The 57,671-nt window shown below is 40.9% G+C and carries 51 protein-coding genes (2 of these 51 running past the window's edge); 11 read left to right on the top strand and 40 right to left on the bottom strand.

Annotated elements, in window-relative coordinates:
* The 7 genes from DWV68_RS01330 to guaA form a co-directional block, all read right to left on the bottom strand.
* Nucleotides 1-177 carry the start of a hypothetical protein gene (locus DWV68_RS01330; RefSeq protein ID WP_118639042.1) on the bottom strand. Its footprint begins 657 nt before the window's first position, so only the first 177 of its 834 coding nucleotides appear in the window; it begins with the start codon at nt 175-177; its stop codon lies beyond the left edge, outside the window.
* Nucleotides 178-267: 90 nt separating this feature from the next.
* The gene (locus DWV68_RS01325; protein WP_243088549.1) at nt 268-1,440 is read right to left on the bottom strand and encodes a protein kinase domain-containing protein; all 1,173 of its coding nucleotides are present in this window, start codon (nt 1,438-1,440) and stop codon (nt 268-270) included.
* A gap of 219 nt (nt 1,441-1,659) precedes the next feature.
* Nucleotides 1,660-3,558, bottom strand: coding sequence for an AbiH family protein (locus DWV68_RS01320; protein ID WP_118664823.1), 1,899 nt, complete (start codon nt 3,556-3,558; stop codon nt 1,660-1,662).
* An 853-nt stretch (nt 3,559-4,411) separates the two neighbouring features.
* Complete coding sequence (locus tag DWV68_RS14510) at nt 4,412-4,684, bottom strand: hypothetical protein (protein WP_197420790.1); 273 nt, start codon at nt 4,682-4,684, stop codon at nt 4,412-4,414.
* Nucleotides 4,685-5,372: 688 nt separating this feature from the next.
* Nucleotides 5,373-6,419: an HAD-IA family hydrolase gene (locus DWV68_RS01310; RefSeq protein WP_117946277.1), complete on the bottom strand. Its 1,047-nt coding sequence runs from the start codon at nt 6,417-6,419 to the stop codon at nt 5,373-5,375.
* A gap of 21 nt (nt 6,420-6,440) precedes the next feature.
* On the bottom strand, nt 6,441-7,217 hold the full coding sequence (locus DWV68_RS01305) for a Cof-type HAD-IIB family hydrolase (protein ID WP_117946275.1): 777 nt from the start codon (nt 7,215-7,217) through the stop codon (nt 6,441-6,443).
* Between the two features lie 139 nt (nt 7,218-7,356).
* On the bottom strand, nt 7,357-8,931 hold the full coding sequence (guaA, locus tag DWV68_RS01300) for a glutamine-hydrolyzing GMP synthase (protein WP_118056559.1): 1,575 nt from the start codon (nt 8,929-8,931) through the stop codon (nt 7,357-7,359).
* Nucleotides 8,932-9,093: 162 nt separating this feature from the next.
* Between guaA and DWV68_RS01295 the strand changes: the two genes are divergently transcribed.
* A complete protein-coding gene (locus tag DWV68_RS01295) occupies nt 9,094-9,639 on the top strand; it encodes a putative ABC transporter permease (RefSeq protein ID WP_117946237.1) in 546 nt (181 codons plus the stop codon).
* Between the two features lie 2 nt (nt 9,640-9,641).
* On the opposite strand, the gene DWV68_RS01290 is transcribed toward DWV68_RS01295, so the two are convergent.
* The 9 genes from DWV68_RS01290 to DWV68_RS01250 all read right to left on the bottom strand — a co-directional run bounded on the left by DWV68_RS01290 (nt 9,642) and on the right by DWV68_RS01250 (nt 21,744).
* The gene (locus DWV68_RS01290) at nt 9,642-10,601 is read right to left on the bottom strand and encodes a carbohydrate kinase family protein (protein ID WP_118664821.1); all 960 of its coding nucleotides are present in this window, start codon (nt 10,599-10,601) and stop codon (nt 9,642-9,644) included.
* Between the two features lie 29 nt (nt 10,602-10,630).
* Nucleotides 10,631-12,049 (bottom strand): sucrose phosphorylase, encoded by a 1,419-nt coding sequence (gene gtfA, locus DWV68_RS01285; protein ID WP_118664819.1) that lies wholly within the window; start codon nt 12,047-12,049, stop codon nt 10,631-10,633.
* Nucleotides 12,033-15,167, bottom strand: coding sequence for a glycoside hydrolase family 2 TIM barrel-domain containing protein (locus DWV68_RS01280; RefSeq protein WP_118664817.1), 3,135 nt, complete (start codon nt 15,165-15,167; stop codon nt 12,033-12,035). Before DWV68_RS01280 ends, gtfA begins: the two co-directional genes overlap by 17 nt.
* A gap of 12 nt (nt 15,168-15,179) precedes the next feature.
* Nucleotides 15,180-15,995, bottom strand: a complete 816-nt coding sequence (locus DWV68_RS01275) for a carbohydrate ABC transporter permease (protein WP_118664815.1) — start codon at nt 15,993-15,995, stop codon at nt 15,180-15,182.
* Nucleotides 15,992-16,834 carry a carbohydrate ABC transporter permease gene (locus tag DWV68_RS01270; RefSeq protein WP_118056717.1) on the bottom strand — a complete coding sequence of 281 codons (843 nt, stop codon included), beginning with the start codon at nt 16,832-16,834 and terminating at the stop codon, nt 15,992-15,994. Before DWV68_RS01270 ends, DWV68_RS01275 begins: the two co-directional genes overlap by 4 nt.
* Before the next feature lie 130 nt (nt 16,835-16,964).
* Nucleotides 16,965-18,281 (bottom strand): ABC transporter substrate-binding protein, encoded by a 1,317-nt coding sequence (locus DWV68_RS01265; RefSeq protein WP_117698895.1) that lies wholly within the window; start codon nt 18,279-18,281, stop codon nt 16,965-16,967.
* 302 nt (nt 18,282-18,583) lie between these two features.
* A complete protein-coding gene (locus DWV68_RS01260; RefSeq protein ID WP_118056565.1) occupies nt 18,584-19,570 on the bottom strand; it encodes a LacI family DNA-binding transcriptional regulator in 987 nt (328 codons plus the stop codon).
* Nucleotides 19,571-19,640: 70 nt separating this feature from the next.
* A complete protein-coding gene (gene spoIIID, locus DWV68_RS01255; RefSeq protein WP_022242357.1) occupies nt 19,641-19,901 on the bottom strand; it encodes a sporulation transcriptional regulator SpoIIID in 261 nt (86 codons plus the stop codon).
* 82 nt (nt 19,902-19,983) lie between these two features.
* Nucleotides 19,984-21,744, bottom strand: coding sequence for a hypothetical protein (locus DWV68_RS01250; protein ID WP_147404525.1), 1,761 nt, complete (start codon nt 21,742-21,744; stop codon nt 19,984-19,986).
* 362 nt (nt 21,745-22,106) lie between these two features.
* Here DWV68_RS01250 and DWV68_RS01245 point away from each other — a divergent pair, with 362 nt between their 5' ends.
* Nucleotides 22,107-22,319, top strand: a complete 213-nt coding sequence (locus DWV68_RS01245; protein ID WP_207663850.1) for a hypothetical protein — start codon at nt 22,107-22,109, stop codon at nt 22,317-22,319.
* Nucleotides 22,320-22,399: 80 nt separating this feature from the next.
* Nucleotides 22,400-23,167: a MerR family transcriptional regulator gene (locus DWV68_RS01240; RefSeq protein WP_158561802.1), complete on the top strand. Its 768-nt coding sequence runs from the start codon at nt 22,400-22,402 to the stop codon at nt 23,165-23,167.
* Here DWV68_RS01240 and DWV68_RS01235 read toward each other — a convergent pair.
* The 9 genes from DWV68_RS01235 to DWV68_RS01195 all read right to left on the bottom strand — a co-directional run bounded on the left by DWV68_RS01235 (nt 23,160) and on the right by DWV68_RS01195 (nt 35,687).
* Nucleotides 23,160-24,536, bottom strand: a complete 1,377-nt coding sequence (locus tag DWV68_RS01235; RefSeq protein WP_242986219.1) for an MATE family efflux transporter — start codon at nt 24,534-24,536, stop codon at nt 23,160-23,162. The two genes, DWV68_RS01240 and DWV68_RS01235, sit on opposite strands and share 8 nt — an antisense overlap.
* Before the next feature lie 15 nt (nt 24,537-24,551).
* Nucleotides 24,552-24,959 (bottom strand): hypothetical protein, encoded by a 408-nt coding sequence (locus tag DWV68_RS01230; protein WP_118056569.1) that lies wholly within the window; start codon nt 24,957-24,959, stop codon nt 24,552-24,554.
* A gap of 62 nt (nt 24,960-25,021) precedes the next feature.
* Nucleotides 25,022-27,427: an alpha-galactosidase gene (locus DWV68_RS01225; RefSeq protein WP_118664811.1), complete on the bottom strand. Its 2,406-nt coding sequence runs from the start codon at nt 27,425-27,427 to the stop codon at nt 25,022-25,024.
* Nucleotides 27,428-27,500: 73 nt separating this feature from the next.
* Complete coding sequence (locus tag DWV68_RS01220; RefSeq protein WP_118056571.1) at nt 27,501-28,877, bottom strand: glycoside-pentoside-hexuronide (GPH):cation symporter; 1,377 nt, start codon at nt 28,875-28,877, stop codon at nt 27,501-27,503.
* Nucleotides 28,874-30,358 (bottom strand): DUF6937 domain-containing protein, encoded by a 1,485-nt coding sequence (locus DWV68_RS01215; RefSeq protein WP_118056572.1) that lies wholly within the window; start codon nt 30,356-30,358, stop codon nt 28,874-28,876. The genes DWV68_RS01220 and DWV68_RS01215 overlap by 4 nt, the downstream gene beginning before the upstream one ends.
* Before the next feature lie 27 nt (nt 30,359-30,385).
* Nucleotides 30,386-32,794: a glycoside hydrolase family 2 protein gene (locus DWV68_RS01210; protein WP_118056573.1), complete on the bottom strand. Its 2,409-nt coding sequence runs from the start codon at nt 32,792-32,794 to the stop codon at nt 30,386-30,388.
* A 60-nt stretch (nt 32,795-32,854) separates the two neighbouring features.
* Entirely contained in the window at nt 32,855-33,418 is a 564-nt protein-coding gene (locus DWV68_RS01205) for a TetR/AcrR family transcriptional regulator (protein WP_118056574.1), read from the bottom strand.
* 306 nt (nt 33,419-33,724) lie between these two features.
* Nucleotides 33,725-35,083: an NCS2 family permease gene (locus DWV68_RS01200; RefSeq protein WP_118056575.1), complete on the bottom strand. Its 1,359-nt coding sequence runs from the start codon at nt 35,081-35,083 to the stop codon at nt 33,725-33,727.
* A 79-nt stretch (nt 35,084-35,162) separates the two neighbouring features.
* Nucleotides 35,163-35,687, bottom strand: coding sequence for an adenine phosphoribosyltransferase (locus DWV68_RS01195; RefSeq protein WP_118088140.1), 525 nt, complete (start codon nt 35,685-35,687; stop codon nt 35,163-35,165).
* Between the two features lie 198 nt (nt 35,688-35,885).
* Between DWV68_RS01195 and DWV68_RS01190 the strand changes: the two genes are divergently transcribed.
* Together DWV68_RS01190 and DWV68_RS01180 are read left to right on the top strand one after the other, a co-directional pair.
* Complete coding sequence (locus DWV68_RS01190; RefSeq protein ID WP_118056577.1) at nt 35,886-37,001, top strand: MGDG synthase family glycosyltransferase; 1,116 nt, start codon at nt 35,886-35,888, stop codon at nt 36,999-37,001.
* Nucleotides 37,002-37,572: 571 nt separating this feature from the next.
* A complete protein-coding gene (locus DWV68_RS01180; protein ID WP_118056579.1) occupies nt 37,573-38,205 on the top strand; it encodes a glycerol-3-phosphate acyltransferase in 633 nt (210 codons plus the stop codon).
* Between the two features lie 16 nt (nt 38,206-38,221).
* On the opposite strand, the gene DWV68_RS01175 is transcribed toward DWV68_RS01180, so the two are convergent.
* The 7 genes from DWV68_RS01175 to DWV68_RS01145 all read right to left on the bottom strand — a co-directional run bounded on the left by DWV68_RS01175 (nt 38,222) and on the right by DWV68_RS01145 (nt 44,048).
* Nucleotides 38,222-39,097, bottom strand: coding sequence for a methionyl aminopeptidase (locus DWV68_RS01175; protein ID WP_022244192.1), 876 nt, complete (start codon nt 39,095-39,097; stop codon nt 38,222-38,224).
* Between the two features lie 17 nt (nt 39,098-39,114).
* Nucleotides 39,115-39,780 (bottom strand): hypothetical protein, encoded by a 666-nt coding sequence (locus DWV68_RS01170; RefSeq protein ID WP_117698850.1) that lies wholly within the window; start codon nt 39,778-39,780, stop codon nt 39,115-39,117.
* A gap of 8 nt (nt 39,781-39,788) precedes the next feature.
* Nucleotides 39,789-40,226 (bottom strand): GatB/YqeY domain-containing protein, encoded by a 438-nt coding sequence (locus DWV68_RS01165; RefSeq protein WP_022244194.1) that lies wholly within the window; start codon nt 40,224-40,226, stop codon nt 39,789-39,791.
* A gap of 134 nt (nt 40,227-40,360) precedes the next feature.
* Complete coding sequence (locus DWV68_RS01160) at nt 40,361-41,611, bottom strand: C40 family peptidase (protein ID WP_118664807.1); 1,251 nt, start codon at nt 41,609-41,611, stop codon at nt 40,361-40,363.
* Nucleotides 41,612-41,660: 49 nt separating this feature from the next.
* Nucleotides 41,661-43,220 (bottom strand): DUF3794 and LysM peptidoglycan-binding domain-containing protein, encoded by a 1,560-nt coding sequence (locus DWV68_RS01155; protein WP_117698852.1) that lies wholly within the window; start codon nt 43,218-43,220, stop codon nt 41,661-41,663.
* Nucleotides 43,221-43,281: 61 nt separating this feature from the next.
* On the bottom strand, nt 43,282-43,524 hold the full coding sequence (locus DWV68_RS01150; protein ID WP_022244197.1) for a Veg family protein: 243 nt from the start codon (nt 43,522-43,524) through the stop codon (nt 43,282-43,284).
* Nucleotides 43,525-43,607: 83 nt separating this feature from the next.
* The gene (locus tag DWV68_RS01145; protein ID WP_227710067.1) at nt 43,608-44,048 is read right to left on the bottom strand and encodes a protease complex subunit PrcB family protein; all 441 of its coding nucleotides are present in this window, start codon (nt 44,046-44,048) and stop codon (nt 43,608-43,610) included.
* 143 nt (nt 44,049-44,191) lie between these two features.
* On the opposite strand from DWV68_RS01145, the gene DWV68_RS01140 reads away from it, so the two are divergent.
* A complete protein-coding gene (locus DWV68_RS01140) occupies nt 44,192-44,926 on the top strand; it encodes a lysophospholipid acyltransferase family protein (RefSeq protein WP_118664805.1) in 735 nt (244 codons plus the stop codon).
* Nucleotides 44,927-45,017: 91 nt separating this feature from the next.
* On the opposite strand, the gene DWV68_RS01135 is transcribed toward DWV68_RS01140, so the two are convergent.
* The 4 genes from DWV68_RS01135 to hpf all read right to left on the bottom strand — a co-directional run bounded on the left by DWV68_RS01135 (nt 45,018) and on the right by hpf (nt 49,194).
* Nucleotides 45,018-46,394 (bottom strand): UDP-N-acetylmuramoyl-tripeptide--D-alanyl-D-alanine ligase, encoded by a 1,377-nt coding sequence (locus DWV68_RS01135; protein WP_118173077.1) that lies wholly within the window; start codon nt 46,392-46,394, stop codon nt 45,018-45,020.
* Between the two features lie 21 nt (nt 46,395-46,415).
* The gene (locus DWV68_RS01130) at nt 46,416-47,471 is read right to left on the bottom strand and encodes a D-alanine--D-alanine ligase family protein (RefSeq protein ID WP_118056581.1); all 1,056 of its coding nucleotides are present in this window, start codon (nt 47,469-47,471) and stop codon (nt 46,416-46,418) included.
* A gap of 100 nt (nt 47,472-47,571) precedes the next feature.
* Complete coding sequence (locus DWV68_RS01125; protein ID WP_118056582.1) at nt 47,572-48,459, bottom strand: helix-turn-helix domain-containing protein; 888 nt, start codon at nt 48,457-48,459, stop codon at nt 47,572-47,574.
* Between the two features lie 207 nt (nt 48,460-48,666).
* Nucleotides 48,667-49,194: a ribosome hibernation-promoting factor, HPF/YfiA family gene (gene hpf / locus DWV68_RS01120; protein ID WP_117698857.1), complete on the bottom strand. Its 528-nt coding sequence runs from the start codon at nt 49,192-49,194 to the stop codon at nt 48,667-48,669.
* 274 nt (nt 49,195-49,468) lie between these two features.
* Between hpf and ymfI the strand changes: the two genes are divergently transcribed.
* Both ymfI and DWV68_RS01110 read left to right on the top strand, forming a co-directional pair.
* On the top strand, nt 49,469-50,197 hold the full coding sequence (gene ymfI / locus DWV68_RS01115; protein ID WP_118056583.1) for an elongation factor P 5-aminopentanone reductase: 729 nt from the start codon (nt 49,469-49,471) through the stop codon (nt 50,195-50,197).
* Nucleotides 50,198-50,316: 119 nt separating this feature from the next.
* Nucleotides 50,317-50,670: a helix-turn-helix domain-containing protein gene (locus DWV68_RS01110; protein ID WP_022244205.1), complete on the top strand. Its 354-nt coding sequence runs from the start codon at nt 50,317-50,319 to the stop codon at nt 50,668-50,670.
* Here the strand turns inward: DWV68_RS01110 and DWV68_RS01105 are convergent, their stop codons facing one another.
* Nucleotides 50,671-51,888 (bottom strand): deoxyguanosinetriphosphate triphosphohydrolase family protein, encoded by a 1,218-nt coding sequence (locus tag DWV68_RS01105; protein WP_022244206.1) that lies wholly within the window; start codon nt 51,886-51,888, stop codon nt 50,671-50,673.
* Nucleotides 51,889-51,919: 31 nt separating this feature from the next.
* Nucleotides 51,920-53,371: a methyl-accepting chemotaxis protein gene (locus tag DWV68_RS01100; protein WP_158552116.1), complete on the bottom strand. Its 1,452-nt coding sequence runs from the start codon at nt 53,369-53,371 to the stop codon at nt 51,920-51,922.
* Between the two features lie 275 nt (nt 53,372-53,646).
* On the opposite strand from DWV68_RS01100, the gene DWV68_RS01095 reads away from it, so the two are divergent.
* Nucleotides 53,647-54,246 (top strand): ECF transporter S component, encoded by a 600-nt coding sequence (locus tag DWV68_RS01095; RefSeq protein WP_117699055.1) that lies wholly within the window; start codon nt 53,647-53,649, stop codon nt 54,244-54,246.
* Entirely contained in the window at nt 54,243-55,079 is an 837-nt protein-coding gene (locus DWV68_RS01090) for a pyridoxamine kinase (RefSeq protein ID WP_158561561.1), read from the top strand. Before DWV68_RS01095 ends, DWV68_RS01090 begins: the two co-directional genes overlap by 4 nt.
* A 2-nt stretch (nt 55,080-55,081) precedes the next feature.
* On the opposite strand, the gene DWV68_RS01085 is transcribed toward DWV68_RS01090, so the two are convergent.
* Nucleotides 55,082-55,744, bottom strand: a complete 663-nt coding sequence (locus DWV68_RS01085; RefSeq protein WP_118639027.1) for a flagellar filament capping protein FliD — start codon at nt 55,742-55,744, stop codon at nt 55,082-55,084.
* Nucleotides 55,745-55,834: 90 nt separating this feature from the next.
* Nucleotides 55,835-56,668 (bottom strand): deoxyribonuclease IV, encoded by an 834-nt coding sequence (locus DWV68_RS01080; protein ID WP_118664801.1) that lies wholly within the window; start codon nt 56,666-56,668, stop codon nt 55,835-55,837.
* 677 nt (nt 56,669-57,345) lie between these two features.
* On the opposite strand from DWV68_RS01080, the gene DWV68_RS01075 reads away from it, so the two are divergent.
* On the top strand, nt 57,346-57,671 hold the 5' portion of the coding sequence (locus DWV68_RS01075) for a metallophosphoesterase family protein (protein ID WP_117699060.1). It continues 127 nt past the right edge of the window; the window shows 326 of its 453 coding nt (coding positions 1-326); its start codon is at nt 57,346-57,348; its stop codon lies beyond the right edge, outside the window.

The following is a 57,671-nucleotide window of genomic DNA, read 5'->3' as shown; positions in this document are numbered from 1 at the left end:
AAATGGAATTCCAAATATATACATAATAGACAAGCCGCCGAAAATAAATAACAGATTTAAATTATCACCCGTAATCAGATAACCGATTAACATAAGTATTGTTAAGCCTACCAAAAACTTCTCATACTCTTTTTCTTTCGAATATTGTTTCTTCACATAACACAAATAATCTATCATAAGTACCTCCATTTAGTCGCATGCAATAATATATCTATATAAATCAGCAACATCTATTTATCACTTAATCTATATCTGATTAAAAATATTCTAATATCCAGAAATAGGGAAAGCAACCTCAAATGCCTGCTGCATCTCTGCAACACTATGATATCTTTCATCTAAATTGGATGATATACCTTTCAGTACAAAATCCTTTACTTTTTGATTTTTAATATTTTCCAAATTATATCTTCCTGTCATCACATAATAGATAAGTCTTGTAAGCGCAAAAGTTTCATACTCCATATTGTAGTTTCCAAACCCTACAATTTGAAGGTTACTGTCATTTAGTGAACCCTTTATTTCACTACCGAAACTTGTCAAATCACTTTGTTTCATCTTAACTAAACCAAAATCAGAAATTTTTACTATCGTCAAATCATTTTCGTAGTGTTGTAACAGCACATTTGTAAAACTAATATCTCTATGTAGATACCCTTTTGAATGAATATAAGAGAATCCTTTGAAAATCTGCATCGCAATTCCTCGTCGTCTTTTTATTGTTAAGGTACTGTTATTTCTTTCTATGAATTTTTTTAGTGTCTCATCCGCATATTCCATATAATATTCATTTTTTTCTTCATCATATCTATGAACCTCCAATACATATGGCGATTTCAATTCATTCATGACATCAAATTCCCTTTTAAATCTCTCCAATTCTTTATCATTAAGGTCATTTTTTGCCCTTTTTAAAACGAAATATTTATTATAAAATTCATCTCTATATCTAAAAACTTTTGCATAGGAACCTTCGCCTATCATTTTAAGCTCAAAATTATTGTCATTATTTATTGAAGGAACAGTTATTATTTCTGACATATAAAAAATAGGGTCATACTCTATTATATTAAATTTCGGCAAATCATCAGGTATTTCACTTCCACCACTTTCTTGCAAAAAACCATTGCAAAATTTCAACATATTATCATACTTTTCTTCTAATTTGAAAGCTAAAGGCGTAGACTTAAGTACATATTCCATATCTTCATACAATTTAATCATTCTTAACAGTTCTCTGCTTTCAGTAGCATTATAATGTCCATTACTATTCTTTTTGGATTGCATAAAACTAAGCAAGCCATTAATACTTTGATGCATAACCGCAAAGAGATGTTTTAAATACGTGTTGCTTATATTTTTATATAGTTCCTCTGTTCTTAATACACCTTCCACTTGATTTTCTTCATATTTAGTTCTTAAGAAATAATCAATATCCATAAATATCTCCTCCTTTGCAATTTTTAGCTAACCCAAAATAAACTTTACAAATAAACAACATAATCTACATGACATATTTTTAAGCAACCATTTATCATCTCATTTCTAATATAAATTAGTCATGCATCGTCACTTAAAAATTCATTATTATCGACATTTTATGAATTAAATATGTCGTCTTTTTATCAGCATCTCCACTCGCTACTTCATACTTCTCTTCTATTCATCCTGCTCATATTCATAATTTTTTTCAAATTCTTCTGCTTGTATATCAAAATACTCATTCATCTGGATTTCTTGCAATAAATGATTATATCTTATAATATCCAATTCATCATCTGAGTTTTCTATAAGCTCTTTCAACACATCTTTTGCAACTTCTTCTCCTGGTCCTCTTGATATTCTCAAAAGTATATTCCACAATTTTTCAATATCTCCATATTTATCAATAAACATATAAAAGATACTGTTAATAATGGCACTATAACTTTCTTTATCTATTTTCTCTTTACTCTTAATTAACTTTTCATATTCAAGCAATTGTTCATCATAGCTTTGCATTGCCATTTCACTTGCAACAAAATTTTTCCTATTATACAAATTTATTGTATTAACAAATTTTATTGTAAATGGGTCGCATGAAAAAGAATTGTCATAATCCTGATAAGCCCAGTATTCTTCATCAAACTGTTCAGGTTCTTGTAAACCATCGCATCTCATCAGTTTTCGAGCTATCTCTAATAGCTTTGTTATATACATAACAGCTAATCCATTTTTTTGCATTACATCAAATAGTGTTATAACTGCCTTTTGGGAATAAAAATATGTTAAATCTTCTTGGTCAATTTTAGATTTTATCTTTTCAATCAAACTTCTTGCTTCAAAGTGACTTAATCTATAAATGTTTTCCAATTGCATTGTATCCGACGTAATTTCAAATGCACTTCCCTCTATTTCTTCTCTTTTACTTTGCTGTTGAAATATAATAGTAGGATTATTTCCATATACTTTTTTAATCACAGTATCACTTTTTAATATCTTAACCAAATTAGCAATTTGCTGCCCTAATTGCTCCTTATTTCTATAGAAAATTACAGTTTTCAAATTTTCATGGTTAATAAATTCTCTTAATACATCACCATCTGTAACATCCAACGAATGACCAAAAATATATAATGTATTTTCTTCTTTTCTTCCTGCTTTTACACCTTCATCAATTTGTTGCAGCCACTTTTTATATTCATTTCCTGCCTTTTTATATATTCTCTGATAATACTTTTTAAAAGCGATAAACTCTACTTCATCACTTCTTCTGTCCTCTGAAAGATATTCATCAATTCCTAATACCATATTATTGCACTCTGCATTTTGTTGAATACAATTTTCAATTTCTTCTTTCGAGGCATCAGTTTTACCAGAAAAAAAATGAATGTTATTAGTTGCCATGCCATGTGCAAAAGAATACTCAATTTCTTTTCTGTTACAGGCATACAATTTTCTATATGTATCAGAATAATTAAAACTAAATACTTTACTAGGATGTACTTTTTCAATATCTGGATTGTAATATTTAAGTTCTTTATTTCCAACATAATCCCAAATATATATCTCTAATGCACCTATTAACTTATTTAAGTCACATAATAACTTAGGAATATATGCTTTTACATTTTCTACCTTCAATTCACTCTGATTTATAATATTAGCTAGTCTATTTTTATAATATTTTTCCAAATTTTCATTTTTGCTTTCCCCTGTTTCAATACTTTCATAATATTTTATCAATCCATCCATAGCTTGAATCACGGATGATATTTCACTTTCAAAGTCAATCCAATTTTGCTTATTTGCCAAATGCTTCTTATATACTTTTTCAAAATGATTAATCCATACATTATTTTCCGTAAAAACATGTAGCGCTACAACTCTATCTTCACATTCAGTATTCTCAAAAATCATTTTCAAATAATCATCTTTTATATCATATAACCTTTGGGGTACACTATTTGCCGATGAATATGCATATTTAAATCTTGTGACAAATTCCAGAAACTGTGTATATTTAGTTGGTAATTCATGTTCCAAATCAAATCCATTCCCAATCATTAGTATCTTCATTTGAAATTATCTCCTTTATTTTGAGTTTCTAAATAAACTGGTAATCTTCTTACTCCATTATTTATCAACAACAAAAACCTCTCCTAGTAATAATTTTATTATATCATAGAAACTTTCTTAATGACGTTCACGCTCGAAATTTAGATTTTATCGAAACATGTTTTTACTGCATAGATGTCATATCGTATTCTTTTGTCTATACCACAATTCCAACACCAAAGCTTCTAAAGGAAAAATCAGATTGACTCACATATTCCCAAAAGTCATTTTTGAGTTGAATTTTAAACCAATACGTGATATATTAATAATACAAAAAGGGTGCCACCGATAGACGGCTGACCCATTAAATCAATTAACTAAAAATAGTCGCTCAACTTGCTAGGTCGGGGCGGCTATTTTTGTGTCTTATTATTATCCTTACCAAAGGAATACCCTAATCCAAAGCAGGTTAAGCCGAAGCTTACCACTGCGATAAAATCAACAATACTCATATGGCTTAGCCCTCCTTTCCAAGAAATCAATGACTTCTTTCGATTCCCTTGCGGGTTTCTATGTAATCGGAGGGTCACAGTCCCTCCGTAGAAGGCCAACCGCCTACCGTTATGGTGGCACCCAATGAAATTTTATCATAGCCCCTTGGCATTTTCAATGTAATATCACTCTAAATCGACAAGAATATGCATCAAGGATATTGCATATCTAAAGTCTGCTTGCCTGCTTTAAAACTTGGCTTCTATTACAACAGGGTTTCCTTCTTTATCTTTATAGTTACCGATAATGTCTACCAGCTTATCAAAATCACACATTCCATCTCTAATGTCATTATCATGTCTAAGCTCATCAATTGCTTCGGTCAACGTTTTCCAACTATATTCTTACTTATTATAGTATTTACAGCTTTCACCTGACTTGGAAATGGCTCATAGCTTTTAAATTTCCACACCTTTTCCCTGACCTCATATATTGCTGTGTTTGGCTTAGCATATATAATTACAATCACCCACATGATTGCATTATATAGCTGTTTTGCAATTGGATTCCACTTCACTTCTTTGGATTCATTACCTCCAGAGGTCTTACTGCCTTTCTTCCCTGTTCCTCCCTCTCCATGCAAAGGATTAAACAATGGCAGTCCCTCATGATTTATTTTCTTAAGGAACTCTCTAGCTGCGGTCATCCCACATTGGATTATCTCTTTCTTGCCTAAGGATGAAAAGCTCCTCTACAACAACCACATGGCAGATGCCTTTGCTTGTGCTTTCTACCGCTTCTTTCAAAAGATGAAAGATGATTGCAAGGCACACAATATCCCTGTTCCAGATAAATATGCAAGAATGGATTGGAATTTTAAAAATTAAAGTTTCTTATAGCAAAGATTTCTCTACAACAACAATTACTTACACAATGAGTAAGAGTGTAGAAAATGGAGTATCAAGTAGTTTTCAAAATATGAAAGAGACCCTCTCCAAAGGTGGATGCTCCGAGTTTAGGCTAAAGAAATGTCCTTACAGACACCGCCTATCCTGTTGGCAGACAGGATAGGCATTTTTATTTTCGCCTGCTCTTCCTCGAAGAGCCTTTCTCTTTATCGAGAAAGGCAAGCAACGCTATAATCAAGCTACCAAAGGACATCAACAATGCTAATATCCCAATGAAAATCGAAATGATCTCATAAGCCGTCATCGGCGCTAAGCAAGCCCCCCAGACACTTAACGCCCTGTCATGGGTACTTTCCTTAAAGAGTACCCTAGCATATATATCATATGTTCTGCAAGAACAATTGTAATTTGAATCTTATTTCATAGACTCATTCCCTATAAATATTTTAATATATCAGATAAGTTATTAATTTCAATATCAGCTTTTTCACTCTCATCTGTTATATTCCACAAACTTCCAAATCCCTGTTTTACCCATATAGTTTTCATACCCAACTGTTTTGCAGGTACAATATCATTATCAATACGGTCACCAATCATAACTGCATTCTCTGGTCTGCAACGGCTTCTTTCCAATGCAATTTCAAATATTCGCCTATCTGGTTTTGAAACACCTTCTTCTGCTGATGCGATAATCAAATCAATATATTTTCGTACTCCAAGATTTTCTAATCTCTCAGAAGTTCCTAGTGATTGGTTTGCAATTACACCAATTTTATAAATTCTACTTAACTTTTTCAGACAATCTTTGGTATCTGTATACAGCCTTTCGTATTGCGATTCCCATTTAGGTAGTTTCACGCCCAATTGCCTTGCTACCTCTAAGTCTCCTTTTTTGTTTTCTTTATAAAACGACATGGCATATTTATAAATTTGCTCGTAAGTTAAACCTGATAAATCCGCTATCCTTTTCATCCTGTCTTCATAAACTTTGCTTTCATCAACCAATGTCGACCCAACATCAAAAAATAGCCATTTTATTTCGTCCTTTTTGGGGCAAAATCCTCTTTTTCTTGCTTCTTCCAGCAGTTTGGGTTGAATTTCTGGGTAAGTCCAATTAATCGGTAGTTCATCCATAATTGCTATTTTTTCAATTTCACTGTGAAGCTCTTTTTCAAATGTATGTATATCTGAGAAGAATAATTTTCCAAAAGTCTCCATTCCATCGAAATTATCTGGTGCAGTCACAGAATATATACAAATTGGAGTAATATCAAAAGTTATTGCTCCTGTTTCTTCATATAGTTCTCGTTTGGCTGTTTCAAGAATATCCTCACCATCTTCTCTATGCCCTCCCGGCACTTCATATGTATCTCTTTCTTTATGCTTGCAAAATACCCACTTGCCGTTACTCTGTGAGATAATCACTGCAAATTTCAATAGTTCATCATTAACCGTATCATAAAATTTTACTTCCACCATATTTCCTCTCCATGTACATATCTATAATATTTCATTTTCAATAAAACCCGCAATACCATCTTCATCATTTGAACCAATTACAATATCAGCTCTCTCTTTTACCTCATCAATCGCATTCCCCATTGCAACACCTGTTCCACATAATTCAAGCATTCCGATATCTGCATAATCATCACCAAATGCAATAATTGAATCTGTACTAAATCCACATACTTCCGTAATCTTCATAATTGCGTTTTCTTTCGTCACATTCTTTTTTGTAAACTTGTACCAAAATCCATCAGAGAAACGAATACAATCACAATCAGAGAGACTTCGAGTCAGCTTATCTGCCTTATCTTGATTAAATATCTCAACACACATTTTTAATGAACATTCGTTAAAATCTGAAAAATCTGTATAAATACTATCTCCCCAACTCTTATCTAACTTCTTAGGATCTATTTTATAATTCCAATAATGTGCATCTATTGTGTCTATCGTAATTTCGCAATCATTTCCACAAATATTTCTTGCCATGTCAATCATCACATTCGTTTCTTCTTCGGAAAATTCTGCCCTATAAATATATTCTGTTTTGTATTTTACTAATGCACCTCCACTCGATATTAAAATATCGGGCATCAATTCATTTAAAAATACCAAAGAGTTTTGCTCACTTCTGGAGGTGGAAACACCTATCAATATATCATTTCCCCTGCATTTTTTTAGAGCTGATAATGTTCTGGTTGATATTGTTTTGTCACTCTGTAATAAAGTTCCGTCTAAATCAAATAAAAGAAGTTTGCATTTCTTCATATCATTTTTTCCTTTTCATTCTTCTGAATAATTATATTTGCATCAATTACTCTCCCCACAAATAGAGCCAAACTAGAGCCATTTGATAAAACAAATGCCGGAAGCCCGCATAAATACAGGCTTTCGGCATTTTAATCCGTTATTCAAACTCAATCGTTCCAGGTGGCTTACTCGTCAAATCATAGAATACACGGTTTACCCCGCGTACCTCGTTGATGATTCGGCTCATTACTGTTTGCAGTACTGCAAATGGAATCTCTGCGCTTTCGGCGGTCATGAAATCGACGGTATTTACGGCGCGCAGTGCAACTGCGTAGTCGTAGGTTCTCTCGTCGCCCATTACTCCAACGGAACGCATATTGGTTAGGGCTGCGAAATACTGGTTCGGCATCCAGGATGGAGCTTTGCCGTTTTCTTTCTTGTAAGCAGCTACTGCCTTGTCCACTTCTTCCCGGTAGATGGCATCGGCATCCTGTACGATGCGGACTTTCTCAGCATTGACTTCACCGATGATTCGGATACCAAGACCCGGGCCCGGGAATGGCTGACGGAATACCAGATGCTCCGGAATTCCAAGTTCAAGACCGGCTTTACGAACCTCATCTTTGAAGAGGTTACGCAATGGCTCGATGATTTCCTTGAAATCAACATATTCCGGAAGACCACCTACGTTATGGTGGGATTTGATGACAGCGGATTCTCCGCCAAGACCACTTTCTACCACATCTGGATAAATGGTTCCCTGTGCCAGGAAATCAACGGCTCCGATTTTCTTTGCTTCTTCTTCAAAGACACGGATAAATTCTTCACCGATAATTTTACGTTTTGCTTCCGGCTCTGTTACTCCGGCAAGCTTGTTATAGTAACGCTCCTGGGCATTTACACGGATGAAGTTTAAGTCAAACTGACCGTTCGGTCCGAATACATTTTCCACTTCATCTCCCTCGTCTTTACGAAGAAGACCATGATCAACAAATACGCAGGTAAGCTGCTTTCCGATTGCTCTGGATAAAAGACCTGCTGCCACAGAAGAATCCACTCCACCGGACAATGCCAGAAGCACTCTTCCGTTGCCGACTTTTTCACGGATTTCCTTGATGGTATTTTCCACAAAGGAATCCATTCTCCATGTTCCGGCACAGCCACAGACACCACGCACGAAGTTGTGGAGCATCTTGGTTCCCTCTTTGGTATGGAGTACCTCCGGGTGGAACTGGATGGCATAGAGATTCTTTTCACGATTTTCTGCGGCTGCCACCGGGCAGTCTGCAGTATGTGCTACGATTTCAAAACCAGGTGCTGTCTTTGAAATATAATCAAAATGGCTCATCCAGCAAATGGTCTTTTCTTCTACATTCTGGAATAATGGCGAATTCTTATCTACCATTACTTCTGTCTTACCATATTCACGAACCGGTGCTTTTTCTACCTTGCCGCCCAACACATGCATCATGAGCTGTGCGCCATAGCAAAGTCCTAAAACCGGAATACCAAGTTCAAAAAGCTCTTTGCTGTAAGTTGGTGAATCTGCCTCATAACAACTATTTGGGCCTCCGGTCAGGATAATTCCCTTCGGGTTCATCGCTTTGATTGTCTCGATATCCGTGCGGTAAGAATATATTTCACAATATACATTGCATTCACGGACACGTCTTGCAACCAGCTGGTTGTACTGTCCGCCAAAATCAATGACAATAACTTTTTCCTTATCCATGGACGTTTTTCCTCCTAATTTTTGCTGAGACTCGCCCAGCGTCTAAATTTTATTATAGTTGAGCCACCCTGGAAAGACAAGCCCTATTTTGTTTTCGCAAGATATTCTGAGTTGTTATTTGGGACAGCACATAATTCTTTATTATATGGAAATACTCCCTGTATGCGTAAAGATTATCTGATTAAATCCATCACACAATATATTTTCTTTTTCTTTCTGGGAGCATTCCTTGGATACCTGTGGGAAGTGCTGCTTTTTTATGTGCAGGATGGGGTTTTCTGTAACCGTGGCTTTCTCTATGGTCCATGGCTTCCGGTCTATGGTGTGGGGGCTGTCCTGATGCTGCTTATTTTAAGACGCTTTCAGAAGCATCCGGTCAAAGTCTTTTTTCTTGCAGCGCTTCTCGGCTCTTTCGTAGAACTTTTTATCGGATGGTTCCTCGCTCAAGTTTTCCACCTGCGTTACTGGGATTATCACGATTATCCACTGCAGCTTGGCGGTTATATCTGTCTTTATTCTGCATTGGGATTTGGCATTGCCGGTGTGCTCTGGGTCTGTGTGTTTGCACGGATTGCATCTCATTTATGGAGAAAAATGCCAGTACCACTGCAACGCATTTTTCTTACGCTGCTGATACTGGCATTTCTTCTTGATTGTGCCGCCGCACTGATTTTTCCCAACGCCGGGCACAATATTACGTTTTCTTAATTTTATTCTTCCATTTCAGCCATGGTTGGATAAGAGGCAATGGCTCCGGCTTTCTGTACACTCTTTGCACAATAGCGGTTAGAAAAATCAAGGTATACTGCCATCTTATCCGAAGTCAGTTCCGGCAAATCTGCTTCCGTCACACCATCTTTATAAAGCTGATACAGGAAGGAGCCGATAAATGCATCCCCGGCTCCGGTGGTATCCACCGCCTTTACTTTCTCTCCCTTGCTTTGTGCCTTTGCTTTCTTCGTATAACACTCTGCTCCATCTGCTCCCCTGGTATAAATAAGGAGACAAACATTTCCTACAAAAAGTTTTTCTTTTGCTGCTTCAATCGAATCCTCTCCAGTCAGGAAATAAAGTTCCTCATCCGAAAGCTTTAATACATGTGCCAATGGGAGGAATTCCAGCACTGCTTTCTTTAAATCTTCCGGATTTTCCCAGAGTGCAAACCTGAGATTCGGGTCAAAGCTTATAATTGCACCAGCCTCTGTTGCGGCTTCAATCGCCTTTTTATGTGCTTCCTTCATTGGAAAATCTCCCAGCGAAACGGAGCAGAAATGCAACGCATAAGCATCCTTAAACCAATCCGCTTCTACTTTTTCTTTTGAAAAAAGCATATCGGCTCCCGGCTTCCGGTAAAAAGAAAATTCACGGTTACCATCTTCCTTTAAAGCCACAAAAGCAAGTGAAGTATTTGCCTCTTTTGTACGAAGTACATGACTGGTTCCGATTCCGTTTTCTTCCAATGCTTCTTCAATTTTATCGCCAAAAGGATCATCTCCAAGCTGCGTTATCATCTCAGATTTACCACCAAGTCTGGTAAATGCACCGCACACATTCGCCGGTGCACCACCTACTTTCGGGCAGAATCCCAGGACATCTTTCATAGGTCTGCCGCTTTCCTGCGGAATAAAATCAATCAGTGCTTCTCCGATTGCATACAGTTTTTTCTCCATCTGATCTGTCTTCCTCTTTTCACCATTTTCTAACTATGTTCAATGGTAAATGTTTTCTTCACAAGGTCTGCCTTTAATACTGCATAATCTGCTCCGCTGCTTCTTCGAATCTCAAGCAGTCCCTCTTCCGGAAGTTCTACTGCAATATCACCTTCCACATCAAATGCCGGATGGCTGTTGCGGAATTCCATTAATTCCAAAAGCTTCTTTACCACCGGACGCTCTACTTCTTTTGCAATCTCTTCCTTCGAATAATAGTGGCGGTTAATATTTCTGCCTTCTTTCGTTGCTTCTAGAAGCTCCAGGTCATTGCATCCTGCCAGCATGCCTACATAATAGACCTGCGGAATTCCAGGTGCAAAGAACTGGATTGCACGGGCAAGAAGATAAGCATCATCCTGATTTCCAAGTGCAGAATAGTAAGTCGTATTCACCTGATAAATATCAAGGTTATTGTAGGCTGCCGTATTATAGATTTTCTTGACATTCGCTCCTTCGGAGAACATCATTTCCTTTGTGCGGTCAATCTCTTCATCCGGCATCAGATCTTTCACATCCACAATTCCGATTCCATCATGGGTGTCTAACGTGGTAAACTGATGCTTCGGACTCATTTCCAGCCATTTTTTAAGATAAGTTCCCTTTCCAAAGTAAAGGGCGTTTAATACCAGCACTGGAAGTGCAAAATCGTAAATCCAGAAATTCTGATTGGCAATTTTCATCTGAATACTATAATGCTCATGAATTTCCGGCAGAATTATCACATCATGTTTCTTTACGATTTCTTCAATTCGATGCAGGAGATTCCAGATTTCCGGTTCCACAAAGAAACAGCTTGTATTCGCTTTCTTTACGGCATAAGCAAATGCATCCAGCCGGATAATGGAAGCATTTTTACTGCACATCAGTTCCAGTGTATCTTCCATAAATTTCTGAACAGCTTTAGATTCCACATTTAAATCAATCTGCTCTTCTCCAAAGGTACACCAGACCTTCTCGCTGCTTCCGTCAGCAAAGTCCGCATCAATATAAGGTGCTCTTGGTTTCCTTTTATAAATCAAATCAACCTGTTCTTCTGTCGGTTCTCCGTTTTCCCAGAAATCCTTGTATCGGATGAAGAAATCCTTATATTCCGATGCATCCTTTTTCTCTAAGAAATCTTTAAAATACGGAGACTGTCTGGAAATGTGGTTGACCATAAAATCAAACATCAGATAATATTCTTCTCCAATTTTGCGTACATCTTCATAGGTTCCAAACTGCTCGTCTACCATGTCATAACGCATCGGTGCAAATCCCCGGTCTGCCGAGGACGGAAAGAACGGAAGAATGTGTACGCCACCTACTGCCTTATGAAAATAAGTTTCTAACATTTCTTTTAATTCAGAAAGATTTTTTCCAAGGCTGTCTGCATAAGTAATCAGCATAATTTTATTTGTCAGTTTCAAGCTTCTTCCCTCCTTTTAACGTAAATGTAAATTCATATTTTCCCGGCTGTTCCATCCGGTACTGCGGATGTGGTTTGGAAAGCCAGCTATCGTCGCCGCCAACTCCCATCTGATGGAGAGACGGACGGAGAATCGTATATTCACTATCCGGCAGCTCATAAAGATGTCTGGCATTTTCCAGCTCATGCGGTGTATAAGGCAACGCCGAAAAATCCATTTCTTCTGCACTAATCCGGAGTCCATAACCATTCTCGTCTTCAATTACTGCTTCTCTGACACCACTGCGTCCGCCACTTTCCTGCGGAGCCAGATATTCTGACAGATTTTCCTTTACGGAAAAATGAAATTTTCCAAGTCTGCTGCCCTGACGGCGGTCCCAGTAATTTTCTTCCGGACCGTATCCATAGTAAGTTACTTTATCATATTGCTCCGGGATTCGAAGCAGCATACCAAATTCCGGCATTTCATGGGTCTTGATCTTCTCATCGGCTACATATTCCATATGGATGGTGAGTGCTCCGTCTTTTCTGATACCATAAGTCACCCTGCACTCATTTCCCGGGATGTTCTCTCCCGCATCAAAGAGACGGTATACATAAGAAATTTCTGCACCATCCTTTGTTTCTTTCAGCTCTGCCGGCATTGCTTTTGCATACATGCTGGCTGTCTTCCAGCATCCGCAACGCAGCGGCATTCCACTTCCTTTGTCATTGTCTGTCGGTGCCCGCCAGAAATTCGGTCTTGGAACGGATACGATAAATTCTTTCTCTTCTACCTGATAAGAGGTCAGTCCGCCACCTTCTTTTGCAAAAAGCATTTTTATATTGCCTGCTCTCACGCCGATATTCATAAGTCCTTCAACCAGTTCAAAATCTTCTGCTTCTCTGATTACTTCTTCCGGAGCTTCCTTTTTTCCTGCATACTGGCCAAAGGCAAGCTCATATCCGGCTTTCGCCCATGCAGTATCTTCTTTGGTAAGTAAGGAGGCGGTCACCGTAAATTCTCCGGCTATCTTAAGCCCCTTGGAAAGGCTGCTGATATCTATCGTCTCTTCTTCCTGTGGTGCTGCCTGAAGTTCATAAGCATTCTCTGCACATACGCCGTCTTTTGTTGCAATAACAACTTTTAATATATAGTTTTTTAAAGAAATAAATAAATTTTCGTTTTTTACAATAACCTTTGTTTCCTCCGGCAAAAGCTTTACACTCTGATACTGGAATTTTACTTCCTGCATCTTTGGAGACACCTTACGGTCAGCATAGAGAAGTCCGTTTCCACAGAAGGTTCCATCATTCGGACGGTCTCCGAAATCTCCACCGTAGGCTAAATATCTCTCGCCCTTTTTATTGACAAGATAAAAGCTCTGGTCAATAAAATCCCAGATAAATCCGCCCTGATATCGTGGTTCTTCTTCTGTAAGGCGGATATATTCGTCCATTCCACCGGTGGAATTGCCCATGGAATGCATATATTCGCAACTGATTACCGGTTTTGTCTTTTCATTGACAGAGGCTTCACTCTCTCGTAAATATTTCCGCAGTTTTTCCGCCGGAGCATACATAAAGCTCTTCACATCAGAAGTATCCGGATAAGTATCATCAAAGGTAATGCCCTCATAATGCACCAGGCGTTCGGAATCATTTTTCCGGAAGAACTCTGACATTTCATATAAATTGCTTCCGCCACAGGACTCATTTCCGCAGGACCAAAGCAGAATGCAGGCATGGTTCTTGTCCCGCTGATACATGGAGTTAGCGCGGTCTAAGACATTTTCTCTCCACTCTGCTTTGCTGCCCGGTATCGTCTCACTCATCGGTGCCTTTCCTACTGTTGCAAGGAAACAATCCGCATGGGACTCAAGGTTCGCCTCGTCTATCACATATAATCCCAATTCATCGCAAAGTTCATAGAAATAACTCTGATTTGGATAATGTGAAGTCCGCACTGCATTGATATTATTCTGTTTCATGATAAGAAGATCATGAAGAATCTCTTCTTTTGTAATACTTCTTCCATGGTCACAGCTTAATTCATGACGGTTTACACCACGAAATACAATACGTTTTCCATTCAGGCACATAATGCCATTTTCCATAGCAAAATGCCGGAATCCAATGCGCTGTTTTATTACTTCTGTTACGGTATCATCGGAGTCTGTTACTTCTATATATAAGGTATAAAGATTCGGCTCCTCCGCACTCCAAAGCTTTGGTGCTGTTATTTTTAACTCTGTTCCAGCTTCTGTATAAGCTGTCTCTGTCTTTGCGACACATTCCTTTTTATCATCATATAAGGAAACATGCAGCCTGCAGCCGGTATCTGCACCAGCTCCTACCGGCTCTTTCTCCTGCCAGTTTTCCTGTGCTGGCTGGTCTTCCTGTTCCGGTACACCCTTCCACTGCAATTTCAAAACTGCTTCTGTCAGATTATCCTGAAACTGCTGGCTTACCTTCAAATCATAGATATGATGTGCCGGCATACGACGCAGTGTCACATCACGGAAGATTCCAGACATCCGGAAGAAATCCTGACTCTCTAAAACACTTCCGGTACAGAAGTGAAAGACCTCTGCCGCAAGCTTATTTTCTCCCTCGCAGACCAATTCTGTGATATCAAATTCTGCCGGTGTAAAAGAGTCTTCGCTATAGCCTGCAAATCTGCCATTCACCCAGAGTGCCATAGCACTTTCCACACCATCAAACCGGAGGGATAACCGATCCTTTAACATTTCTCCGGTCACTGTAAAAGAATGCACATACATTGCAACCGGATTATATTTCTTTGGAATCTCTTTGCCACGGACAGCTTCTTTTCCATCCCATGGATACTGGGAATTCACATACTGCAATTTGCCATAACCAAAAAGCTGGATGGAAGAAGGCACCATAATCTCATCCCAGTTGCTGCTGTCATAATCCTTACAATAAAAACCCTCTATGACTTCCGCTAAGTTATTGGCATATGCAAATTTCCATCTGCCATTGAGGCTGGTGAGAAAACTGCTTTTCCCACCGTCTGCCTCTTTTCCGGTTGCATAATATCCATGGTCTGAATGTGCCGGCATCCGCCGGATTGCAAAACAGTCTGGCTCATAAATTACATTTTCGTTAAATTCCATAGCTCTTCTCCTTTATGATTTTACAGAACCGGTAATTCCTTCTACAAAGTTCTTCTGTAATACGAAGAATATAATCAACATCGGAATTGTAGAAATCGTGACTGCAAGCATCATGCTTCCATAATCAATGGTATATCGTGCGGTCAGTCCAGATACCAGAATCGGCATAGTCTTGGAATTTTCATTCTGTAATACAATCAACGGCCACATATAACTGTTCCATGCATTCATAAAGCTTACGATTGCTGCTGCTGCGTAGGTAGATTTCATAATCGGTAAGAACATTTTAAAGTAAATGCCCCATTCACCTACTCCATCAATCCGGGCTGCTTCAATGATTTCATCCGGAAATGATTTTGCTGCCTGGCGGAACATGAATATCATAAATGCAGTAGAAACGGTCGGTAAAATACATCCAACGGTTGTATTTAAAAGTCCCATCTTTCCAAACATACGGAACAATGGAATTACAGTTGCCGCAGTCGGTACCATCATGGAAAGTAACAAGATGGACATAATTTTATCTTTGTATTTATCATGGAATTTTTCGAATCCATAACCTGCCAGTGAGCAGACAAATACATTTAAAACCATGGAAACTACTGCGTTCCGAATGGAATTCCACATTGCCTGTGAAAGTACTGTTGTATCCAGAAGAGATTTTAAGTTTTCCATCAGGTAATTGCCTGGAAGAATTTTTCCTGCAATGACATCCACACTTTTATTGGTTCCACTGACAATCATCCAGTACATTGGGAAGATGGAAATGATTGCGACCAGAATCAGGAATACATATTTCCCGAAATATACGAATTTTCTTTTACTCATTTCTCATCACCTACTTTCATTTGAATAAAGGCAAGGATTGCCACCAGGATAAATACTACATAAGAAATTGCGGATGCATATCCGAAGTTTGGATTTCCTGCAAAGGACAAATTGTATATGTAGTGGGATATTGTCATGGACGTATTTGCCGGTCCACCATTGGTAATATTCATAGACTCATCGAAGAGCTGTAAGGTTCCATTGGTTGACATAATTGCTGTCAGTAAAATTGTCGGACGAAGCATCGGGATTGTAATCTTAGTAAACTTCTGGAATGCATTGGCTCCATCTACAACTGCTGCTTCATAAATAGAACTGTCAATATTCTGCAATGCTGCCAGGAAAAATATCATATTATAACCGGTCCATCTCCACAATAATGCCAGTACGATTACAATTCGTGCGGTCCAGGTATTTCCCAGCCAGTTGATTGGAGATGCAATCAGATGCAGATTCGTAAGAATCGTATTGATGAATCCGTCCACAGAGAAAAGGGAACGGAAAATAATGGAATACGATACCAGTGAAGTAGTACATGGTAAGAAAATTGCAAGGCGGAAAAACCATTTTCCTTTTAATCTCTTATCATTCAAAAGTGATGCTAAGAACATTGCCATCACCAGCATGATTGCTACTTCTAAGATCAGATAAATAAAAGTATTGCTTAATGTCATTTTAAAAATTTTATCCTGGAACATTCTTTTATAATTAGAAAATCCGGTAAAAATCATGTTCGTTCCGCTTCCGCGTTTTAAGGATAAAATAAAGGACTGTATCATCGGCACGAAATTGAATATGACAATCATTATCGATGCCGGTATTACGAATGTCCATCCCATAATCTTTCTTTTCTTCGTTTTCACTGTTGTACCTCCAATTCGTATCGACTTTACAGCTTTCCCTTCTTCTTGAAAATTCTGCCTGCACAGCAGCTGCTATGCAGGCAGTTTGTAAAGTGCTTATGCTAAATTATTCGCTCATTGCAAATGATACGGTATCATCTGCTTCTTTTAACGCTTCCTGAATATCCTGTCCCTGCTGAATCTGGGTAAGTGCTGTTCCAAGTGCGGATTTTGCTTCCTCCCAGTACTGGCCTAATGTGATAGCCGGTACTTCAGCACCGTAGTTGGCAAATTTCTCATAAATCTTATCGCCACCGAAGAATTCATTTTCCTGTGAGTATGCATCACTTTCTGCTGCTGGAAGGTAGGTTGCTACTGCACCGGTAGTAGGAAGAATAGTATCATAAAGCTCCGTGCTGCTTGCAAATGTGTTCTTTAAGAAATCGATAGCAAGGTCTTTGTTTGGTGAGTCATTCATAACCATCCATCCTGCACCACCATTGTTACTGTAGTTGGTTGCATTTGGAGCATTGTCCAGTCTTGGCATTGTAGTAACGCCCCAGTCACCGGACTGATCTTCCTGTGCCTGAATGGTACTTGTAATCCAGCATCCATTGATTACGCTTGCTACTGTTCCGTTGTTAATGGTTCCGATATACTGATCCCAGTCATTTACTTCTACTAAAATCCCCTTGTCAACCATGGTCTCATAATCTTCTACAGCTTCTGCCACTACATCATTTCCTGCAAAATTCGGATTACCGTCTTCATCAAACATGCTGTCGCCTGCACTTCTTAACATTGCAATCAGTAAGTCAGGTCCACCAGCCTGTGCACTTAATAATGGTTTGCCGGTCTTTGCTAATACATCTTCGCCAAGTTCAATGAATTTGGACCATGTAATATCGGTAAAGTCATCGATAGAATAACCAGCTTCACCGATTACATCGGTACGAATATATAATGCGGTTACACCACTGTCGAATGGTACATTGTAATTCTTTCCATCTACTGTTCCAATTGCTGTTTTATAACTTGCAAATTTGGAGAAATCGATTCCGGAATCAGATAAATCTGCAAATAAGTCCGGATAGTTCTTTACATTATTTAATAAAGCAGTGTCATTCATAAGAATGATATCTGGCAGTGTATCGGTCTGTCCAGAGGTTGCTGCTGTTGTAAGCTTGGTCTGAATATCCTCCCAGGATGTTTCTACTACATTTACGTTTACATCCGGATGGTCTTTCTGATAAATCTTTTCTGCCTCTTCCATTGCCGGAATATTAAAGGTTGCATCCCAGCACCAAACGGTCAGTTCGTTTGAAGATGCTTCGGTATTTGAAGCGGAATTGTTTCCATTATCAGAGCTGCTGGTGGAACCACATCCAACCATTCCAATTGTCATTGCTGCAGTAAGAATTGCAGCCAAAATCTTTTTCTTCATTTGTCTTCCTCCTGTCATTGTAAAAAGTATCTCTTCCCCATTCCTTATATTTTCTTATCGTGAACGCGTTTCACTTGATTACATTTCTAATATAATACCTCTTTTGCAAAATGTCAAGCGGTTAACATACAAAATGTTAGTTTTTCACAAGATAGCGCCCTGTTTTTTGTTCATAATGCACTAATATCAACCAATTTATCCGTTTTTATCACAAAAAATAGTTCTTAATTCATGTCAACCGAGAAACACGAACCAGGAACTATCATTTATTCTTTTATTTACTTATTATTTCTGTCAATCTATTACTTTTCTTTTGTTGTACCGCGCTTCATCAGGCTGACCGGAAGTACCACCTTTGCCGGCATTACGCCGCCACCGCGTTTTTTTAAGATAGCATCCACTGCTAACTGTGCCATTTCCTTAATCGGCTGCCGGATGGTTGTCAGCATCGGATTTACCAATGTTGCAATATTGACATCATCAAAACCTACAATCTGCACATCCTCCGGAACCCGCTTTCCAAGAGCACTGCATGCCTGAATGGACTGGGCTGCAATAACATCACTGCTGGCAAAAATCCCATCCATTTCCGGATATTTCTGCAGTGTCTGCTTGATATTTTCCAGATATTCCATCACACTGTAGGATGCCTCGCTTGTCTCTATTTCATGATGCCGGATTCCATATTTCTCACAGACTTCCCGAAAACCTACACAACGTCTGTCTGCCGGCATCACCTGACGCTCTACTCCACTGAAATGTACAATTTCTTTACATCCGCATTTAGCAAGATGCTCTGTGGCAAGCACTCCGCCCATATAGTTGTCACACTGAATATTGCAGTCCCCCAATGCATCATCACACTCTATGGTAACAATTGGAATATTCAGGTTCAGGAATTCATTGGCACTTACCGTTCCACTGCACAATATAATTCCCGCCACCTGATTACTCTTAAACATCTCTACATATTTCCGTTCGTTGCTGCGCTCCTCCTTGGAATTGCAGACAATCATTTTATAATTCTCTGCTGCCGCCGCTGATTCAATATTGCTTAAAAGCTTTGCAAAATACGGATGAACGATATGCGGTACGATTACGCCAATCGTGCTGGTATGCTGTTTTGAAAGAGAACGGGCTACCTCATTGGGCTGATAGCCTATCTCCTTCATGACATCATATACCTTCTGCCTGGTCTTCTCACTGATATATCCACGGTTATTAATTACTCTCGAAACAGTCGTAACAGTTACCCCTGCCCGTTCTGCCACATCCTTTAACGTACTCAAAATTGTCCCCCTTCTCCTTGGTTGTTACTATAACGATAGCACTTTTATATCATTATGTCAACATGACATATCAACCTGTCACATGTTGATGAAGATATTTTTCTCTCGTTGCCAGTCCCCCACGGATATGACGCTCCGACTTATTGACATCCAGCACTTTCCTTGCTTCCCGCGCCAGGGTCGGATTCACCTGGGATAAACGTTCTGTTACGTCCTTATGCACCGTGCTCTTGCTGATTCCAAACTGCTTTGCGGTCTGACGCACTGTCGCATTGTTATCTATAATGTATTTGGCTATTTCTACGGCTCTTTCTTCTATATAGCTTTTCAAAGAAAATCCCCTGCAATACTTGTTTTTACATTGTATGCAGAGGATTTGCTTTTATGTATGGCTTTTTTATCTCATCTATATTCTATTTTAAATAACCCTTTTTCCCTGTGAATACTACTGCCGCTCCGCATAATGCCAAGAGTACAAGCAGATATCCAACCGGTGATTCATCGCCCGTTTTCAATGCTTTTGTTTTCTGTGCTGCGGTCTGCTCCGTATTTGAAGTGCTATTTCCACTTGTTGTATCGGCTTTCTTCGCAACGGTAAATTCGGCGGTTGCTTTCTTTTCTTCCCCACTGATAGAAGACACAATCGCAACCGTATGCTTTCCGGTAGCAAGGCTTTCTAAGTATTCTGCAGTAAAGGTGACAATGGTAGAGCCTTCTGTTACCGTATAATTTTTCGCATCTACTACGGTGCCATCCACTTCTACACGAACAAAACTGCTGATACCTGCGTCACTGCGGAAACGAAGCGTTGCACCACTTTCCTTTGTCCATTCTCCACCAGCGCCTTCAATAATGACCGGTGCTGCCGGTTTATAATCCGGGTTCTTCTCATTACAGCCTTCCCGTCTGCAGACTTCTGCATTGTTGCTAAAGTCATGTCCTAATGGATTTCCGCTGGTAAATGTCTCTGTTCCCTTTGCCCCACACAGCTTACAGGATTTGTAGTAAACTGCCGGTGCCGTACAGGTTGCTGCTGTTTTCAGATAAGAATCTGATACTGTTTCCACCCATTCACCATGCTTGCATGTAATTGTAAATTCTTTTGTTGCTTTCGTATCTGTTTCAACCGTAACCTGTGCCTTATAACTGCCCGGTAACTTTGGTGCACCTCCAACGGCTTCTGCTCCGCTGTTGTCACTGTTGGTCTTTGTGTCTGTTCCACTCAGATAATATACGATTTCCGGAACCGGAAGATTAAGTCTCTTCCAGTCTTCGGATGTTGTTATATTGGCAGCTTTTGCTGTTCCATCATAGTCTGTATTCTCAGCTGATAAGGATAACCATAAAGATGCATCTTTCTCATTGCAGTCTTCCAGGCCGCTGCAGGCTGCAAGAATACGGCTTCCATCTTTGTTTTCATCCACGGCATAACTCCATGTGTGACTGTGCTTCCACTCACCAATCAGGAGTGTTTTGGCAGATTTTTGACCTACTTCAATATGACCTCTCCAAACTTGTGGCGTATCTGTCAATTCTGAAATATCTGCCATCATAGCTGTAGAACCTTTCATTGACATAGCATCTCCAACTGTAATGCATGCATCACTTTTTCCATATCCATCTGATGTAAAAATGGCACCCCAGCCAAGTCCATCTGCAGTCGCATAAAGGGAACCATTTGGACTATTCTCAATACTTACACTTCCACATCCAAAAATTGCAAAATCACCATAGGTTCTAGATTCTTCTTTTATGCTGACCAACTCATTGTTTCCAACCAGTGTAATATGAATGTTATCTACATAGCTTAATACATTATAAGAATAAGATTTTAATTTTAAATTAGAAAATGTCACCTTTGAAAAACTGTCAAGTGGTGGTTCATTATATTCTCCCAGCTCAATAATATCTGATGTGGGCTCCGCATTTTCATCCATTGCAATCGTAATGTCATCTGTCAGAATGGTAAGCGAATTTCTATTTCCAGATCCATATTTTACATAGGTATAATCGACTCCTTCTACAAGCGTCCCCGAATCCCTTGACAACGTAAATGGTCCTGCCTGAACCGAATTTGTAGCTGCCTTTGTCTCAACTGTCATCCCCTGCATAAGACCTGCCATCATCATCAACGCAAGTAACAAGGAAAATAAACTTTTCTTCTTTTGTTTCATGTACATCCTTCCCTTCTTAAATTACCTTTTTTCTTTCTTTTTTCACTTTTCACACTCTCAATGCTGTGTTACAATTACACTGTTATTTTACACCGTACATTGATGTACGATGCAATTATTTTACAAATTTTGCCGATATTTGAAAAAAGAAATATGATATGGAAATTTTTGAAGAGTGAAAGAGTGTTGCTTTGTCTTAAAATACCACAGTTCTAAAATACATGTTTTGCTTTTCTTTATGAAAGCCCGTCTTTCCAATGTTTGACAGTCTGCGCCGGCTGTCCGCCTGCATACAGATACATAAACAAGCCTGTTAGGAGGTCTTGGCATTCTGTTATGCAACCGGCAATGCAGGCACAGGGATGTGCCTGCAAGGCGCAGTTGAATATGGATATGAATTTGCGCCGGTTGCCGGAATCATAAACTTATTTGCCAGAATGTCTAGACCTCCTTACGGGTTTGTGGAAGTATCTGTCGCAGACGGACAATCGGTGCAGCCGGTCAAAGCAACGGAAAGACAGCTTATGACCAAGCAAAACATACACTTAAGAACTGTTGGCATTTTAAGGCAATAAGCAAACCCTCTTTATTTCTTCAAAAATTTCTAAATCCATTCTTTTCACAATCACCGAATAAATAAAAAGGGGGAAACATTTTGAAAGAACTGTTTTCAATTGGAGATGCCGCAGACTTTGTGGGCATCACAAGAAGAATTATTTTAAATTATGAAGCTCATGGACTGGTTTTTCCGGATGTAAAAGAAGACCCATCCGGCAATCGTTACTATACCATTGATACACTGACGAAGATTCGAACCATCCGCTCGCTGCAGAATCTTGGCCTGTCACTAGATGAAATCCATGGCTACTTTGACAACTCCAACGACCTTTTATCCATGGTTCGAAGGCTGGAAGCTTTGCGGGATGAATTAAATGCCAATATCAAAGCCTTATACGAAAGAATCAATCAGGGATTTGAATCAATGGAAATCATTACAATTCCACCACAAACGGTGTACTGCCGCAAAACGGAAAGTGACAGCATCGCAGAAAAGACGAATTTGTTAAGAGAGGTTGCCTTGGAAGCACTGCAGAACTATGGTCCGGCACATACCGGGCAGATTTATTTTACGGAAGCTCCCATTACGGATGCAAAGGATATGTCCTTTTTTGCTGTTGTCCCGGCAGGAAGCAAGGGTGAGCACATTTTAAATCTCCCCGCCCAGAAAGCAGTCTGCCTCTATCATCATGGAGCGTATGAAGAATTGCCATCGGTTCATGATACCCTGCTTTCCTATACCAGAGAACAAAAACTTACACCGGTTGGTATCTTCCGTCACTGCTATTTAGAGGGACCGCCACAACATAAAGATAAAAGTAAATTTATTACCCAGGTACTGCTTCCGCTAGCATGTTCTAAATGACATGTATCCGGCTCCACCTGCCACTTAGATACCGGACACTGAATGCGATAGCACGAAGCGTCCAATCGGCAAACATGCCAATCCACACCGCCATTGGTCCGAAACCACAGCTGCGGATCAGATAAACACACAGTGCAACACGGCAGAACCACATGGTAAGACTGGATAAAATCATGGAGAATTTCACATCTCCGGCAGCACGCATGCCATAAGCCGGGATAAATGCCAGCACCCATACAATCGGTTTTACAATCGTAATTGCTATTATCATTTCCATGCAGAGGGAGGCACTTTCTGCTTCCATTCCAGCTAAAAATGTAACCGGCTTTGTCAATAAAAATACCACTGCACAGGAAATCAGAATAACAATTTCTGCATAGCCGCAGAGTTTCACCATATAATAACGCGCCTCTTCCACTTTTCCGGCTCCAATACATTGTCCTACTACTGTCATCAGTCCGATTCCGATTCCAATGGCTCCGATTCCATTTAAATTTTCCAGAATAATGGTCATTGCCTGCGCGGCAATGGCTGCCGTTCCAAGGGTTGATACGCTGGACTGGATTGCCAGCTTTCCGAACTGGAACATTCCGTTTTCAATTCCGGATGGAATTCCGATAGAAAGAATTTTTCCAATCAATGGGAAATTTGGCCGGATTTTAAGATAATGATTTACCACAATCACCTGATCCGGTTTCCGCAGATTCCAGAAAATGACTACTGCACAGAAGATTCTTGAAAATAAGGTAGAAAGAGCTGCTCCTTCCACGCCCATTTTTAATCCAAAGATAAGCACTGCATTTCCGGCAATGTTGAGTCCATTGGAAAGGACAGAAATCATCATTGGAAAACGACTGTTTCCTGCTGCCCGGTAAAAAGCTCCACCGGCATCAAAAAGTGCAATGAACGGAAATGAAATTGCAGTCAGCAGGAAGTAAATCATAGAATTATCCATAACAGCCTCTTCTACCTGGCCAAAAATCAGATGCAGCAGTGGTCCACGAAATATAATACAAAATATAGACAATACCGTAGAAATCGTCAGTACGCTTAAAGTCACCTGTCTCGCAGCCTCATTGCTGGACTCCCGGTCTCCCCTTCCAAGATACTGGGAACAGATAATTGCTGCTCCTGCTCCTAATGCCGTAAATACCTGTATGACCAGTACATTGATGGAATCCACCAGTGATACCGCAGAGATTGCCGCACTTCCCACATTGCTTACCATCATGGTATCCGCCATTCCCATAAAGGAATTCAAAAGCTGCTCTACCATTATCGGCAGAAGCAGCGTAATAAGTTGCTTATTGGAAAACATCATATGTTCCCGGTCTAATTTTGTTGCATCATATAATCTTATCTTTCGCATTTTTTATTTCACTTCTTACTCTTTTACTACCGGTATAAAATCCTCTGTATCACCGCAGAAGAAGCCTCCTGCACCGGCGATGATTTTCTGCATGATTTTTTGCATAAATGCATAGTTTTCTGTGTCAATTGTGACAGCAAAAAGAGCATGAATGTCATGCTCTTTTAAATAAGCATTGGCATATTCATCCTTTAAATCAACTGCAATCTCCTCGATATCCATGGAATGATGCTCCGGAACCTCCACCTCTAATACTCCCGCCTCTTTCCAGATTTCTGTTTCGATGCCATCCATTCCCTCTAATGCATTTTCAATCTCTGCTACTGTGATGGAATTTGGATTCATATAAAGCCACTCTTTGGTAACGGTGGCTGTGCCTGCTTTCTTTTCTCTTATTTTCTTTAACTTTGATTTATTCTTCATATCCGCTCCTGTTTGTGTTTATGGATATGTTCATCTTAGCACAAACATGGACTTCTGTCTCCCTACTTTTTTACTTCTCCATCCATAAAATATAAACGGGATGCAAAATCCGGGTAGTGCCTTACCTTATCATTGTATCCAGTTCCGCCAAATGCCGGGCTGACATGAACGCCGCCATACATTAAGGTATCTCCATATGCATGGAAGTCTTCCGTCTCGCCATCCATTTTTACCAATTTCGAAAGCACCTGATGGGTCAGGGAATCCTGTCTGATATGAACCGGCGAAACCGTATTTACCAGATCACCGAATTCTTTGATATTATATTTTAATTTACGGTTGTAGAAATGGTAACGGACATCCGGCAGCAATCCCTTCGGATAATAAGTCTGCTGCTGCGTATTTGGTACCACTAATTTCTGCATCAGCATACCCACTGCTTTGGTGCCATCTTCCGATACGCAGGTCCACTCCATCTGGTTACCGGCTTCGTCCGCTAAAACACTGCCACCCATTCCACTCTGTGCTCCGTCGCAAAAGCTTCTGCCCCGGTAAAAGGTTCCCTGCTGCAATACCTTCCGCCATTTCTTATACAATGCAATCTGCTCCTTCATGGCTTCCTTTTCTTCTTTTTTCATATCACAGAGGTTGCATTCATAGCCGAAGCTTCCAAAGCATGCCACCTGAAATCTTGTCTCTAATGGCGTATTCCGCAGCGTCTGGTGATTCGGGCAGGCAGACACATGGGCACTGACTGCTGACAGCGGATAACCGTAACTATAATTTTCTTCTATCTCCGCCCGGCACAATGCATCCGTATCATCACTGCCCCAGATCTGCGGAAAATAACATAAGATTCCAAGGTCAAAACGGTTGCCGCCTGCCGCACAGCCTTCAAATAAAATCTCCGGAAACCGTTCCGTCAGTTTCCTCATACACCGGTATAATCCTAACACATAACGGTGTGCCACTTCTCCCTGCCGTTCCGGTGGAAGTGCTGTGGAATAATAATCGCTGAAGGTCCGGTTCATGTCCCATTTCACATAGGAAACGTCCGCTAAAGAAAAGACTTTACTCATGCTCTCAATAATATAATCCTGTACTTCTCTTCTTCCCAAATCTAAAATCCGCTGGTTTCTTCCTTCCGAATGAGGCTGCCCCGGAATCTCAATCGTCCAGTCCGGATGAGCCACATAAAGTTTGCTTTTCACATTGACCATTTCCGGCTCCACCCAGATTCCAAACTGCAGTCCCAGTCCATGAATCTTATCAGATAAGCCCTTAAGACCGCCCGGCAGCTTCTTCGTATTTGCTTCCCAGTCTCCTAAGGAACTGCTGTCATCCATCCGCTCGCCAAACCAGCCGTCATCCATTACAAATAATTCTATGCCAACTTCTTTTGCTTCCTTTGCCAGCTTCAGTAACTTCTTCTCACTGATGTCAAAATAGGAAGCCTCCCAACTGTTAAGCAGTATCGGCCGCTCCTTCTTCTGCCAGGTTCCACGGATAATATGCTCCCGGATAAAATGATGCAGCCTCTGGCTCATCTGGTTAAATCCGTTTTCTGCATATGCCATCACTGCCTCCGGTGCCTGAAAGCTTTCTTCCGGCACCACTTCATAGGAAAATGCCTGTGGATTGATTCCTGTCACCAGACGCATTTTGCCAAAGCTGTTTACTTCTGTTGCTTCATAGTGATTACCGGAATAGATAAGGTGAAAACCAAAGCATTCCCCGGCATCCTCTGTAGTCTTCGGCCGGCTTAGCATCACAAAGGAATTGGCCCGGCTGGAGGTGGTTCCGGTATAGGAAGCATTTACTAATTTTCCTGCTATTACCGGCATATCACTCCGCTTCATTTCTCTTGCCCAGGCTCCATGAAATGTAGTAAATGCATAATCATGCCCATCAAAGTCAAGCTGCAGGCTCATCAGCCGTTTCAACTGCACAGCTTTCTTTCCGTTATTATAGAATTTCGCACTGCGGCTGATGATGTCACAGGATGGATAGACATAATAATACAATTCCAGTGCCAGCTCATTTCCTTCGTCCGCAAGCCGGATACAAAGCTGCTCCACTTCCTCTTCGCTGCCATAGGAACCCGGCAGTTCCGCAAAGGCTTCCTTACCTTTGGTTATCTCTGCTTCCCTGTATACAAAATCTATCGTATTGCTTCCATTGGCATTCACCACTTCCACAAAAGGCTCTCTTATATCTCCTTTTCCATAGGAGGACATTTCAAGGCGCATATCCTCTAAGGAATATGCTTTCTGCTCTTCGTTATACAGATTCACATTACCCGGTGCAAAGACATGCTTTTCCACCAGCGGCTGCATATCTGCTTCGTCCTCGATATGAAGTTTTCTGCCATAATAAAGATGTTCCAGCTGCCCGGTAGGAAGTACCCGGAAGCAATAGGTGGTATGGTCGGTATCCAGAATAAAATAATTCTTTTCCTTACGAATCATAAATAAATTCCTTTCTCTTTCATCCTGCTTTTTCTGCTTACTGTTTCTGCCTGCTGTTTTGCTTAATGTCTGTTTATGCTTCTTTCGCTTTAATCTGATCTGTGATTTCCTGCACTTTTTCTTCTGTCAGGATAAATTTCTTACGGAATACCAGCACTGCAATCAGCAAGCCGATAATCGGAATTCCTGCCATTGTCATGCGGAGTCCTAAAAGGGAGCTGCCGGATGCGACAGCTGCGGCTGCTGTTTCTGCAGTATCATTACTTAAGTGGCAGAGATTTAAGCAGATAGAAGCTGCCAGTGCGGCTACTCCGGATGCCAGTTTTACTACAAAGGTCTGCATGGAGAAGATAACGCTCTCGTCTCTCCGGTTATTTTTCAGTTCGCCATAGTCCACGGTATTTGCAAGAAATACGGTGGTAAGTACCGTCAGCATTCCAAAGGCTGTAAAGATAAAGAATGACGGAATAAATAATAACAATAAGTTTGACATATTTGTCAGTGTCAGTATAAATAATACACCATAACCTGCGATTGCCATAACAAAGCTTACATAAAATACCTTCAAGACACTTAAGAATTTACGCAGCAGTGGGAAGAATATCATCATGGAAATAATCTGGATTCCACCACCAAAGGTATTGAATAAAGTATAGCTGTTATACCACGCGTCCCCGCCAAAATCATATTTGAAAAAATAAATCAAAAGGTTTGAAGTAATATAAAGAGAGCAGTTAATCAGCACTATCGTAATAACAACGGTCATTGCCTGGTCATTCTGTAACAATGCCTTAAACATCTGTCCCACTGACGGAGAGTCCACATTTACGGTGGATTTTTCTTTGATGCTCATACAGGTAATGGTGATAAAAATCACAAATAACACTGCAATGATTAATGCAAACCATTTGAAACCGGCACGTTCATTGCCCTGCCCTAATAAAACCACACATTTTACCGTGATAATAGTAATCAGTGCAGAGCCCACGCCTGCACAGGATCGGGCAAGGGTAGAAAGTCCCTCTCTTTCTTTGCCGCCTTCGGTAAATGCCGGAATCATGGACCAGAATGGAATATCCATCATGGTATAAGTAACGCCCCACAGCACATAGGTTACTGCTGCATAGGCAACCAGTCCACCGCCATCTAATGCAGGTGGTGCCGCAAACATCAGATATAAAATTACTGCATTGGTTATGGTTCCAATCAGAAGCCACGGACGGAACTTACCCCAGCGGGTTCTCGTCTTGGCTACGATAATTCCCATAACCGGGTCATTGAATGCGTCAAATACTCTTGCTGCCATCAGGATAATTCCCATTGCAATGGCACTGACACCCAAAATATCCTGATAGTAATATAAAATGTAACTTGCAGAAAGCATGTATACCATGTCTTTGCCAACTGCACCAAGGCCATATGCTACTTTTTCTTTTGTTGTTAATCTCATTGTCCTTCTCCTCCTTTTCGTAAGCCCATTGCCAGTTCCACTACCCTGTATGCGCCATCGTAAATCCCCTGTTTCTTATTTTCCATAATTGCTTCACACATATCGGTAAGCAGATGGTCTGAGCTTTGGAATAATTCCATCATCTGCAGGGTATGTGGAATATCACGGCATTCCAGGGTACCGTCCCCAATCTCTGCGGAATGGATGGCACCCCACTGTTCATGTCCACCCACTCTTTTGATAAAGAGCTTTGGCACCGGATAAAATGCCAGTTCGCTAGGCTTTGTCACCAGTACATCGCAGCTTCGCATCAAAAGATTCGTGCAGTACACTGCTTCAAAAATATTCTTATGGTAGAAGCCATGGACTCCGGTTACTTCCCCATCCAGTGCAGCTTCGGCAAACTGCTTTGTATTCTCCCAGTCATCAAAATGCTCCGTTGCTGCATTTTTAAGTCCCGGAATTTCCTGTAATAATTCTTCCCAGACATTCCGGTAATCTCCCACATTGACATAAAGTGCTGCCCTGCCTTCCCGGATTGCCGGCAGCAGATATCTGATAATAGCCGCAAAAATTTCTCTCTGGGCTCCTGCTCCGCCGATGGTTAATAAGAAACGCATCGGTTTCTTCTCCTGCTTTCTTTTAATTCTCGCTTCGCAGTCTGCTTCAATATTGCTTACCAGCTCATGGTCAATATAATGTCCCGTGTATATAAGATCTTTTTCCGGCATAGGATTTAAGACATCTTTTCCCTGCATGCCATTTAAAATCCGATAACCCTGATACGCATAATGAGTCTGCACCGTATGAAGGCTTCCTTCGGATAAATGCAATGCCATCGGCCAGTTATCCGGAATCGCATTGACTACATATTTCATGCCGGCATGTATAGCTGCCTGTGCCGGCCACACATGGGTTGCTACCACCGGAATTTCCTTTGGTACATTCCGGTAAACCGGAGCCATAAGCTCTGCATTTTTCTGGTCGGAGGCATTATAGGAAAGCTTCCGGAATCCCTCATAGTTCATTGGCTCCCACACCAGTTTATTAAAGAGCTTACTCTTACCGGAAAGTCTAGAACCCAGAGAATACAAATCATTCTGTGCGCCGATTACTTTGGTGCAGGTCGTCTGCTTATAGGAATTCAAGTCCATCCAGTATGGGATATAACCCATGGATTTTGCTGCTGATGCGATTGCCATGGAAATCCGGTAATGTCCAAAACCCATACGGATATTTCCTACGATAATGCCTTTTTCTTTGTCAAATTCCAGTTTCGAAGCCTCTTTCTGCTCCGGCAGCAGCACATCCACAACACCAAGGGAATCTCCGATATGTACATTTTCTTTTAACACTACCGGATAATCTGTCTTACTGTCATCCCCAAATTTCTTTTGAAACTTCTTCTTACTCTTTACCGCTTTCCGGTACACCTTCTGCGGCATTTTGTTTCCGAAGATTTCCCTTGATTTCTCCTTCATAGATACCCTCCTTATCGTTATACTCCCTTATTCTATTTCAAATGTAATTTCTCTGGTTCCTGCCTGGCGGTTGCTTATCATAAGTTTTCCGCTTCCGGTCTTTCCTATGGTCTTTACATAAGTGCCACCCATACCGCCCTGCAGGCTGATGATGTCCGGTCCGATGATTTCTAATGCTCCCTCACATTTTAGCTGCACCGGCTCCTGAAAATATGGTAACAGATTTCCATTTTCATCCACTGCCTGTATTCTTACCGCAGCCACATCATAGGTATGCGTTTCTTTTAATTTCTGACTGCTGACCGTAATCTGATACTGCACCTTCTGTACCGGTTCTCTTACTAAAGTTTTGACCACCTTACCATCCTTTATGGCTTCTAACTTATATACCATAGATTGTCCGCCCCAGTCCCCGACATACCTGTTATAAAGTGCAACCGCATCCTCCATCTTCATATGATAAAAAAGCATCAGCTTTGCTGCCAGATAATATGCTCTTTTCGGCAGATGGTTCATGCCATATCGTGCTGCCAGATTCAAAACCTCTTTTACCATTGCCGCCTGTTTCGGTGCGAAATTCTCTCCCTCTTCGATGGCATTTCCAATGTAATCATCAATTGGAACCGGACCATGTTTCAGATTCTTATATGGAGAATCCGCTTTCTTATATTCCTTGATAAACCGGTCATTTTTGTACATTTTAACACTGTCTGCATTGGTAAAAATATAAGTCTCGCCCCGGTTGCAGGCTGGATGTTCTCCAATATCCATCGTTGAACTTAAGGCTAATACCGGTCTTTCTTCCTGCTGGCAGGCATACACATCTGCCGCCATTTTCGGATTACGGAACATGTCTAAGACTCCGTGATAGCAGATTCTGTCTCCACTGCCGAAATCTTTATGTGTATTATAATCTGCCATACACCATCCGAAGCTTCCGGCAATGTCCTCTTCTCCTGCTACTGCATCCAGTACACTGGCGTGGCGGAGTGCATGCCACATACGATGTTCTTCCCAGTCGAAGGATTTGGTGGAATACATATGTCCGTTATATTCTGTGATAAGATACGGTTTTTCTATATCGGATGTCACATCCTTCTTATGCTCACAGCCTTTGTTCAGACCATTGTGTACAAAATCATTATAGGTATATACATCCTCCAAAAGACTGCTCTTTTTATGCGCCCGCACACCACCGGTCTGCCTGGTATCATCCAGCTTGTGTGCCATTGCATTGGTGCGGCGGTAAAATTCATCATCATCCTGTGATTCATTAATCCTCACACCCCAGAGAATAACGGATGGATGGTTGCGGTACTGCATCACCATGTCTTTTACATTTTCCACCGCCTGTGCTTTCCATGCTTCATCACCGATATGCTGCCAGCCCGGAATCTCGGTAAATACCATAAGCCCCAGCTCATCGCACCGGTTTATAAATTCCTGGGACTGCGGATAATGGGAGGTCCGCACTGCATTCAGCCCTAACTCTTTCTTTAATACTTCCGCATCCATCCTCTGTATGGAAGCCGGCATGGCATAACCCACATAAGGATAGCTCTGGTGACGGTTCAAACCCCGGATTCTAAACTTCTGTCCATTTAAGTAAAAGCCATCTTTTTGGAATACTGCCTGACGAAAGCCCACCGTTGTTACAACCTCATCGATTATATTATTTCCGGTTACAAGCTGGGTCTTTACTTCATATAACGCCGGATTCTCTACCTCCCATAGGGATACGATTCCTGCCGGAAATGCAAGTTTTTTCTTTCCCTCCTGCGTAGGAATTTCAGAAAAAGTTTTCTCTCCAATCAGCCGGTATTCCTCTTCACCTTTTTTCCGGATGTACTGCCGCAGCAACAGGTTTTCTTCGTTTCCTGCCAGCGTAATTTCTGATAGCAGTGTTCCCTTCTTTGTCTCCAGCTCCACCTGTGGTTTTAAAAATACATCTGCAAGATAGCTTTCCTCATTTATCTCAAGATAAACATCCCGGTAAATTCCACCGTAGGTCATATAATCAATAACAAATCCAAAGGGCGGAACATTCAGATTCTCATTGCTGTCCACCCGCACCGCAATGATATTATCTTCCCCATAGTGAAGCTGTGCTGAAATATCAATGGTAAATGCCGTATATCCGCAGTGGTGTGTGCCTGCTTTCTTTCCATTTACATAGACTTCACTGTCATGGGCAACTCCCTCAAAGGTCAGCCGTACCACTTTTCCTTCCCACTCTTTCTTCGCCAAAAGGTGTCTGCGGTAGCCGCTTACCATCTGATACGCATGCTCATCAAAATAGTGAAAGGGCAGTTCCTTTACCGTATGGGGAATCCGTACGCTCTGCATTGCTGCTTCGTCATATTCTGCATTGCCCTGTGTTGCTTCCCATTTCTCACTGAAATACCAGTCATTGTCCAAATAGTATTTTTCTCTCATACCTTTTCCTCGCTCTTTCTACTGGTGTATTTCTATTCATGCATCTCTATTCACACATGTCTATTGTCTCGTGTTAATTCCATCCACCAGAATATTCACTACTTCCTCTAATGCCTCACCATAGGAAAGTTTGCTCTGAATCAGGATGTCTCTTTGGAAGAACTGTTCTAAGGAGGCTTCCAGCATCATCTTTAAAACCGGTATGTTGATGCGGCGGATTACGCCTTCCTCCATGCCCTGTTCCAATAACGCAATGGTGGTCTCCCAGCCGGTCTCTAACCGAAGTTCCACCTGATGATAGATTTCCGGAAATTTATCTTTTAATAAATACATCTGCCGGAAATCAATTTCCTTATAACTCTCCGGCATTACCCCTAAGATTTTCCGTATTTTTTCTAAAGTTCCAAGGCTTTCGTCTGCCATAACTTCCCGTTCACTTTCCTTGATGCAGTCAAACAGATAATCCACCATGGCAAGAAATAACGCCTCTTTATCTGCAAATACCTGATAAATCGTTTTCTTGCTGATACCAAGAATGTGGGCGATATCATCCATGGTAAATTTCAATCCCTTCTGGTTAAATGCCTGCATCGTGCCCTGCAATATTTTTTCTCTCAATTCCATGTTCACTACCCCTATTCTCTGTGGAAACTACTTTTTGTTTTTCGGTTTCCTTAATTGTAACACCTTGGGATTTCCGTTACAAGAAACTGAATCACCAAAATTAGTTTCCTGAATTTGTGGATTTTGACGAGAAGGGAATTTCAACTATGCAAAATACCATTTATATTTTTTCAATTACAACATAACTTACTTCATTTTGCCCCCATCCTGATGTCTTAACACTCAAATATTAGTAAAAGAGCCAGATACCTTAAAACAAAGATATCTGGCTCTTCATAATTATTTTATTTAATTTTGAATCTCCTCTTACAGGAAGATATATTTACAAATGAATAATACTGCAAGAATATACATCAGTGGAGTGATCTTCTTAACTTTACCACAGATTAAGTTGATGATAACGTAAGAGATAACACCGATTGCGATACCTTCTGCAATGCTGTACATAAGAGGCATAGCAATTAAGCAAAGGTATGCAGGAGCTGCTTCTGTAACATCGTTGAAGTCAATCTTAACGATTGCAGATACCATAAGGAATCCAACGAAGATTAATGCAGGAGCGGTAGCAAATCCTGGGATTGCTGTAAAGATTGGTGCAAATAAGATTGCAATCAGGAACATGAATCCGGTTACAACAGATGCAAAACCGGTTCTGGCACCTGCACCTACACCAGCAGAACTCTCTACGAAAGTTGTGGTTGTAGAAGTACCAAGAACAGCACCAGCGGATGTTGCGATAGCGTCAGCTAATAACGCATTTTTAACTCTTGGAAGCTTTCCTTCTTTGTCTAACATACCAGCTTTATCAGAAACACCGATTAAGGTTCCGATGGTATCAAACATATCTACAAATAAGAAGGATAATAATACTACGATAAAGTTAACAATACCTACACCGGTAAAGTCAGCTTTGAAACACTGTCCAAAGGTTTCTCCGATTTTGGTGAAGTCTGTCATTGCAAATGTAGGATATAAAGAATAGAATCCAGCTTCTGCATCAATCTGATAGATGCCTGCCGCCTGGCAGATCATACCAAGAATCCATGTAGCAAGGATTCCGATAAGGATGGAACCTTTTACATTCTTTACATATAAAATGATGGTAAGAATTAAACCAATCAGTGCAAGTAAAGCACAGATTCCTTCTGTATGCCAATTCTCTGTAAATTTAACATAAGATAATAAAGTAGTGCTGTTGTCAACAACAATGTGAGCACCCTGTAAACCGATGAAAGCAATAAACAGACCAATACCGGCACTTACACCTTTTTTCAGTGTAGCAGGAATGGCATTGAAAATTGCCTCACGTACGTTGGTCAGTGAAAGTACGATAAAGATGATACCTTCAATGAACACTGCCATTAAAGCGACTCTCCAGTCATAACCCATATTTCCACATACTGTAAATGCGAAATATGCATTCAATCCCATACCAGGAGCTAATGCGAATGGATAATTAGCCATCAAAGCCATTGCAAGTGTTCCGATAAAGGATGCAAGACAGGTTGCAATCAGAACTGCAGTAGGATCCATGCCAGCAGCAGATAACAGGTTCGGGTTAACTGCCAGGATGTAAGCCATTGTCATAAATGTGGTAAGACCTGCAATTACTTCTGTCTTGACGTTAGTGTTGTTCTCTTTGAATTTGAACATTTTCTCTAACATTTTTCTTCCTCCAAATTGTTTTTTATACCTAAAGCCAGCCTCTCTGGCAATAAGTCATGGTAAACTTCTCTTCTGTAAATTATTTTCCTTCATATGTAATTACAGAAGCAACATCATAACCCTTCAAACGTTCTCTTCCCTTTAATCCAGCCAGTTCCATTAAGAAAATGACTTTGACTACTTCACCGCCAAGCTGCTCTACTAATTTGATAGCAGCTTCAATGGTTCCGCCGGTTGCGATTAAGTCATCTACTAACACAACCTTCTGCCCCGGTTTGATGGAATCCTTGTGCATCTCAATGGTAGCCTGTCCATACTCTAAATCATAAGACTGTGAAATGGTCTCACATGGTAATTTTCCTTTTTTACGAACCGGTACAAACGGTTTATGCATTTCGTAAGCAATTGGTACTCCGAAAATGAACCCTCTGGATTCTGTACCGGCAACTACATCATAGTCCACACCATCTAAAAGCTTAATCATGGAATCTATTGCAAGCTGAAGTCCATCTGCATCCTGCAATACGGAAGTAATGTCCCTGAAAATGATTCCCGGTTCCGGGAAATCCGGTATACTTCTTACATATTCTTCTATTTTTTTCATCTTAATACCCTTCTTTCTATTTACTGCCCTCTGTTTTAAAAAACACCTTTTTATTATAAATTTATACTGCCAGAAATACAAGCAATTTTTTATAAAATGTTAAGTTTTTCGTTACAATTTTTTATGAAAAGTTGCTATTTTATTGCAAATATATTAAGATGTTCTATACGAAAGAAAAGTTCGGAAAGGGGATTTTTTGTGAAAATTCTGATTTTATCCTGCAACACAGGAGAAGGACATAACGCCGCCGGTCATGCCGTGGAAGAAGCAGCTCTGGCAAGGGGACACGAAGTAAATTTTGTCGATGCCATGCAGCTTGGCAAAAGACATACTTCACGCCTTATCAGCGGACTTTATATTGGAATTGTAAAGCATCTGCCGTGGTTTTTCGGTTTCATTTATAAGCTGGGAATGCTTATCAGTAACCGCCATTTCAAATCTCCGGTTTACTGGGCAAATGCAAAGCTGGCGAAACCGCTTGCATCCCTCATCGAAGAAGGAAATTATGACATTGTGGTGATGCCGCACCTTTACCCGGCAGAGACCATTACTTATATGAAGAAACACAACATGCTGCCGGTAAAAGCAGTCGCTATCGGAACCGATTATGCCTGCATCCCTTTCTGGGAGGAAACCAACTGCGACTACTATGTTATTCCCCATGAGGATTTAGTAGACGAATATATAAAACGCGGTGTTCCAAAGGAAAAATTACTGCCTTACGGTATTCCGGTGCGCCACGCCTTTGCCAAGCATACACCAAAGGACATTGCCCGCCGCAAATGCCACCTAGATGCTGATGCTCCTACCTTTCTCATTATGAGTGGAAGTATGGGATTTGGAAAGCTTGCAGTCTTTGCCATGGCACTTTATAAGCAGTGTAAAAATGACGAACACATTGTAATTATCTGCGGAAACAATAAGAAATTACAGTCTGTTCTCACCAAAGAATTCAGACATTGCCCGCGGGTTCATGTCTTAGGCTACACCAGACATGTTTCCCTTTATATGGATGCCTGTGATGTCATCTTTACCAAGCCGGGCGGACTTACTTCCACTGAAACTTTAGTAAAGGGAATCCCAACTATCCATACCGCACCGATTCCAGGCTGCGAAACCGCAAACAGTGCATTTTTCGTAGACCGTGGTATTTCCTATGCCTCTAAATACATGATAGAACAGATTCGCCTTGGAAAGCTGCTGATGCGAAGCCATGATTTACAGGAGGAAATGCATACCGCACAGCTCCGGGAGCAGAAATCCGATGCAGCAGAACGCATTGTGGACCTGTTAGAATCACTGTCTGAAAAATAACGACAATTGCTTTTATTCAAACAAGTGATTGCGGAAGCAGGAGAAAAGATTTTAATAGGAAATTTTGTGGCATTCCATGTACATCTGATTTTCCTGGATGTGAAATGCCAACCATTCTTAGTGGTTCATTTTTCTTGATTATAAACTGTCTTTTCGCTTGCTTTGACAGAATCTCGGCACTGTCCGTCAAAAGCGGATGCCACATAAAGCCTGCAAGGGGCACTAGGAATTTCGACATCATACTATTTTCATCTGGCAACCGGCACAAATTCACATCCATGTTCAACTGTGCCTCGCTGGTACATCCCTGTACCAGCGTTGCCTGTTGCCAGACGAAATTCCAAGTGCCCCTAACAGTCCTTACCAGGCATCCGCACTTTGACGAACAGTACCAGGATTCTGTTAAACATGGAAAAGACTGTTTTTATCAGAAAAAGAAAAATGAACTACTTAGAACGGTGGTATTTCATCATCGGAAAATCAATGCATATGGAATACCGCAAAATTCCTTTATACAAAATCTATCTCCTTCCGCAATCACCTGTTTATCGAAAAGAAAAGGAGCCTTTATATGAACCAATCAATTATCACCTGCATCTTTTTTTCCATCGCCGGCTATCTCAGCGGCAGCATACTCTATGCCTACTGGATTCCAAAGATATTATTCCAGAAAGATATCTGTGCATTAAGTCCGGATGGAAATCCCGGCACTGCCAATGCCTTTGTGTACGGCGGATTCCGGGCTGGTATTCTTGCGCTCCTTTTGGAACTTTTCAAGGGCTTTTTCCCGGTCGTACTCGCCCTACGGACATTGGATATTGACACTCCACACATGATTCCGATTCTGATAGCACCGGTTCTCGGACATGCGTTCCCATTGCAGTTTCATCCGAAAAACAGTAACAAAAAAGGCGGCAAAGCCATTGCCGTCTCCTTTGGTGTACTGCTTGGAATCTTTCCGGTTGTTCTTCCGGTTCTTTTCCTTGCTGCTGCTTATATTCTTTTTTCTGTGGTCTTAATTATCCGGCCACATCTTTTCCGGTCCATTATTACCTTTGGCGTATTCTGCCTTCTGGTCTTTCTCTTTGTGCCGGTTCTCTCCATTGACTTTGCCTGCCTTGGAATTGCACTGCTTGTTATCTATAAGCATCTTTGCGCTTACCAGAATGAGAAACTTTCCATCCGGTTTTTCTTTCAAAAATAGCTTTTTTAAGAGATACCTACCAGGAAATAACTTCGGTTCCCTCTTCGGTTACCAGAACCTGAATCTCCCACTGGGCACTTGGAAGTCCGTCTTCTGTATACACGGTCCAGTTATTTTCATCATCTATGTAGATAGCTTCTTTTCCCATATTTACCATTGGCTCAATCGTAAACATCATGCCCGGAACTAAGAGCATCTCGGTTCCTCTCTTGCTGTGATAGCCAACCCATGGCTCTTCGTGGAATTCTTTTCCAACACCATGTCCACCGATTTCTCTTACGATAGTATAGCCATTTTCATAAGCATGGTCATGCACTGCCTGCCCCATATCTCCTAAAAAGCCCCATGGTTTTACCGCTTTTAAGCCTTCTTCCACACATTCTTTCGTTACCTGGACAAGACGCTTCTTTTCTTCACTGACATCTCCAATCAGAAACATTCTGGAGGAATCAGAAAAATATCCATCTAATATTGTGGAAACATCCACATTAATGATATCGCCATCCTTTAAAATAATATCCTCCGATGGAATACCATGGCATACCTCTTCATTAATTGACGTACAGACGCTCTTCGGAAATCCCTGATAATTAAGTGGTGCCGGGATTCCACCCATAGCTGTTGTTTTCTCATATACCATACGGTCAATTTCTTCTGTACTCATGCCGGCTTTGATATGCTCAGCCACATAATCCAGTACTGCCACATTAATTTTGGCACTTTCCCTGATACCTTCGATATCCTTCGGTGTCTTAATCAAATCATGGGTTGGCACAATACAGCCTGCCTCACGATACTTTTCAATCTTCTCATCAAATGACTGATGGCATGTCTTATACTTTCTTCCACTGCCACACCAGCAGGGATCATTTCTACCTATTTTTACAGACATTTCTATTTCCTTCCATTCTAATGATTCAATATGATATTCCCAAAATCCACTCTGTCCCAGAGCTTCTCATTCAGTTTATACTTATGTTCTTTTAAAATCTGCTCATATGGCTCTGCCCCGGCACTGTAACCGTCAAAATCACTGTTATTCTCTGCTGCTATCTGATTCTGATATTTCTGTGCCAGTGCAGCTTTCTCTAACTGACGATCTATCTCTGCTTTATCAACGCCCAGTCTTTCCTGCTGTTCCTCTGTCATATCCGTCCAGAAATCCTCCTGACGGCTGCAAAGCTGTTCTTCTTCTTTTTCATCCAGCGTCAGTTTCTCTGCCATTGCCTGCCGGTAAAAGATTTCATCATGTACTGCCATTTCGATGACATGGGTCTTTGCCACTTCTTTTACAAACCTTCCACTGGTATGAAGATTCCAATACTTATTCGTATCATAATAGTCATAGGCTGCTGCCTCATCTTCTACCTTCAGTTCCTCATAAGCGATATACATTGCCAGATCCCCAAGCTGCAGTTTTTCTCCATCTACTGTCAGGATATCTTCGGAAAGATACTCCCTGTATACAATCTTCCCCCTTCGTTCGGAAACAAAGAGACTGATTAATAACAGTACCAGTAGAATCAGTATTGTAATGAACCATATGCGCTTCTTCTGTGATTTATTTTCACTCATACACTATCCTATTTGCAAAGCTCTGCTACAACCTGTCCGATTAATTTACCATCTGCCTTACCTTTTAACTCCGGCATAACTGTTTTCATAATCTGACCTTTATTTTTGGTTGCAATGACATCTGCAAATTTTTCTGTCAGAATCTTACGTACTTCTTCCTCAGAAAGCATTGCCGGTGCATATTCGCTCATAATGTCATAACGCTGCTGATATTCCGCAAGTAAATCTGTTCTTTCTGCCGGACAGGAATCAATCTGTTCTTTTACGGTCTTCATTTCTTTTAAAATCACACGGTTTACTAATTCTTCTTTTATGTCATCACGACAGCCTTCATCAATTGCTGTTTTCTTCACTGCAGAAACCAGCGAAGAAATTGCATCTTTTCTTGGTTTATCTTTTGCCTTCATTGCTGCTATCATTTCTTTTTGTAACTGTTCTATCTGCATTTCTTATTCCTCCTAAAATATTTTCTACTTTTTCATTATACGCAACTTGAAAGATTTTACAAGTTCTTAAAACCCCGCAGTAGTTTGCTTACTGCGGGGAATTTTTATCATTTTTCTTCTTTATGGATAACTTTTTACAATACACGCCGGACAGATATAATGCTTCGATAAGTTGCTGAGCCTGTCTTAATGCCGGTAGACGGTGAACTTGCATGGACAATCTGTCCTCCGCCCATATAAATTGCCACATGACCGGCATAACAGACAATGTCACCTGGCTGGGCATTCTCATAGCTTACTTCACTTCCTGCTCGCTGTAATGCTACCGAACTATGAGGCAGGCTGATTCCAAAGTTTGCATAGACACTTTTAATGAATCCGGAACAATCTGCTCCATTGGTCAGGCTCTCGCCGCCCCATACATACGGATTTCCAATAAACTGACAGGCATAAGATACTACATCGCTTCCACTGACTGATGTACTAAAAGAAGGATTCAATCCACCTCCCCCTGTACTGCCACCAGTAGTGCTGTCACCTCCGGTATTGCTGCCATTATTATTTCCCGTTGTATTTCCATTATTATTGTTAGCAGTTGTTGTATTATTGCCTTTATTATTATTCTGAGCAGCGGCAGCTGCTGCAGCTGCCTGCTCCTGTCTTATGATTTCATTCTGCTCATCAACAGTAGCTTTATACTGGGCTGCAAGACTCTGGGCTGATGCAAGCTGGGTATCAAAATCAGACATCTGAGACTGTTTCTCTGCAATCATGCTTTCATAAGAAGCCTGCTGTTCCTGATAAGACTGCTGCACTTCCTCTAACTCTGCCTTCTCTGTCTCCACCTGACTCTTAAGGTCAGCTACCTGCTGCACTGTCTCCTGATACTGCGTCAGAAGATTTCTGTCATAATCATAAATCTGCTGGGCATATTCCAGACGATTCAGTAAATCGGAGAAATCTGTTGCGCCCACCAGTGCCTCAATATAACTGTCATCCCCATTCTCATACATATATACGATACGCTTTTTCATAGCATCGTACTGGTTCTGTTCATCTTCCTGTGCCTGTGCAAGCTGTGCTGTCACATTATCCAGTTCAGTCTGCTTATCCGAAAGTTCCCCTTCCAGAATATCTAAGTTCATAATAATATTTACCAGATCTGCATCCAGTGCATCAATCTGGGACTGCAGTTCCTGCTGCTGGCTCTGTATATTCTCTATATCTGCATTGGCATTATCCAATGCGGTCTGTGCTTCACTCTTCTTGTTTTTAGCCTTTGAAAGAGCGCTTGCTGACGCACTTTGAAAACATGAAATTCCAAGAATTGCTACCAGTCCTGCTGCAACCAACCGCATTTTCCACATATGTTTTTTTCTGTGCATATTTCTGCTCCTTCCACTTTTGTGTATTTCCTATCATCTTAGTATAACATCATGATACCATCTTTACAATTAACAATTTATCGCCTTTTTGAATTTCTTCACTCTTTAAGTCGTTGGTTTCCATTAACTGGGAAATAGTCGTATGATTTGCCTTGGCAATTTTCCAGAGACTGTCCCCCTCTCTTACAATATATCCGGTAATTCCTGGCTGTCTCTGTAATTCTTCCATATCCCGTTCTGTAATTCTGATTTCATCCATTTTCTGGATGTTCTCCTGTGAAAATGCAATCAGATTCAGATTCAGTACTGCCTTTACCTCAATCTGGGTATTATCCAAAAGAATCGCTGACAACTGCTCGATTCCCGCTTCCAGTTCATAGTTCATATCGTCTGTCATTTCCGGGACTTCAATCAGCTGTTCAAAAGGAAATGTCTCCCGGCAGGTTCCAATCGGCATGGCATCGTCCGTGGTTACATAAAGGATTTCCACATTCAGGCTTCCTTCCACTTTAAGACCGTCTGCCTGTGGCTCCACATGGTCAATAAATGCCATTCCTTCGCAGGAACAAATCTGCAGGATATTCTCCTGATTCTTCTTTAAATTCATGTGGTCTGTCAACCGGCATTTTGCATAATTCTTTGCCAGCAGCCTGCTCATGGTAACTTCTTCATAAGCTGGTGTCATCTCTTCCCGCAGCGAATATACGTCCTCTACCACATCTGCCTCTGTTTCCTTCCAGATACAGATATCTAATTCTAACGTCATATCCAGACTGATTTTCCGGTCTTCTCCATCATAATCCGGTCTGACCTCTACTTCCACACTGGCAGGTGTTACCTGAATCCGATAGATTTTTTCCTCACTGCATCCCTCGCAGGCAAGTTCTCCGTTCAGTGGTATCGTCTCTTCTAACCATTCTAACCGGCGTTCTTCTTTCTGGGCATAATAAAGCAAAAACAGCCTTATTTCTCCGGTAAGCTGGATTTTTTCTTCTCGTAACCTCGTTTCCACACCCCGAAGCTGCACACTTTTCCATAAAATCTGTTCTACATCTGGCTTGCTCTGGGGCAACTCTATTTCCTGTTTCAACCGGTAATTATCTTTCTTACAGGTTTCCAATTCCAGAATATTATGCCTGTTCTGAAGGATTTCCAACGGATGTTCCATGGCTACTCCCGTAATCAGTTCCGTCTCCTTGCGCATCCGCATTTCTGCCTTCAGCATCACCAGTGCACGAACACTTAATTTTCTGGAATTAATAATCCCGATATTAATGTCTTCCAATTCTGCTGTGACGTCCACCGGATCTAATTCATTCACTCCATCCATACTGATGGTTTCTTCAAATGGAATCTGTCCCCGCAGGCAGTCTAATTTATGCTCCTCCATATCGCTGCGGTAGAGCACATGAAAGATAAGATTCCCCTTCACATAAATACGTCCTTCTTTTACCTGTATCTCATCAAAGCGGATTTCACCTTTTTCTTTCAGTACTTTTACAATATCCGGCCGATAATCCGGTAGATTGTAATCATCATCCAGAGTAATCTGACTCATGGCACTGGCTTTTTCATAATTCATATGTATGTTCTGTTTCTTTATTTCCACTAAAAAAATCCCCTTCCTGAATGTTATTTCATTTTATTCAGGAAAAAGGGACTTTATTCTTCTAACATAATTTCATTCGGATATCTCTTGTTATGATATCTGTATAACTGAAAGATAATAACTGTGGCGGATTGCCTTCTCTTTCATCATCTACAAGAATCGTGAATACACTCGGATAAGCATTCTGTATTACACCACGCTGTACATCTACTTTATTACGACCTCTGTCCAGTTGAATCATTACACTGCTACCGCACTGCTGATGCACGGATGCCCGGACTCTGTTAATATCTGCTCTCTGCATATACCAGTTCCTCCTTTTTTATCCACGCTCTTTAGTATATCACCGTGTTAAAATGCTGTCAAAGGGAAAAAAGTACCATTTTTTCACTCAAACACCACGTTCTTGTCACATTTTGTCACCTCAACCACAATATATGGGAAACTTGGTGCCTTTGCCACCGTCTCATTCTCCCCCGGGCCAATCAGCGTTGTAACAAAACAGAGGGCATTCTGAGTCAGATAAACATCTTTTACGGAAATGCTGTAGCCTCCCGTTTCCTTCTCTCCATAACCCCTTGCAATATAGAGTTTTCCGTTATCTTCATAAGTCAGCTTGAAATCCATTTCCTTTCGTTCTTCAATTTCCTGCTTCAATTCTTCCGGCACTGCTTCCTCTTCTAACACGGTAAATTCCACGTCTTCTATTTTACTGCCATTGGTATCTTCGATACCGCAGCCTGCTGCTGCCAGTCCAATCCATGCTACCGCAAGCAGACCGATGACACTCCGGACAGCTTTCCTTGCTTCTATTGTTTTCCGTTTCACTTTCTTCTCCCTGTTTTTATTCTTTTCATTCTATTCCAAAATCCGGATTATCATGTTGTAATTCTTAAGCTTTACCGCTATAATAGGGAAAGAAATCAGTATTTTGTTTTTGAAATTTATATCCAGAAAGGAATTCTATCTCTATGATACGAGCAATTCTTGCACTTTTATTTGCTGTTCTTTACCTGATTCTTGGTATTCCAGTTCTCTTTGCAGAATGGATTATCCGTAAATGCAACCGCCATGCTGCCGACATCAGCAGTCTTCGCATGGTGCAGTGGGCATTTCGTGTGATTATGTTTATCTGTGGCGTTAAGCTGACTGTAATCGGGGAAGAAAATGTTCCAAAAGATGTTCCGGTTCTTTATATCGGAAATCATAGAAGTTATTTTGACATTATTATCACTTATTCCAGATGTCCGAGACTCACCGGTTACATTGCCAAAGACACCATGGGAAAAGTTCCTCTTTTAAACATCTGGATGAAGCGGCTCTACTGCCTCTTCTTAGACCGTACCGATATGAAGAAGGGCTTAAAAACCATCCTGACCGGTATCGACCAGATTAAAACCGGCATTTCCATGTGTATCTTCCCGGAAGGTACCAGAAACAAGACTGAGGACGAAATGCTTCCTTTCAAAGCCGGAAGCCTAAAGCTCTCTGAGAAAACCGGATGTCCGATTGTTCCTATGGCAATCACCAATTCTGCTGATATTCTGGAAAATCATTTTCCAAAGGTAAAACCTACCCATGTTATCCTGCAGTATGGTACTCCGATTTATTTAGATCAGCTTTCTGCCGATGACCGCAAACATCTTGCTACCTATACACAGAATACGGTGCATGAGCTGCTGGCAGATAACCGGAAATATCTTTAAACCGCAAATATTGACGAAAAAAGGAACTGTAGCTTTGATGACTATACTTCAAAGTTACAGTTTCTTTTTTCATTTTTCAAAAAACATTTTCTTATGCTTCGGTTAATGCTGCCACCACTTTCGGGAATTCCATAAAATGTGATGCCTTGACTAAAACAGCATCTCCTTCTTTTACGGTAGCAAGAAGTTCTTCTGTCATCTCCTCACGGGTTGCATAATGTTTTACGGTCAGAGCCGGATTCTGTTTCTTCGCTCCTTCTGCCAGTTTCCCGGATAATGTTCCAACACAGAATAACAAATCAATCGGCAGTGTTCCGGCATAGGTTCCCACTTCATAATGAAGCTGTTTTTCATCCTCGCCTAATTCACCCATATCTCCAAGAACCGCTATCTTTCGTCCCCCTGCCTTAGACAGGACATCCAAAGATGCCTTCATGGAAACCGGATTCGCATTGTAGCAGTCATCAATAACCGTCATGCCCTTTGTGTGAATCAGATTCGTTCTTCCGCTGATGGTGGAAGCGGCTGCAATTCCACATTTAATTTCATCCATGGAAAGGCCTAACTGTTCTGCCACGCAGGTTGCTGCCAGTGCATTATATACATTATGTTCTCCCGGAATTGGAATAAATACTTCCATGTCTCCCTGTGGAGTGTGGAATTCTGCTGTCATTCCTTCTAAGCCATGCTCTGTAACTGCATCTGCACAGACAGAAGTCTCGCAGAGATTCCTTCCCTTGATTCCATAAAATACAGGCTTTCTTCCTGCCACCTGCTCTACAGTTGAAAGTTTGTCATCATCTCCATTTAATATCACAACACCATCCGGTTTCAAATGGGCAAAGCTTTCTGTCTTTGCTTTTAAGATTCCATCTCTGGTTTTCAAATTCTCCAGATGACATAAACCGATATTGGTAATAACCATAATATCCGGCTGCGCCATATCTGCCAGTTCATGCATCTCGCCAAATTCAGAAATTCCCATTTCCAGAACTGCAACCTGATGCTCTTTTTCAATCTGAAAAATAGTCAGTGGCAGACCGATTCCATTATTAAAATTCCCCTGTGTCTTATGTACCCGGAATTTTGTGCCCAGTACAGATGCAATCATTTCTTTGGTACTGGTCTTTCCAACACTTCCGGTAATTCCCACTACTTTAACGTCAAGAGTACTCCGATAGAAACGTGCCAGACGCTTCATGGCAGTTACGGTATCTTCCACCAGAATATAAGCTCCATCTACATCAAGACTCTGCTGGGACAGTGCATATGCTCCTTTTTTTAATACATCCGGAATAAATTTGTGACCATCGACCTTTTCTCCCGGAATGGCAACAAATAAATTTCCTGCCTTTACTCTCCGGCTGTCAATCTCTACTCCGGTTACGGTATATTCTTTTGCTTCATTCCCACCTATTAATGTTCCACCGCAGGCTTCTGCAATCTGTGCTAATGTCAGTTCCTTCATATCTGCCTTCTCTGCCCTTTCTTATGCTCCGTATTTCTCCATGGAAATATCAACCAGCTGCTGGCATAACTCTTCGAAGTTTACTCCTTCTACCTTGGCTTCCTGCGGCAGTAAGCTGGTTGCTGTCATACCAGGCAATGTATTTGCCTCTAAGCAGTATACTTCATCTTTTGCATTGACTAAGAAGTCGATTCTGGAATAGGTGTCCAGGCCTAACGCTTCCGCAACTTTTACTGCATGCTTCTGCATCTCTTTTGCCACACTGTCTTTAATATCTGCCGGACAGGTTTCCACTGTGCTTCCAGCCTTATACTTATTTTTATAATCGTAAAATCCTTCTTTTGGTGCAATCTCGATAACCGGCAATGCTCTTCCTTTGATGACACCTACTGAAAATTCTCTTCCCTCTACATATTCTTCAATTAAGATTTCATCTTCCCAAAAGAATGCATCATCCAATGCTTTTGTAAAATTGCTTTCTTCTTTTACAATGGAAACACCGATACTGGAACCACCACAGCATGGCTTTACCACGCAAGGCAGCGTAATTCCGATTTCAGCCAGACTGTCTTTTCTGTCCTTTTTCTTCATATAAATGCCCTTCGGACATGGGATTCCATTGGCTTCAAAAAACTGCTTTGCCATATTTTTATTCATGGCAATCGCACTGCTTAAATAGCCGCTTCCGGTATAACGGATTCCAAACAAATCAAAGGCTGCCTGAATCTTACCATTCTCTCCATTTTCTCCATGTAATGCCATAAATACAATATCTGCCATACGGCACATTGCGATTACATTCGGTCCAAAGAAGCAGGCAGACTGGTCTTTTCTACTCTTTCTTACCTTATCAAGATCTGGAGCCGTCTCCGGTATATCCGCTACTTTTACACTTGCTTCTTCTGAATGTTCAAAAATTCCAGTAATATCCTGTTCTTCTTCTCCATATCCCATAAACACATCCAGAAGAATAACCTGATGTCCATTCTTCCGCAATGCCTTTGTTACCATATCTCCTGTTTTAAAAGACACATCACGCTCTGTGCTCAAGCCGCCTGCCAAAACTACGATATTCATTCTCTAATGTCCTTCTTTCTTTCAGATTCAAATATGTATATTACATCTCTTTTTTCAATATGTATATTATACCTTTTTTTCTTAGAATGACAAGAGAATCTCACAAAGCAATCAAGATTGGTTCTCCGGGCTTTGCATTATGATTTTCAAACACCTGAAAAAGATGCTCTGCACACTGCTGTACATCCATGGCTTCTTCCGGCTGCTCCATCCATTTTAAAATTCCGGACTTGCAGAGCAAAAGATATGGCAATACCATATATTTATTGCTCCTTGTGCAATAATCGATACCCTTATTGCATAATTCCAGCGCCTCTCTGTAAATTTCCATCTCATACAAAAGATTAGCTTCATTGTAAAGTATCATCGGATATACCTTTTCTTTTTCTTCATCATCTACTTTTCTTACTTCCAGATAATCAGATAACTGCATCCAGATGCGGAGTGCCTGCTTTCTTTCACCAAGCCGCTGTTTCTGTACCGCCATACTGTTGATAATGTTGATTTCCTCAAAGGTAAACATCCGCTTCTGCACCAGATTTGCCAGCCCCGCCGGATGCGTCAGATGTAACGCTTCTTCCAGCTTTGCATATACAAGTTCCGGACGGACTCCTTCCTTACTGTCCAGCACCGCCTTTATGTATGAAAAGAACTGTCTGGTCAGTTTATCCTCCTGTTTATGTTCCGGTTGTCTCTGCCAGAGTTCCCTGCTGCCTTCCATATCATTATTTGCTACTGCATGCACCAGCTGTCGCATATAGGCATATAATTCCATTTCTTCCGCCGTTGCATGAATATTGCATATACCCATCGTCTTTCCAAGACGCTGCATAATAGCTTCATAATTTTTCCGCTTTGGTACCACAAATCCGTTTTCAATTTTTGATAAAGTTCCAGTTGAACAGATGCCAAAAGCAAGTTCTTCCTGTGTAATGCCAAGCTGTTTGCGGGATTCACATATATAATCCCCAAGATTGTAACAAGCCAATTCCTAACCTCCCTCTTCTCATAACCCATCGTATTGACTGTTCCATAGAAATGTCTTATCGATATATTATAACTACTGTAGCATAAAAATAGCGGTACCGCTATTGGCGTTTTGTCAAGACTGTTGTCAAAACGTTAACTGCGATACCGCTGTCTGCTACCAGTTATCCATAAGGAACTGCCGGTGATAGTCTTTTTCGTTATATATCTAGAATTCCGGTTCAATCAGACCGTAGGTGTTACCTTTTCTCTTATATACAACGTTTACATTGTCATCCTCTGCATTTACGAATACAAAGAAATCATGTCCTAATAATTCCATCTGAACACATGCATCTTCCGGATACATTGGTTTCATATCGAATTTCTTGGTACGGATGATTTTAATTTCATCATCTGCTTCCACTTCTTTTTCAATATATTCCTTACGGAAATTGCTGTTGCTCTGCTGTTTTGTAATAATCTTATTCTTATACTTTTTAAGCTGTCTCTCAATAATCTCTTCTACAAGATCAATCGATACATACATATCATTGCTTACCTGCTCTGAACGGATAATGTGTCCAGGTACAGGAATCGTAACCTCGATTTTCTGTCTCTCCTTTTCTACACTCAAAGTTACAAATACGTCTGTGTCCGGAGTAAAGTACTTCTCCAGTTTTCCAATTTTGTCCTCAACTGCTGCCTTAAGACCGTCTGTCAATTCGATGTTTCTTCCTGAAATAGTAATACGCATGATGTCCAACCCCTTTGCCATTTATTTGATACAGACTGATATCATGGTTTTATTATACTATTTTGTACGAATATTTACAAGTTTTTTGTGCAATATTTACTGTATTTTTAGAGAATTTTTCGAATATCTTTCTGAAAGCGGGAAATCTGCAGGATTTTTCAAAAGGGATTGCCTGTATTCTAAAATAAGTCTAAAATATAACTGTATTTTTTAACGCTTTCATCTGTGCTATCATTTTCTAATGCAGATAAAAACCAGAAAGGATTTGTTTCTTATGAATACTGTTTTAATTACCGGAGCTTCCCGGGGCATCGGTGCTGCTATCGCAGAAGTATTTGCCCGCCACGGTTATCAGCTCATTTTAAATTGCTGTCATTCCGAAACTGCTCTTAAGGCTTTGTCTGATGAACTTTCGGACAAATATCATGTCACGGTTCTTCCGGTTATCGGAGATGTCAGTGATCCGGATTTTGTTGCCAATATGTTTGCCATAATTCACCAGCAGTCCCTTTCGGTTGATGTTCTGATTAACAATGCCGGAATCTCCCACATCGGCCTGCTGCAGGATATGACTTATGAACAATGGCAGCATGTTATAAACACCAATCTTTCTTCTGTTTTTTCCTGCTGCAAATATGCTCTGCCAGATATGCTGCACAAAAAATCAGGCCGGATTCTTAACATTTCTTCTGTCTGGGGAAATGTAGGTGCCTCCTGTGAGGTTGCTTATTCCGCCAGCAAGGGAGCTGTTAATTCCTTTACAAAGGCACTTGCCAAAGAGGTTGCACCCAGTGGAATCTCTGTCAATGCCATTGCCTGCGGCACCATTGACACTTCCATGAACGCCTGTTTTTCTGCCGAAGAGCGTGCTGACTTAGAATCCGAAATTCCCTGCGGCAGATATGGTACACCTGTTGAAACAGCTGAACTTGCTTATGCTATCGTATCACAAAGTCCATATCTCACCGGTCAGATTATTACCTTAGATGGTGGCTGGTGTTGATTTACATATGTGAATAGTTTGTGCTCCGTTGATATAATTTATCTTTCGTTTATTTTTGCCACTGGTTTTTTAACATGTTTTAAAATAGAGGTATTATTTACGAAAGATGAGGTTTGTATATGAATATCGGTTCTAAGTTACGATACCTGATTGAAGAAGCTAACATTACCCAGCGGCAGCTTGCAGATGCACTACATATCTCTCCCTCTGCTCTGAATGGATATATCAATCAGGGGAAAGAACCTGACTATGCAACCTTAGTAAGAATAGCCGACTATTTTCATACTTCCACCGACTATCTGCTCGGTCACAGTAACATCCGCAATGCCAGTCTGACGCATCTCAACAGCTGTGAAGGTGAACTGCTAAGTATCTATCATACTCTTTCCAGCTATAACCAGCAGCTTTTCTTAGAAGAATTGAAGGCTGTTGACCGGATGGTTTCCCGGGCAACAGCCTCGCCATTAAAATAGTTAATCTTCATCAAAGTAGCCGATGTATTTTACATCATACTTTCCCTTCGGGAACATTTCATGGTACAAATCTACAAAATAATCATCCGTCATGCTTGCAATATAATCCACCACAAGCTGGTTCGGTTCTGTCTCCATGTATTGTTCCTTCGAAAAGGTTCTGCTGAACCGGTTGTTTTCTGCCACATATGCAATGTGGTGGCGGTAGAGCCAGGAATTTTCATTTTTATCCCTTGCATCTTTCAATAACTGATAGTACATCTCTTCAAACATCGGATTCAGATTTTCCCGGATGACTTTTTCGATTTTCTCATTGTGATAGATATACTCATAATTTTCAGTCTTTGCAAGCTTCAACTGTTGAAAATATGCTTCATCCATGGAAAGATATGGTTTTCCATAGCTGTTTTCAATGATGTTAACTACCATATTATTGATGATTTCCGCATTGCTGCTGCCTATAGTATCTCCGTTAAAACCTCTGTCATCCGGCAGAAGATGCAGGCGTACAGCATCCTGCCTGTCCTTGCCAAGATAGGCTATAATATCACAAATCCGCATTACGCAGGCTTCCAGTGTTCCCGGCACAAGATGTTTAATTCCATCTTCCTTCTGATAGCACATTTCTACTTCTGTATCCAGATCTGCAAAGGTCTTCGCCTTTTTCGGCTGATACTCCTGCTGTTCCATTTCACCATTATGGCATAGGACTCCATCCAGAGTCTGCAGGCTGATATTTCTCTGTCCCAGTACATCCAGCACACGCACACTGTGCACATTATGGTTAAAATATCGTCCCGTCTCTCCCCGCAAAAGTGCACTTAAAATTCTCTCACCAGCATGTCCGAATGGTGCATGTCCGATGTCATGCCCCAGGGAAATTGCTTCTATTAAATCCTGATTGAGATTTAATACATTTCCAATATTCCTTGCAATCCTTGAAACGAGCTGCACATGCTGCGCCCGTCTTGAAATGTCATCATTTCTGTAAAGGGAAAATACCTGCGTCTTATCTCCATAACGGTTATAATAAGGCAGATGCATGATTTTCTCAATGTCCCGGACAAAGGGAGGCCTCCAGAGATTCGCCCTGTCATGATTCATCTCCCGGCGCAAAACCTGTTCTTCGGAAAAAGCATATGGATTTGCCCTATGCTCTTTTCTGTCTTCTATGATTCTCTGCTGTAATTTTTCTGAAAGATTATGATATGCTCCCATTTTCTGCTCCCTGCTCATATAATAAATATCTTTACTGCTGAAGCTGATGCGTCAGTTCAATTAAATTTTCAGTCTCTGCCATCAGATGTTCTACGCTCTTCTGGTTCTTCTCGCAGGTTGTCAGTGTACTATTTGTATGAGCTGCTACTTCTTCTGAAATAGCGGAAATTGTCTGGATACTATCCATGATACCTGCATTGGCACTTTCTAATTCTTTCACAATACCGGACAATGCATCCGACTGGCTCTGTACACGGTCCGAATTATCCTCTATTGTACGGAAGCTGCCGGCAGTTTCATTGACTGTTACATTCTGATGTTCAACCTGTGAAATCATGCTTTCGATGATGGTCACTACTTTTTCCAGTTCTTCCGATACATTTCTTATCAGTTCTTCAATACTGACCGTTGCTTCCTGTGTCTGGGTTGCCAGACCGGAAATCTCAGATGCTACTACAGCAAAACCTCTTCCTGCTTCACCTGCACGGGCTGCTTCAATTGACGCATTTAATGAAAGCAGGCTGGTTTCTGAAGTAATATTATTGATAATCTCAATGATGGAATACATTTTATCCATATACTCTTTTAAAGAAGTAAGTTCTGCTGCCACCTGACTGTTCGTCTGCTCAGTCACACTCACCTGCGATACCAGCTGTTCAATATTTTTCTTACCCGCGTTCAATGCTTCTGCTGTAACTGTCATGCTCTCAGCAATGCTGTCAGAAGCCTGGGTTACCTGCATTACTTTTTCCTGGATTGCTTCTGTCTGGCTTAACTGATTCTGCACCGCCTCCGCTGTATCTGTTGTTCCACCGGTCAACTCTTCCATTGCATTTCTGGTATCGCTGACACCACTGCCAAGTAACTCTACTTCATCCGACATTCCATTAATTTTCTTTGTCATGGCATCAGATACTTCTAAAATTTTCTGAAGCATGGTATCAGACTGTCCCTTTGCCTGATTCATTTCACCCAGCCGTGATAAAAACGATTTCTGCAAAACAGCAGAACTGCAATAAGAAAATGCCGTTGTCAAAATCAGTATAATAATCTCTGTTCCATAGAAAGTAGGTCCCTCACCCTGGCCTTTCATGGTATGTACTGCAATAGAAATAAGATTTACGATAGTTGCTCCAATTCCAAGCTCCAATGCATATTTCGAATCTGAAAATACAGAAATCAAAATAAACATCGGTATTACATATACAAAAACCAACTGATTGCCGGCACCTATCAGTGCTACTGTATAATATACTGCAAATCCAATCCCCAAAAGATGCTTGATTGCTTTTGTCTCCTGGTTTTTCCTATAGCAAATCCATTCTGCCACCACCGGTCCAAGTGCCAGCACAATAAGCGCCGCCACATAAACTACATTCTTGGAAGTTCTGAAAATTTCCAAAAAATTAACCAGTGCCAATAAGATTCCCATAATTGTATGCCCTGTCATTGCAGTCTTATTTACTCTTCCTTGTTCTGTCAATTCTTTCATCCTCCCATATATAACATATATAAACTGTAATTTTTGAACTTTACCAGCAATTTTATTATACCTTTCTCTACATAAATTGAAAAGACTTTTATTTATACGCCTTACCATATGCCTTTCCGTTGGACTCTTTTATTATTACGTTCATAAAAAACTTGCTCTTCATCTTTAAACTGGCATGGTCATTTTTATCAAAATTGGATGTTTTTATAATGCCATTTCTGTTTTATGATAAACCGCAACAAAGAGAAAGAAAAGAGGACTTTATGATGAAAAACGAAAGAATCTACAAACTTGTACTGACTGCTCTTATGGCAGCACTTTCCTATGTGGTATTCACATTCTTACAGATTAAAATCGCACTTCCTGGCGGAGATGCCACATCTATCCACCTCGGAAACGCGGTATGTGTATTAGGTGCATTACTGTTAGGCGGTGTTTATGGCGGAATCGGCGGTGCCATCGGTATGACAATCGGCGACCTTTTAGACCCGATTTACATTGTATACGCACCAAAGACTTTTATCTTAAAATTCTGCATCGGCCTGATTACCGGTCTGGTTGCTCACAAAATTGGTAAAATTTCCACTTCCAAAGATAGCAGGCACATTTTCAAATGGGTTGTCATCGCAAGTATCTGCGGACTGTTATTCAACGTTGTATTTGACCCACTGTTCGGCTACTTCTACAAACTGGTTATCTTAGGAAAACCTGCAGCAGAAGTTACACTTTCTATTAACATTGCAGCAACCAGCATCAATGCAGTATTATCCGTTATCGTAGCGACTGCTGTATACATGGCACTGCGTCCGGTACTGGCAAAATCTAATATGCTGCCACGTCTTGGAAAGGAAAACGCATGTGCATGAAATTAAATACTTTACCACCAAAGCTTCTGATCATCAATGATATATCCGGTGTGGGACGCTGCTCCATGAGCGTGTCCCTCCCGGTGGTAAGTGCATGTAAGGTACAGGGAATCCCTGTGCCTACTTCTGTTTTCAGCAATCATACCGGTTTCCCTACCCACTTGAAAATTGATTTAACCGGACAGCTTAAGGATTATTTTGCTGCACTGAATATTCTTTCCATGAACTGGGACGGCATCTACTGCGGCTACCTTGGTGCAAAAGAACAGCTTCATGCCATTTCCGATTACTATGATTCTCTCACCGAAAAACCTCTTTTTATTATAGACCCGGTAATGGGTGACCACGGCAGAGCCTATCAGCATATTACGCCGGAATTCTGCAATCACATGAAAGACTTTGTATCCCGGGGTGATATTATCACACCAAATCTGACGGAAGCCTGCCTTTTAACAGATACGCCTTATCCGGAGCATGACTGCACCGATTCGGAGCTTTCTGCCATTTCCAAAAAGCTTCATGCACTGGGTGCGAAAAAATGTATTATTACCGGCTGTCCAAAAGGCGACACTTTCCTTAACTATATTTCCGATAGCAGCGGAAATGTGGATACTGTTTCCACGAAAAAAGCCGGTCCGGGGTATCCCGGAACCGGCGACATCTTCGTCAGTATTGTATCTGCACTTACCTTACGGGGCTTCTCCTTACAAGAATGTACCACACAGGCAGCTCATTTTATTGCTTCCTGTATTTCCTATTCGCAGTCGCTTTCGGATGATACTTTGCAGGGTGTTATTTTTGAACCGCTTCTTTCTGACTTAGTGACACTTTAATCTCAAGAAAGAGAGTCTAAGTAACTGCCTATCAGATTTGCCATCTGGACATATTCTGCGGATGTACCACCTGCTGTATAGTTGGCACAACTGTCCACATACTGGTCAGCCGCAGCATTTGCTCCGATGTAAATGCTTTTATCAGCAACTTTTCCTGCAACGGAATTTTCTCCCTGGAACAGGTCTTTTAATTCCTTCTTATCTGCATTTTTCAGAGTTTCCTCATCTATTACAAGTTTTCCATTACTGTCTACGGTAATGCCGACCTTCTGTAACGCTTCACTCTGACCGGAAACAATGCTTTTTAATTCCTTGCTGTAATTTGCAGATTTGTCTGTATCAAGGTCTGACAGGCTTTCTAAAAGACTGTTATAATCTCCGGTAAAACGCTCTATCAGTGAAATCAAACCGGAATAATCTCCGCTTTCTTCTGCCTTGGCAAAAATGGAATCCTCTCCTGTTTCACTTAATACTGCTGCACTTGCTTTGAGTGAGGATGCAGACTTCTTGACACTGTCATATTCTTCACTCTTTTTCCCGGTTGTTTTGCTGCTCTTCTCTGTCTCACTGCTCTTTTTTAACAAGTCCACCACTTTTGTATCATTGTCTGTGTCCGTATTCAGCGAACTCATCAAAAGGCTGTTATTTCCTGTTACACGAATCATGTTTCTCCTCCTAATTTTAAGACAAAATTGCCTCCATGCCGTCTTATACCTGATATATCGTTCTTTTTTCCGAAAAACTTAACCTTTAAGCTAATCCTTTCTTGCCGCTTTTAACATGGAAATCTCTCTGGCATAGCCTTCTAAATCATTCGGTGTTTCAAGGTAAAACGGCAGTTTTTTCAATGCCGGATGGTTGATTATCCGCACAATGGCATCCATGGTCAGATTGCCTGCACCCAGACATTCATGACGGTCTTTATGGCTGCCCAGTACATTTTTCGAATCATTCAAATGAATGGCACACAGCTTATCCAGTCCGATAATGCGGTCAAATTCTTCTAATACTTCCTCTAAATGTCCGCTGATATCATAGCCACCATCAAAAACATGGCAGGTATCCAGACAGACTCCCATTTTCTCAGGATATTTTACCCGGCTTAAAATCTCCTGCAGTTCTTCAAAGTTTCTTCCTACTTCTGTTCCTTTTCCAGCCATGGTCTCAAGCAGCACTGTTGTTTTCTGCTCCTGCCACATGATTTCATTTAAGACTCCTGCAATCTTTTCAATTCCGACTTCCGCTCCCTGCTGCACATGACTGCCAGGATGAAAATTATATTTGCAGTCCGGTATCTCCTCTAAACGCCGCAAATCATCCGCCATGGTCTCTCTGGCAAATTCCTGTACCCTCTCATCTTTGCCGCAGGCATTTATTGTATAGGGTGCATGGGCAAGAATCTGCCCGATGCCATGCTCCGCAGCATACTGCTGATATGCCGCTATATCTTTCACATCTAAATCCTTTGCTTTACCGCCTCTTGGATTTCTGGTAAAAAACTGAAATGTATTGGCTCCGATTTCCTCTGCCTGCTTTGCCATAGCGAGGAAGCCTTTTGATGATGATAAATGGCAACCGATTCGAAACATATTTTTCTCCTTTTTCCTTTTCCTACGTTCACTTAATGTTACGTCATAATAACTATTCTATCTTTTTCATCCGTGTCAGTCCGTCCATTGAAGTCAGATGCACCTCGCTGGTACATCCCTGTACCAGCGTTGCAAGATTTTCTCCAAAATTCCAAGTGCCTCTAACAGACTTTTGTTATGCATCTTCCTTTACCAGACCGGCTGGCATGGGTTCCAAAAATTATAATGACTCTAAAAATTCTAATTATCTCGTGGTTCGGTGATTGGGAAATGGGAAAACTATTTTCCGTTGCTTTGACGAAAGGGCTGAACAGTTCGTCGGAATGCGGATGCCTTATGAGGATTGTTAGGGGCTCTTAGAATTTCGTCCTGCAACAGGCAATGCCGGCACAGGGACGTGCCGGCAAGGCGCAATTGAGCAAGGATGCGAATTTGCGCCAGTTGCCAGATAAAAGGATATCTACTTCGAAATTCTTAGTGCCCCTTTCAAGCATCAAGTGGTATCCGTCTCCGACGGACAGTGCAGTACTTCCTCAAAACAATGATATGTCTTTTCCCCTCTCCCAATCACCGGACACTTGTTATTTCATTATAACCGTTATAAAATGAAAAAGTAACCCCAAACCAGCAATCCCGCCCTCGCAATTTAATAGGACACATACAAAAAGGTACATTTTATGAAAATTGGAATTTTATCAGATACACATGGTGTATTAAAGGATACATTTTTAGACGAGCTGCAAAGCTGTGATTATCTTCTGCACGCAGGAGATATTGGAAGTCTCAAATGTTATGAAACTTTAAAAGAACTGCATGTTCCGCTTTATATTATCAAGGGGAACTGCGACAAAGGCGAATGGACGAAATATCTGCCGGAGACTCTGGCGGCTCCCATTGGTGGGAAGATTTTCTATCTCATCCATAAGAAAAGCGATTTGCCTTATCCACAACCGGAAGCAGATTTTATTATTACCGGGCATACCCACCATTATGAAGTAAGCAA

The organism is Roseburia sp. AF12-17LB (genome assembly GCF_003479605.1).
In the GTDB taxonomy this organism is placed as follows: Bacteria; Bacillota; Clostridia; order Lachnospirales; family Lachnospiraceae; genus Roseburia_C; species Roseburia_C amylophila.
The sequence above is the reverse complement of the archived record's forward strand: the minus strand, read 5'-3'. Positions and strand labels throughout refer to the sequence as shown.

Excerpts from the sequence above, each read along its gene's own strand:
- DWV68_RS01180 (WP_118056579.1), top strand. The coding sequence starts at position 37,573 with ATGAACCAATCAATTATCACCTGCATCTTTTTTTCCATCGCCGGCTAT.
- DWV68_RS01220 (WP_118056571.1), bottom strand. The coding sequence starts at position 28,877 with ATGAGATTAACAACAAAAGAAAAAGTAGCATATGGCCTTGGTGCAGTT.
- DWV68_RS01205 (WP_118056574.1), bottom strand. The coding sequence starts at position 33,418 with ATGGAATTGAGAGAAAAAATATTGCAGGGCACGATGCAGGCATTTAAC.
- DWV68_RS01245 (WP_207663850.1), top strand. The coding sequence starts at position 22,107 with ATGTGCCTGCAAGGCGCAGTTGAATATGGATATGAATTTGCGCCGGTT.
- DWV68_RS01110 (WP_022244205.1), top strand. The coding sequence starts at position 50,317 with ATGAATATCGGTTCTAAGTTACGATACCTGATTGAAGAAGCTAACATT.
- DWV68_RS01325 (WP_243088549.1), bottom strand. The coding sequence starts at position 1,440 with ATGGATATTGATTATTTCTTAAGAACTAAATATGAAGAAAATCAAGTG.
- DWV68_RS01270 (WP_118056717.1), bottom strand. The coding sequence starts at position 16,834 with ATGGGATGGACATTCGTAATACCGGCATCGATAATGATTGTCATATTC.
- DWV68_RS01085 (WP_118639027.1), bottom strand. The coding sequence starts at position 55,744 with ATGATTCGTGTAACAGGAAATAACAGCCTTTTGATGAGTTCGCTGAAT.
- DWV68_RS01160 (WP_118664807.1), bottom strand. The coding sequence starts at position 41,611 with ATGCACAGAAAAAAACATATGTGGAAAATGCGGTTGGTTGCAGCAGGA.
- DWV68_RS01280 (WP_118664817.1), bottom strand. The coding sequence starts at position 15,167 with ATGGAATTTAACGAAAATGTAATTTATGAGCCAGACTGTTTTGCAATC.
- DWV68_RS01170 (WP_117698850.1), bottom strand. The coding sequence starts at position 39,780 with ATGAGTGAAAATAAATCACAGAAGAAGCGCATATGGTTCATTACAATA.
- DWV68_RS01235 (WP_242986219.1), bottom strand. The coding sequence starts at position 24,536 with ATGCGAAAGATAAGATTATATGATGCAACAAAATTAGACCGGGAACAT.
- DWV68_RS01210 (WP_118056573.1), bottom strand. The coding sequence starts at position 32,794 with ATGAGAGAAAAATACTATTTGGACAATGACTGGTATTTCAGTGAGAAA.
- DWV68_RS01165 (WP_022244194.1), bottom strand. The coding sequence starts at position 40,226 with ATGCAGATAGAACAGTTACAAAAAGAAATGATAGCAGCAATGAAGGCA.
- DWV68_RS01295 (WP_117946237.1), top strand. The coding sequence starts at position 9,094 with ATGCGTAAAGATTATCTGATTAAATCCATCACACAATATATTTTCTTT.
- DWV68_RS01175 (WP_022244192.1), bottom strand. The coding sequence starts at position 39,097 with ATGTCTGTAAAAATAGGTAGAAATGATCCCTGCTGGTGTGGCAGTGGA.
- DWV68_RS01265 (WP_117698895.1), bottom strand. The coding sequence starts at position 18,281 with ATGAAGAAAAAGATTTTGGCTGCAATTCTTACTGCAGCAATGACAATT.
- DWV68_RS01095 (WP_117699055.1), top strand. The coding sequence starts at position 53,647 with ATGAAAAACGAAAGAATCTACAAACTTGTACTGACTGCTCTTATGGCA.
- DWV68_RS01250 (WP_147404525.1), bottom strand. The coding sequence starts at position 21,744 with ATGAAACAAAAGAAGAAAAGTTTATTTTCCTTGTTACTTGCGTTGATG.
- DWV68_RS01215 (WP_118056572.1), bottom strand. The coding sequence starts at position 30,358 with ATGAAGGAGAAATCAAGGGAAATCTTCGGAAACAAAATGCCGCAGAAG.
- DWV68_RS01150 (WP_022244197.1), bottom strand. The coding sequence starts at position 43,524 with ATGCAGAGAGCAGATATTAACAGAGTCCGGGCATCCGTGCATCAGCAG.
- DWV68_RS01090 (WP_158561561.1), top strand. The coding sequence starts at position 54,243 with ATGAAATTAAATACTTTACCACCAAAGCTTCTGATCATCAATGATATA.
- DWV68_RS01140 (WP_118664805.1), top strand. The coding sequence starts at position 44,192 with ATGATACGAGCAATTCTTGCACTTTTATTTGCTGTTCTTTACCTGATT.
- DWV68_RS01225 (WP_118664811.1), bottom strand. The coding sequence starts at position 27,427 with ATGATTCGTAAGGAAAAGAATTATTTTATTCTGGATACCGACCATACC.
- DWV68_RS01130 (WP_118056581.1), bottom strand. The coding sequence starts at position 47,471 with ATGAATATCGTAGTTTTGGCAGGCGGCTTGAGCACAGAGCGTGATGTG.
- ymfI (WP_118056583.1), top strand. The coding sequence starts at position 49,469 with ATGAATACTGTTTTAATTACCGGAGCTTCCCGGGGCATCGGTGCTGCT.
- DWV68_RS01275 (WP_118664815.1), bottom strand. The coding sequence starts at position 15,995 with ATGAGTAAAAGAAAATTCGTATATTTCGGGAAATATGTATTCCTGATT.
- DWV68_RS01230 (WP_118056569.1), bottom strand. The coding sequence starts at position 24,959 with ATGAAGAATAAATCAAAGTTAAAGAAAATAAGAGAAAAGAAAGCAGGC.
- DWV68_RS01200 (WP_118056575.1), bottom strand. The coding sequence starts at position 35,083 with ATGTTAGAGAAAATGTTCAAATTCAAAGAGAACAACACTAACGTCAAG.
- DWV68_RS01105 (WP_022244206.1), bottom strand. The coding sequence starts at position 51,888 with ATGGGAGCATATCATAATCTTTCAGAAAAATTACAGCAGAGAATCATA.
- DWV68_RS01320 (WP_118664823.1), bottom strand. The coding sequence starts at position 3,558 with ATGAAGATACTAATGATTGGGAATGGATTTGATTTGGAACATGAATTA.
- DWV68_RS01135 (WP_118173077.1), bottom strand. The coding sequence starts at position 46,394 with ATGAAGGAACTGACATTAGCACAGATTGCAGAAGCCTGCGGTGGAACA.
- DWV68_RS01195 (WP_118088140.1), bottom strand. The coding sequence starts at position 35,687 with ATGAAAAAAATAGAAGAATATGTAAGAAGTATACCGGATTTCCCGGAA.
- DWV68_RS01310 (WP_117946277.1), bottom strand. The coding sequence starts at position 6,419 with ATGGTGGAAGTAAAATTTTATGATACGGTTAATGATGAACTATTGAAA.
- guaA (WP_118056559.1), bottom strand. The coding sequence starts at position 8,931 with ATGGATAAGGAAAAAGTTATTGTCATTGATTTTGGCGGACAGTACAAC.
- DWV68_RS01080 (WP_118664801.1), bottom strand. The coding sequence starts at position 56,668 with ATGTTTCGAATCGGTTGCCATTTATCATCATCAAAAGGCTTCCTCGCT.
- hpf (WP_117698857.1), bottom strand. The coding sequence starts at position 49,194 with ATGCGTATTACTATTTCAGGAAGAAACATCGAATTGACAGACGGTCTT.
- DWV68_RS01290 (WP_118664821.1), bottom strand. The coding sequence starts at position 10,601 with ATGGAGAAAAAACTGTATGCAATCGGAGAAGCACTGATTGATTTTATT.
- DWV68_RS01305 (WP_117946275.1), bottom strand. The coding sequence starts at position 7,217 with ATGAAGAAATGCAAACTTCTTTTATTTGATTTAGACGGAACTTTATTA.